The sequence below is a fragment of the Streptomyces sp. SID5643 genome (assembly GCF_009872555.1).
Classification (GTDB): domain Bacteria; phylum Actinomycetota; class Actinomycetes; order Streptomycetales; family Streptomycetaceae; genus Streptomyces; species Streptomyces iakyrus.
Genome location: NZ_WWIC01000092.1, coordinates 57,672 through 111,666, shown reverse-complemented (window position 1 = coordinate 111,666; position 53,995 = coordinate 57,672). Strand labels below are relative to the sequence as shown.

57 protein-coding genes (2 of these 57 only partly in view) are annotated in these 53,995 nt (G+C 71.3%); 22 read left to right on the top strand and 35 right to left on the bottom strand.

Going from position 1 to position 53,995, the window contains the following annotated elements; translation table 11 throughout:
• Positions 1-963, bottom strand: partial view of a Gfo/Idh/MocA family protein gene (locus GTY56_RS11725; RefSeq protein WP_161362557.1) — the 5' portion only. The gene continues 60 nt to the left of window position 1, outside the view; 963 of the gene's 1,023 nt are visible here — the first part of the coding sequence; it begins with the start codon at positions 961-963; its stop codon lies beyond the left edge, outside the window.
• 86 nt (positions 964-1,049) lie between these two features.
• Between GTY56_RS11725 and GTY56_RS11720 the strand changes: the two genes are divergently transcribed.
• From GTY56_RS11720 to GTY56_RS11710, 3 genes are all read left to right on the top strand, one after another.
• On the top strand, positions 1,050-2,357 hold the full coding sequence (locus tag GTY56_RS11720; RefSeq protein WP_161362559.1) for a multidrug effflux MFS transporter: 1,308 nt from the start codon (positions 1,050-1,052) through the stop codon (positions 2,355-2,357).
• Complete coding sequence (locus GTY56_RS11715) at positions 2,300-3,478, top strand: serine hydrolase (RefSeq protein WP_161362561.1); 1,179 nt, start codon at positions 2,300-2,302, stop codon at positions 3,476-3,478. The genes GTY56_RS11720 and GTY56_RS11715 overlap by 58 nt, the downstream gene beginning before the upstream one ends.
• 146 nt (positions 3,479-3,624) lie before the next feature.
• Entirely contained in the window at positions 3,625-4,611 is a 987-nt protein-coding gene (locus tag GTY56_RS11710; protein WP_161362563.1) for a small ribosomal subunit Rsm22 family protein, read from the top strand.
• Here the strand turns inward: GTY56_RS11710 and GTY56_RS11705 are convergent.
• Positions 4,608-5,957: a S28 family serine protease gene (locus tag GTY56_RS11705; RefSeq protein ID WP_161362565.1), complete on the bottom strand. Its 1,350-nt coding sequence runs from the start codon at positions 5,955-5,957 to the stop codon at positions 4,608-4,610. The genes GTY56_RS11710 and GTY56_RS11705 overlap by 4 nt on opposite strands.
• Before the next feature lie 152 nt (positions 5,958-6,109).
• Positions 6,110-6,319, bottom strand: a complete 210-nt coding sequence (locus GTY56_RS11700) for a DUF6243 family protein (protein WP_237524376.1) — start codon at positions 6,317-6,319, stop codon at positions 6,110-6,112.
• Positions 6,320-6,427: 108 nt separating this feature from the next.
• Between GTY56_RS11700 and GTY56_RS11695 the strand changes: the two genes are divergently transcribed.
• On the top strand, positions 6,428-7,069 hold the full coding sequence (locus GTY56_RS11695; RefSeq protein ID WP_161362567.1) for a TetR/AcrR family transcriptional regulator: 642 nt from the start codon (positions 6,428-6,430) through the stop codon (positions 7,067-7,069).
• On the opposite strand, the gene GTY56_RS11690 is transcribed toward GTY56_RS11695, so the two are convergent.
• Positions 7,048-7,905 (bottom strand): glycerophosphodiester phosphodiesterase, encoded by an 858-nt coding sequence (locus GTY56_RS11690; protein ID WP_161362569.1) that lies wholly within the window; start codon positions 7,903-7,905, stop codon positions 7,048-7,050. The two genes, GTY56_RS11695 and GTY56_RS11690, sit on opposite strands and share 22 nt — an antisense overlap.
• A gap of 209 nt (positions 7,906-8,114) precedes the next feature.
• Between GTY56_RS11690 and GTY56_RS11685 the strand changes: the two genes are divergently transcribed.
• The gene (locus tag GTY56_RS11685; RefSeq protein WP_161362572.1) at positions 8,115-8,855 is read left to right on the top strand and encodes a bifunctional DNA primase/polymerase; all 741 of its coding nucleotides are present in this window, start codon (positions 8,115-8,117) and stop codon (positions 8,853-8,855) included.
• Between the two features lie 6 nt (positions 8,856-8,861).
• Here the strand turns inward: GTY56_RS11685 and GTY56_RS11680 are convergent, their stop codons facing one another.
• The 3 genes from GTY56_RS11680 to GTY56_RS11670 form a co-directional block, all read right to left on the bottom strand.
• Positions 8,862-9,854 (bottom strand): SCO2278 family lipoprotein, encoded by a 993-nt coding sequence (locus GTY56_RS11680; RefSeq protein WP_161362573.1) that lies wholly within the window; start codon positions 9,852-9,854, stop codon positions 8,862-8,864.
• Between the two features lie 95 nt (positions 9,855-9,949).
• Positions 9,950-10,237 (bottom strand): hypothetical protein, encoded by a 288-nt coding sequence (locus GTY56_RS11675; RefSeq protein ID WP_161362575.1) that lies wholly within the window; start codon positions 10,235-10,237, stop codon positions 9,950-9,952.
• 99 nt (positions 10,238-10,336) lie between these two features.
• Positions 10,337-11,473, bottom strand: a complete 1,137-nt coding sequence (locus GTY56_RS11670) for a sigma factor-like helix-turn-helix DNA-binding protein (RefSeq protein ID WP_161362577.1) — start codon at positions 11,471-11,473, stop codon at positions 10,337-10,339.
• 152 nt (positions 11,474-11,625) lie between these two features.
• Between GTY56_RS11670 and GTY56_RS11665 the strand changes: the two genes are divergently transcribed.
• The 3 genes from GTY56_RS11665 (at position 11,626) to GTY56_RS11655 (ending at position 13,413) form a co-directional block, all read left to right on the top strand.
• A complete protein-coding gene (locus GTY56_RS11665; RefSeq protein WP_161362579.1) occupies positions 11,626-12,393 on the top strand; it encodes a site-specific integrase in 768 nt (255 codons plus the stop codon).
• A 70-nt stretch (positions 12,394-12,463) separates the two neighbouring features.
• Complete coding sequence (locus GTY56_RS11660; protein WP_161362581.1) at positions 12,464-13,108, top strand: PhzF family phenazine biosynthesis protein; 645 nt, start codon at positions 12,464-12,466, stop codon at positions 13,106-13,108.
• A gap of 98 nt (positions 13,109-13,206) precedes the next feature.
• Complete coding sequence (locus GTY56_RS11655; protein WP_161362584.1) at positions 13,207-13,413, top strand: hypothetical protein; 207 nt, start codon at positions 13,207-13,209, stop codon at positions 13,411-13,413.
• Positions 13,414-13,484: 71 nt separating this feature from the next.
• Here the strand turns inward: GTY56_RS11655 and GTY56_RS11650 are convergent, their stop codons facing one another.
• The gene (locus GTY56_RS11650) at positions 13,485-14,132 is read right to left on the bottom strand and encodes a biliverdin-producing heme oxygenase (protein WP_161362586.1); all 648 of its coding nucleotides are present in this window, start codon (positions 14,130-14,132) and stop codon (positions 13,485-13,487) included.
• Between the two features lie 105 nt (positions 14,133-14,237).
• Positions 14,238-15,095, bottom strand: coding sequence for a type I methionyl aminopeptidase (map, locus tag GTY56_RS11645; RefSeq protein WP_161362588.1), 858 nt, complete (start codon positions 15,093-15,095; stop codon positions 14,238-14,240).
• Positions 15,096-15,153: 58 nt separating this feature from the next.
• On the opposite strand from map, the gene GTY56_RS11640 reads away from it, so the two are divergent.
• Positions 15,154-15,387 carry a hypothetical protein gene (locus tag GTY56_RS11640; RefSeq protein ID WP_031105401.1) on the top strand — a complete coding sequence of 78 codons (234 nt, stop codon included), beginning with the start codon at positions 15,154-15,156 and terminating at the stop codon, positions 15,385-15,387.
• 75 nt (positions 15,388-15,462) lie between these two features.
• On the opposite strand, the gene GTY56_RS11635 is transcribed toward GTY56_RS11640, so the two are convergent.
• The gene (locus GTY56_RS11635; RefSeq protein WP_161362590.1) at positions 15,463-16,065 is read right to left on the bottom strand and encodes a hypothetical protein; all 603 of its coding nucleotides are present in this window, start codon (positions 16,063-16,065) and stop codon (positions 15,463-15,465) included.
• A 117-nt stretch (positions 16,066-16,182) separates the two neighbouring features.
• Here GTY56_RS11635 and GTY56_RS11630 point away from each other — a divergent pair, with 117 nt between their 5' ends.
• The 3 genes from GTY56_RS11630 (at position 16,183) to GTY56_RS11620 (ending at position 18,266) form a co-directional block, all read left to right on the top strand.
• Positions 16,183-17,256, top strand: coding sequence for a sialidase family protein (locus GTY56_RS11630; RefSeq protein ID WP_161362591.1), 1,074 nt, complete (start codon positions 16,183-16,185; stop codon positions 17,254-17,256).
• A gap of 38 nt (positions 17,257-17,294) precedes the next feature.
• Entirely contained in the window at positions 17,295-18,014 is a 720-nt protein-coding gene (npdG, locus tag GTY56_RS11625) for an NADPH-dependent F420 reductase (protein ID WP_161362593.1), read from the top strand.
• Positions 18,015-18,086: 72 nt separating this feature from the next.
• Positions 18,087-18,266 (top strand): hypothetical protein, encoded by a 180-nt coding sequence (locus tag GTY56_RS11620; protein WP_161362595.1) that lies wholly within the window; start codon positions 18,087-18,089, stop codon positions 18,264-18,266.
• 10 nt (positions 18,267-18,276) lie between these two features.
• On the opposite strand, the gene GTY56_RS11615 is transcribed toward GTY56_RS11620, so the two are convergent.
• Positions 18,277-19,077, bottom strand: coding sequence for a site-2 protease family protein (locus GTY56_RS11615; RefSeq protein ID WP_161362597.1), 801 nt, complete (start codon positions 19,075-19,077; stop codon positions 18,277-18,279).
• A 105-nt stretch (positions 19,078-19,182) separates the two neighbouring features.
• Between GTY56_RS11615 and GTY56_RS11610 the strand changes: the two genes are divergently transcribed.
• Complete coding sequence (locus tag GTY56_RS11610) at positions 19,183-19,812, top strand: DUF6578 domain-containing protein (RefSeq protein ID WP_237524377.1); 630 nt, start codon at positions 19,183-19,185, stop codon at positions 19,810-19,812.
• Positions 19,813-19,844: 32 nt separating this feature from the next.
• Positions 19,845-23,120 (top strand): ATP-binding protein, encoded by a 3,276-nt coding sequence (locus tag GTY56_RS11605; RefSeq protein WP_346345415.1) that lies wholly within the window; start codon positions 19,845-19,847, stop codon positions 23,118-23,120.
• Between the two features lie 18 nt (positions 23,121-23,138).
• Here GTY56_RS11605 and GTY56_RS11600 read toward each other — a convergent pair whose 3' ends face one another.
• The 3 genes from GTY56_RS11600 to panB form a co-directional block, all read right to left on the bottom strand.
• Positions 23,139-23,954 carry an ABC transporter permease gene (locus GTY56_RS11600; RefSeq protein WP_161362600.1) on the bottom strand — a complete coding sequence of 272 codons (816 nt, stop codon included), beginning with the start codon at positions 23,952-23,954 and terminating at the stop codon, positions 23,139-23,141.
• Positions 23,951-24,970 (bottom strand): efflux ABC transporter ATPase subunit, DrrA-related, encoded by a 1,020-nt coding sequence (locus tag GTY56_RS11595; RefSeq protein ID WP_161362603.1) that lies wholly within the window; start codon positions 24,968-24,970, stop codon positions 23,951-23,953. Before GTY56_RS11595 ends, GTY56_RS11600 begins: the two co-directional genes overlap by 4 nt.
• Positions 24,971-25,115: 145 nt before the next feature.
• Complete coding sequence (gene panB, locus GTY56_RS11590) at positions 25,116-25,991, bottom strand: 3-methyl-2-oxobutanoate hydroxymethyltransferase (protein WP_033312546.1); 876 nt, start codon at positions 25,989-25,991, stop codon at positions 25,116-25,118.
• Positions 25,992-26,203: 212 nt separating this feature from the next.
• On the opposite strand from panB, the gene GTY56_RS11585 reads away from it, so the two are divergent.
• From GTY56_RS11585 to GTY56_RS11570, 4 genes are all read left to right on the top strand, one after another.
• Positions 26,204-27,805 (top strand): MFS transporter, encoded by a 1,602-nt coding sequence (locus tag GTY56_RS11585; RefSeq protein WP_161362605.1) that lies wholly within the window; start codon positions 26,204-26,206, stop codon positions 27,803-27,805.
• Between the two features lie 69 nt (positions 27,806-27,874).
• Positions 27,875-28,513 (top strand): TetR/AcrR family transcriptional regulator, encoded by a 639-nt coding sequence (locus tag GTY56_RS11580; RefSeq protein ID WP_346345416.1) that lies wholly within the window; start codon positions 27,875-27,877, stop codon positions 28,511-28,513.
• Positions 28,514-28,692: 179 nt separating this feature from the next.
• The gene (locus tag GTY56_RS11575) at positions 28,693-29,745 is read left to right on the top strand and encodes an endonuclease/exonuclease/phosphatase family protein (RefSeq protein ID WP_161362609.1); all 1,053 of its coding nucleotides are present in this window, start codon (positions 28,693-28,695) and stop codon (positions 29,743-29,745) included.
• Between the two features lie 136 nt (positions 29,746-29,881).
• Positions 29,882-31,099: an MFS transporter gene (locus GTY56_RS11570; protein ID WP_161362611.1), complete on the top strand. Its 1,218-nt coding sequence runs from the start codon at positions 29,882-29,884 to the stop codon at positions 31,097-31,099.
• A 29-nt stretch (positions 31,100-31,128) separates the two neighbouring features.
• Here the strand turns inward: GTY56_RS11570 and GTY56_RS11565 are convergent, their stop codons facing one another.
• The 7 genes from GTY56_RS11565 to GTY56_RS11535 all read right to left on the bottom strand — a co-directional run bounded on the left by GTY56_RS11565 (position 31,129) and on the right by GTY56_RS11535 (position 38,068).
• The gene (locus GTY56_RS11565; protein WP_161362614.1) at positions 31,129-31,890 is read right to left on the bottom strand and encodes a haloacid dehalogenase type II; all 762 of its coding nucleotides are present in this window, start codon (positions 31,888-31,890) and stop codon (positions 31,129-31,131) included.
• A gap of 90 nt (positions 31,891-31,980) precedes the next feature.
• Positions 31,981-32,373: a VOC family protein gene (locus tag GTY56_RS11560; RefSeq protein WP_161362616.1), complete on the bottom strand. Its 393-nt coding sequence runs from the start codon at positions 32,371-32,373 to the stop codon at positions 31,981-31,983.
• Positions 32,370-32,672: a metalloregulator ArsR/SmtB family transcription factor gene (locus tag GTY56_RS11555; protein ID WP_161362618.1), complete on the bottom strand. Its 303-nt coding sequence runs from the start codon at positions 32,670-32,672 to the stop codon at positions 32,370-32,372. The genes GTY56_RS11560 and GTY56_RS11555 overlap by 4 nt, the downstream gene beginning before the upstream one ends.
• A gap of 164 nt (positions 32,673-32,836) precedes the next feature.
• Positions 32,837-34,591 carry an NAD+ synthase gene (locus GTY56_RS11550; RefSeq protein WP_161362620.1) on the bottom strand — a complete coding sequence of 585 codons (1,755 nt, stop codon included), beginning with the start codon at positions 34,589-34,591 and terminating at the stop codon, positions 32,837-32,839.
• A 79-nt stretch (positions 34,592-34,670) separates the two neighbouring features.
• Positions 34,671-36,614 carry a S53 family peptidase gene (locus GTY56_RS11545; RefSeq protein ID WP_161362622.1) on the bottom strand — a complete coding sequence of 648 codons (1,944 nt, stop codon included), beginning with the start codon at positions 36,612-36,614 and terminating at the stop codon, positions 34,671-34,673.
• Between the two features lie 168 nt (positions 36,615-36,782).
• On the bottom strand, positions 36,783-37,403 hold the full coding sequence (locus GTY56_RS11540; protein WP_161362623.1) for a DUF305 domain-containing protein: 621 nt from the start codon (positions 37,401-37,403) through the stop codon (positions 36,783-36,785).
• A complete protein-coding gene (locus GTY56_RS11535) occupies positions 37,400-38,068 on the bottom strand; it encodes a thioredoxin-like domain-containing protein (protein WP_161362626.1) in 669 nt (222 codons plus the stop codon). The genes GTY56_RS11540 and GTY56_RS11535 overlap by 4 nt, the downstream gene beginning before the upstream one ends.
• Positions 38,069-38,263: 195 nt before the next feature.
• On the opposite strand from GTY56_RS11535, the gene GTY56_RS11530 reads away from it, so the two are divergent.
• The gene (locus GTY56_RS11530; RefSeq protein ID WP_161362628.1) at positions 38,264-38,716 is read left to right on the top strand and encodes an RrF2 family transcriptional regulator; all 453 of its coding nucleotides are present in this window, start codon (positions 38,264-38,266) and stop codon (positions 38,714-38,716) included.
• Positions 38,717-38,737: 21 nt separating this feature from the next.
• Here the strand turns inward: GTY56_RS11530 and GTY56_RS11525 are convergent, their stop codons facing one another.
• Positions 38,738-39,925 (bottom strand): globin domain-containing protein, encoded by a 1,188-nt coding sequence (locus GTY56_RS11525; RefSeq protein ID WP_161362630.1) that lies wholly within the window; start codon positions 39,923-39,925, stop codon positions 38,738-38,740.
• A gap of 296 nt (positions 39,926-40,221) precedes the next feature.
• On the opposite strand from GTY56_RS11525, the gene glnA2 reads away from it, so the two are divergent.
• The 3 genes from glnA2 (at position 40,222) to GTY56_RS11510 (ending at position 43,439) form a co-directional block, all read left to right on the top strand.
• Positions 40,222-41,583, top strand: a complete 1,362-nt coding sequence (glnA2, locus tag GTY56_RS11520; RefSeq protein ID WP_033312643.1) for a gamma-glutamylpolyamine synthetase GlnA2 — start codon at positions 40,222-40,224, stop codon at positions 41,581-41,583.
• Positions 41,584-41,771: 188 nt separating this feature from the next.
• Positions 41,772-42,539, top strand: coding sequence for a hypothetical protein (locus GTY56_RS11515; RefSeq protein ID WP_161362632.1), 768 nt, complete (start codon positions 41,772-41,774; stop codon positions 42,537-42,539).
• A gap of 3 nt (positions 42,540-42,542) precedes the next feature.
• Complete coding sequence (locus tag GTY56_RS11510) at positions 42,543-43,439, top strand: MBL fold metallo-hydrolase (RefSeq protein WP_161362634.1); 897 nt, start codon at positions 42,543-42,545, stop codon at positions 43,437-43,439.
• A gap of 178 nt (positions 43,440-43,617) precedes the next feature.
• Here the strand turns inward: GTY56_RS11510 and GTY56_RS11505 are convergent, their stop codons facing one another.
• The 13 genes from GTY56_RS11505 to GTY56_RS11445 all read right to left on the bottom strand — a co-directional run.
• Positions 43,618-44,856 (bottom strand): tyrosine-type recombinase/integrase, encoded by a 1,239-nt coding sequence (locus tag GTY56_RS11505; RefSeq protein ID WP_161362635.1) that lies wholly within the window; start codon positions 44,854-44,856, stop codon positions 43,618-43,620.
• Between the two features lie 75 nt (positions 44,857-44,931).
• Positions 44,932-45,171, bottom strand: coding sequence for a helix-turn-helix transcriptional regulator (locus tag GTY56_RS11500; protein ID WP_161362637.1), 240 nt, complete (start codon positions 45,169-45,171; stop codon positions 44,932-44,934).
• Positions 45,172-45,618: 447 nt separating this feature from the next.
• Positions 45,619-47,094 (bottom strand): AICE element replication initiation protein, encoded by a 1,476-nt coding sequence (locus GTY56_RS11495; RefSeq protein ID WP_161362639.1) that lies wholly within the window; start codon positions 47,092-47,094, stop codon positions 45,619-45,621.
• Between the two features lie 2 nt (positions 47,095-47,096).
• Positions 47,097-47,984 (bottom strand): bifunctional DNA primase/polymerase, encoded by an 888-nt coding sequence (locus tag GTY56_RS11490; RefSeq protein WP_161362640.1) that lies wholly within the window; start codon positions 47,982-47,984, stop codon positions 47,097-47,099.
• An 85-nt stretch (positions 47,985-48,069) separates the two neighbouring features.
• The gene (locus GTY56_RS11485) at positions 48,070-48,327 is read right to left on the bottom strand and encodes a hypothetical protein (RefSeq protein WP_161362642.1); all 258 of its coding nucleotides are present in this window, start codon (positions 48,325-48,327) and stop codon (positions 48,070-48,072) included.
• 11 nt (positions 48,328-48,338) lie between these two features.
• A complete protein-coding gene (locus GTY56_RS11480) occupies positions 48,339-48,788 on the bottom strand; it encodes a hypothetical protein (RefSeq protein ID WP_161362644.1) in 450 nt (149 codons plus the stop codon).
• Positions 48,789-48,946: 158 nt separating this feature from the next.
• Positions 48,947-51,022, bottom strand: coding sequence for a plasmid transfer protein TraB (gene traB, locus GTY56_RS11475; protein ID WP_161362647.1), 2,076 nt, complete (start codon positions 51,020-51,022; stop codon positions 48,947-48,949).
• Positions 51,023-51,034: 12 nt separating this feature from the next.
• Positions 51,035-51,583 (bottom strand): plasmid transfer protein TraA, encoded by a 549-nt coding sequence (gene traA / locus GTY56_RS11470; RefSeq protein ID WP_161362649.1) that lies wholly within the window; start codon positions 51,581-51,583, stop codon positions 51,035-51,037.
• Between the two features lie 20 nt (positions 51,584-51,603).
• A complete protein-coding gene (locus tag GTY56_RS11465) occupies positions 51,604-52,101 on the bottom strand; it encodes a hypothetical protein (protein ID WP_161362652.1) in 498 nt (165 codons plus the stop codon).
• A gap of 30 nt (positions 52,102-52,131) precedes the next feature.
• Positions 52,132-52,473, bottom strand: a complete 342-nt coding sequence (locus GTY56_RS11460) for an RRQRL motif-containing zinc-binding protein (RefSeq protein WP_161362653.1) — start codon at positions 52,471-52,473, stop codon at positions 52,132-52,134.
• Positions 52,473-53,480, bottom strand: a complete 1,008-nt coding sequence (locus GTY56_RS11455) for a DUF2637 domain-containing protein (protein ID WP_161362655.1) — start codon at positions 53,478-53,480, stop codon at positions 52,473-52,475. Before GTY56_RS11455 ends, GTY56_RS11460 begins: the two co-directional genes overlap by 1 nt.
• Positions 53,477-53,764, bottom strand: coding sequence for a DUF6303 family protein (locus GTY56_RS11450; protein ID WP_161362657.1), 288 nt, complete (start codon positions 53,762-53,764; stop codon positions 53,477-53,479). Before GTY56_RS11450 ends, GTY56_RS11455 begins: the two co-directional genes overlap by 4 nt.
• Positions 53,764-53,995: the 3' portion of a DUF6284 family protein gene (locus tag GTY56_RS11445; protein ID WP_161362659.1), read on the bottom strand. 32 nt of this gene lie beyond the right edge of the window; only the last 232 of its 264 coding nucleotides appear in the window; its start codon lies beyond the right edge, outside the window; it ends in the stop codon at positions 53,764-53,766. Before GTY56_RS11445 ends, GTY56_RS11450 begins: the two co-directional genes overlap by 1 nt.

Below are 53,995 nucleotides of genomic sequence, written 5' to 3'. Positions count from 1 at the left end.
GCGGATCGCGTCGAGCGTCCGCATCACGGCGAGCGTGCCGTCCAGCGGCACCAGCGGGGACTCCGTCTCACCGGCGCGCACGGCCCGCATGACCTCAAGCGCCTCGTGACGCATGCTGTTGCGCGGGCCGTCCGCAGGGTCGGCGGTGAACTCCTCGGCGTCACGGCCGTCCCGGTGCAGGACGAAACGGTCCGGGAAGAAGAACCCGTGCGGGATGTCGATCCGGCCCTTGGAGCCGGTGACCGACGCGGAGGTCGCCGTGCCGCCCACGATGGAGCAGTGCACCGAGCCGAGCGCGCCGCTGTCGAAGGAGAGCACCGCCGCCGTCTGGAGGTCGACGCCCTCCTCGGAGAGCACCGCACGCGCCACGACGTCCGACGGCTCCCCGAGCAGCAGCTGCGCGAACGACACCGGATACACCCCCAGATCGAGCAGCGCGCCGCCGCCCAGCTCCGGGTCGCGCAGCCGGTGCGAGGGCGGGAACGGGCCGGCCAGCCCGAAGTCGGCCTGGACGCTGCGCACCTCGCCGATCACCCCGTCGTCGACGAGCGCCTTGAGGCGGCGTACCAGCGGGTTGCAGTACATCCACATCGCCTCCATCAGGAAGCGCCCGTGCTCCCGTGCCAGCGCGACGAGTTCCTCCGCCTCGCGCACGTTCAGCGTGAAGGGCTTCTCGCACAGCACGTGCCGCCCGGCCGCGAGACACAGCCCGGCGGCGGTCCGGTGCGCCGTGTGCGGTGTGGCGACGTAGACGACATCGATGTCCTCGTCCTGCGCGAGGGCGTTCCAGTCGCCGTAGGCCCGGGGGATGCCGAACCGCTCCGCGAACGTCTTCGCCGACGCCTGAGACCGCGACGCCACCGCCACGACCTCCGCGTCCGGCAGGTCGATCAGATCCGCGGTGAACGCGCCCGCTATCCCGCCGGTCGCCAGGATCCCCCACCGCACCGTGTCCGCCGTCATTGCCGCCCCGCCTCCACCTCGTGACCCCGAGCACTGCGTACGAGCTGAGAGCATAGGTGGCGATCGGCACGCAGAGGGAGGGACTCATGCCCGAGGGTGGGGCGTTCATATCGAAGACCGCGCAGGAGGCCGCGGCCGGAACGGAGCGGCCCGAGCGCACACCGCACCGCCGCACCGGGCTCCTGGTCACCTTCCTCCTCGGGAGCCTGACCGCCGTGCCGCCGCTGGCGATGGACATGTACCTCCCGTCCCTGCCGGAGGTCACCCGTTCCCTGCACGCGTCCGCCGCGACCGTGCAGCTCACCCTCACGGCCTGCCTGGCCGGCATGGCGCTCGGGCAGCTCGTGGTCGGGCCGATGAGCGACCGGTGGGGGCGCCGCCGTCCGCTGCTCGCCGGGCTCGCCGTCTTCGTCGTCGCGACCGTCCTGTGCGCGCTCGCCCCCACCGTCGAGCTGCTGGTGGCCTTCCGGCTGGCCCAGGGCCTCGCGGGCGCGGCCGCCATCGTGATCGCGCGGGCCGTCGTCCGCGACCTCTACGACGGCATGGCCATGGCCCGCTTCTTCTCCACCCTGATGCTGATCTCCGGGGTCGCCCCGATCGTGGCGCCGCTGATCGGCGGGCAGGTCCTGCGCGTCACGGACTGGCGGGGCGTGTTCGCCGTCCTCACGGTCATCGGCGTGCTGATCGGGGTCCTGGTGTGGGCGCGGCTGCCCGAGACGCTGGCGCCCGCCGAGCGGCACAGCGGCGGCGTCGGCGAGGCGCTGCGCTCGATGCGCGGCCTGCTCGCCGACCGCGCCTTCGCCGGCTACACCCTCGCCGGCGGCTTCGCCTTCGCCTCCCTGTTCGCCTACATCTCGGCCTCCCCGTTCGTCATCCAGGAGATCTACGGCGCCTCCCCACAGACGTTCAGCCTGCTGTTCGGCGTCAACTCCGTCGGGCTGGTCGTCGTCGGCCAGATCAACGGCAAGGTCCTGGTCGGCCGGGTCAGCCTCGACCGGGTGCTGGGCACCGGCCTGGCGATCGTCATCACCGCCGCGACCGCGCTGCTGCTGATGTCCCTGGGCGTCTTCGGCGAGGTCGGCCTCGTGCCCGTCGCCGCCGCGCTGTTCGTGCTGATGTCCGCGATGGGCATCACCCTGCCCAACACCCAGGCCCTCGCCCTGATGCGCACCAAGCACGCCGCGGGCTCCGCATCGGCCCTGCTCGGCACCACCTCCTTCCTCATCGGCGCGATCGCCTCCCCGCTCGTCGGCGTCGCCGGGGAGGACACCGCCCTTCCGATGGCGGTCGTCCAACTGGCCGCCGCACTGGTGGCACTTGCCTGCTTCATGGGAATGTGCCGACCCTGGAAGAAGGAGAGCAGCCGCCCGAGCGTGGAGGGAGCAGTCAGCTGAGCGCACCCAGACTGCGCGACGGCACGCCGGAACGGGCCGGACTCGACCCCGCGGAGCTGCGTCACCTCGTCCGGGAGGTCCACGTCCTGACCACCGGGCAGCGCCCCTGGGCGCCTGGAGCCGTCCTGGTCGTCGGGCGCGGCCCGGTGATCGCGGTGGAGGAGGCCGCGGGGTGGGCCGTGCGCTACGCGGCCTACGACCCCGTAGCCGACGCCGGGGTGGAACTGCCCCCCGAGGACCGCGTCCCGATGACCGTCGGCACGCCCTTCGACCTGGCGTCCCTGACCAAACTGTTCACGTCCGTGGCCGCCGTGCAGCAGATCGAGCGCGGCACGCTCGGCATCGACGCGAAGGTCGGGGCGTACCTGCCCGACTTCACCGCGGCCGCCCGGCACGGCATCACCGTGCGGCAGCTGCTCACCCACACGTCGGGGCTACGGCCCGAACTGCCCCTCTACGACTACGCCGACGACGCGCAGCGGCTCGCCGCGCTCCAGGCGGAGCCGCCGGTGGGGGCCCCGGGCACGTACTGCTACTCCGACCTCAACATGCTCCTCCTCCAGTACGTCCTGGAGCGCGTCACCGGCCGCACCCTCGACGTCCTCGTCCACGACGGCATCACCCGGCCGCTGGGCATGACGGCGACGGACTTCGGGCCCTGCCCGGGCGCCGCGGCGACGGAGGACCAGCGGCGGCCGTGGGCCAAGGCGGACCGGGGGATGCTGCGGGGCGAGGTCCACGACGAGAACGCCTGGGCCCTCGGGGGCGTGGCCGGCCACGCGGGCCTGTTCTCCACCGGCCGGGACCTAGCGGTGTTCTGCCGCACCCTCCTCGCCGGCGGCTCCCACGGCCCCGCCCGCATCCTCGGCCCCGACTTCGTCGAGCTCCTCTTCACCCCGCCCGGCCTCGGCTTCTCCCTCGACCAGCCCTGGTTCATGGGCGACCTGGCGGGCCGCGGCGCGGCCGGCCACACGGGCTTCACCGGCACGTCCCTCGTCCTCGACCCGGCCACCGACACGTTCCTGATCCTCCTCACCAATGCGGTCCACCCCCGCCGCCGCCACCCGGACAGCGCCCCGAGAGCGGCAGCGGGGTCCCGGGTGGCTCGGGCGGTGCGGTGACCCTCCGGTGAGGGGTGAGCCGGGGTGCCCGGCCGGGGTGGTGTTGTCACCTCGGCGGCGTCACGGTGGAGGCCGGCCGGAAGCCCGGGCGGGACTGCCCCGGGTGAGCGCCGCGCCCGCCCCGGCCCGCCTCGTAGAATCGCCGGGTGAACGCCCCCGCACCCCCGGCCGAAAACCTCCGTGCCGCTCTTGCCGGTCTGCTCGACGGGCTGCCGCCACGGCAGGCCTCGCAGGCGGTCGAGCGGCTGATCGCCAGCTACCGGGGGGCCACCCCGACCGACGCTCCCATCCTCCGGGACCGGGCCGACGTCGCCGCCTACGCCGCCTACCGGATGCCCGCGACCTTCGAGGCCGTGCGCGCCGCGCTGGAGGCGTTCGCGGACGCCGTGCCCGCGTGGGTGCCGGGCGGGCACACCGACCTCGGTGGGGGCACGGGCGCCGCCGCCTGGGCCGTGAACGCGGTCTGGGGCGGGGAGCGGCCCGTCACCGTGCTCGACTGGGCCGAACCGGCGCTCGCCCTGGGGCGGGAGATCGCCGCGGCCAACCCGGAGCTGCGGGACGTACGCTGGCAGCGCTCCCGGATCGGAGCGGCGCTCACCCTCGACAGCACGGACCTCGTCACCGTCTCCTACGTCCTCAACGAGCTGACCGCCGCCGACCGCGCCGCCCTCGTCGACGCCGCCGCGGCCGCCGCACAGGCCGTCGTGATCGTCGAGCCCGGCACCCCCGACGGCTACGCCCGCCTCATCGAGGCCCGCGACCGGCTGATCACGGCCGGTTTCCGCATCGCCGCCCCCTGCCCGCACAGCGCCGCCTGCCCCATCGCACCGGGCACGGACTGGTGCCACTTCTCCGCCCGGGTCAGCCGCTCCTCCCTGCACCGCCAGGTCAAGGGCGGCTCCCTCGCCTACGAGGACGAGAAGTTCGCCTACGTCGCCGCCGCCCGCTTCCCCGTCGAACCGGCCGCCAACCGGGTCGTCCGGCGCCCCCAGATCCGCAAGGGCCAGGTCCTCCTGGACCTGTGCCGGAGCGAACCGTCCCTGCGCCGCGCCACCGTCACCAAGCGCCACGGCGACCTGTACAAGGCCGCCCGGGACGCCGACTGGGGAGACGCCTGGCCGCCCTCGTCCTAGCCCTGACCCGCCCAGCGGACCAGGGCGTCCTCCGCCCACTTCCGGTCGGCCCGGGACAGGTCGGCGAGGTCGGCCCCGTGGTTCCCGCCCGGCACCCACAGCACCCGTGAGTCCGGACCCCCGGGGCGGAAGTGCTCGGCCACCGACGGGTCCTGGGTGCCGTAGAGGAACAGCAGCCGGCTGCCGCGCCGCCGGACCCAGCGGTCGATGTCGGGCATGGCGGCCCGGTCGAAGCGCAGGGGGACGTCCCGGGGGACGAAACTGCGCGGCTCGGCGGCGCCCGGGTGGCGGAGCAGATCCGCGAGGTGCGCGGCGGGGAAGCTGCCGTACCCGAGCTGGGTGCCGATCTGGAACCAGTACGGGATGTAGTTCCGGGCGGTCGTGTCGGCGTACAGCTCAAGGCCCGCCGTGTCGTCCAGCCAGGTGTACAGCTCCTCGGACGTCGCACCGGGGCCGGGGATCGCGGCGACGTCGGCCGGGGTGCCGCGCTGCCAGAACATGAACGGCGCGCGCAGGGCGGCGATTTCGAGCGCCTTGTCGGCGCCGCCCACGAGCCGGAAGGTGTCGCCGGAGGCGGCCGCCCATGCCTCATAGCGGGCGGCCAGCTCGGTCCGGCGCAGCAGGATCGCCCGCTGGGCCGCCTTCAGGGCCTCGCGGGCCGCGGGGGTGCCGACCGTCTCCAGGAAGCGGAGGTACGCGGAGTCGTCGCGGTCGTCGGTGTTGTTCGGGGCCGAGTAGACCACTGTGCCGTTCACGTCGTGGGGATGGAAACGGCGGTGGTACACGCTCGCCATGCCGCCCTTGCTGCCGCCGGTGGAGATCCACGTGCCGGGGTAGAGCCGGCGGAAGAGCCGGACGACGCGGTGGTGGTCGTCGGCGGCCTGGCGGATCGTGAGGTGGGCGTAGCCGGGGTCCGTGGGGCGTGAGGAGCCGAAGTAGCGGTGCTCCACCTGGAGTTGGTTGGCGCCGAGCAGAACGGCCGGTTCGGTCCGCCGCGGGGTGAGGACCGCGTGGTAACCCGTGCTGAACAGCACGGTGGGCTGGCCGGCGGCGGTGTGGAGCAGGGTGAGGCGCTGCTCGAAGGTGCCCGCGGCGGGGTTCGTGTGGTCGACCGGCTGGCGCAGGCCCAGGACGAAGTGCCGGTAGCCGGGTTCGGCGTCCTGCCGCTCCTCGATCAGGCGCAGTCCGGGAAGGGCCCGTAAGGCGTCGGCCACGTCGGCGTCCCCGGTGCGGGCCGTCGCTGCCGCCGCCCGCGCGGGCGGGGCCGCCGCGGTGACGAGGCCCGCCGCCGGGAGAGCCGTGGCCGCCGCTGACGTGAGCAGCCGTCGTCTTGTCCATGCGGTCATGAGGCGAGTCCTGCGGTCATGAGGTGAATCCTCCCGGGAGTCCGTGCGGCGGATGTGCGCCGGTCGCGGGCCGCGACCGCCTCAGTACATCCGCCGCACGTCCCGGGAGGATCCCGCGCGCGGGGGTCCGCTCTCCCTCGCGCGGGGGAGGCTCACGACTGCTCGCCGGCCGCGCTCTCCTCCCGTCCTTCCCTCTGCTGTCGTTGCTGCTGGAGTGTGCGCAGCAGTTCGCGCTTCTGCGCCTGCGGGTCGAGACCGCTGCCGATCCGGCCGGCCCGGCCGCCGCCGCGCAGCGCCTTGCGACCGAGGTTCCGGCGCGATCCGCCGACACCCAGCATGTTTCCGGCTCCGCCTCGGGTCATCCCGGGCTCCTTCCCTGATTCCGACGTCGCGACGAGACGGTTCGTCTCGCACATGTCGCTCCACTGTCCGCGAGACGCTCCGTCTTGTCAACCTGATAAATTCGATGCATGGCCGCCCAGAAATCCGCCCAGCCCGCCCCCGGCAAGCCCGCCCCCGACTCCACCCGGCGCAGCGAGAAGTCCCGCCGCGCCATCTACGACGCCGCCCTCGCCCTCGTCGTCGAGATGGGCTACCCCAAGACCACCATCGAGGGCATCGCCGCCCGCGCCGGTGTCGGCAAGCAGACGATCTACCGGTGGTGGTCGTCCAAGGCGGACGTCCTGATGGAGGCGTTCCTCGACCTGGCCGAACAGGCCGTGCCGGAGGCCGGGCCGGAGCCGTACGTCTTCCCGGACACCGGCGACCTCGCCGCCGACGTCAAAAGCGTCCTGCGGGCCACCGTCGACCAGATGCGCGACCCCAAATTCGATGTGCCCTCCCGCGCGCTCGCCGCCGAGGGCGTCGTCAACGAGCAGCTCGGGCGCGAGCTCGTCGCCAAGCTGATGCGGCCCTCACTGGACCTCTACATCGGCCGGCTGCGCGCCGCGCAGGAGGCCGGCCAGGTGCGGCCCGAGATCGACCCGCGCATCGCCCTGGAGTTCTTCATCTCCCCGCTCGCCCAGCGCTGGCTCCAGCACACCGGCCCGATCTCCCACGAGTACACCGACACCCTCGTCGACTACGCCCTTCACGGCCTGGCCCCGCGCTGAGCGGCCCGGGCCAGGCGCCCCGGCGCGTCCGTGATCACGCCGCCACAGCCCAGCGCCAGCACCCGGTCCCGCTGCGCGTCCGTCAGCACGGTGTGCGCCCACACCCGCGCGATCCCCGAGTTCACCGCCCGCACCAGGTCCGCGTCGCGCGCCCGGTGGTCCACGTCCAGCAGGTCCACGAACGACCGCCAGCGCTCCGGCCGGTCCGTGCGCAGCTGCTGCGCCGAGCGCCACAACTGCGCGAGCAGCCCGAGGCGGTGGACGCGCCGGGCCACCTCCGGGTCGTTGGAGTTCACGAACACCGAGCGGGTCAGACCGCGGGCCCGGATCAGCGCGGCCAGCCGGTCCAGGCTCCGCGGGTCCTTCGCCTCCAGCATCAGCACGATCCGTCCGCCGAAACGATCCAGCACCTCGGCGACCGTCGGCGGCCGCTCCGACCGCCAGCTCCCCGGGAGCCTGTCCTTCGGGCGCAGCCGTACGCCCTGCCACTCCCGGGCGTCCAGACCCCCCACCGCGCCGCCCAGGTAGGTGGTGCGGTTCAGGGTCTCGTCGTGGAACACCACCGGCGTGCCGTCGCGCAGCAGCCGCGTGTCGAAGTCCAGCACCTGCGCCGTCCCGCGCTCGTAGGCCGTCGTCAGCCCCGCCATGCTGTTCTCGGGGACCTCATGGGCGCCACCGCGGTGCGCGACGTACGTGATCCGGGGCAGGGCCGCCACGGTCAGCGGACCCGCGCCCCACTCCAGCGGGGCCGGGGTGCGGCCGCCGGGGCCCGTGAGGGTCAGTGAGACCACGGAAGCCGCGGAGGCCAGACCCGTCAGCGCGATCCATGTGACCATGGCGACCACGGTAGGACGCCATGTCATGGCAAAGCGGGCAATGACACCCGATCACGGTGGGAAGCGGCGTTCGCGGCTTCTCCTCCCTTCGCACGCCGGCTGTACGTTGCGCCCTTCCTGTCCTGGATGGTGGGCACTGGCCCCCCGGTGCGCGGGAAGATGGGACGATGAGGCATGCTGTTCCGCACGACGGCGAGGCGAGGGGATAGATGAGCGCGGAGTTCGGCGGCCGGACCGGCCTGCAGGGCAAACTCACCCAGTGGCTGCGCGCCGGGCGCCGGCCGAAGGAGACCGCCGGGGACGGCGGCCGTGAGGCCCTGCTGCTCGCCGCCGTCGGCGCGGGACTGCCCCTCGCGCCCGCGGCCCACCCGGCGGCGGGGTACCGCTGCTCCTGCGACCGGGTCGGCTGTCCCACCCCCGCCCGGCATCCGGTGTCCTTCGCCTGGCAGACGCAGTCGACCACCGACCGCGGCCAGATCGAGCGCTGGGCCCGCCATCAGCCGCAGGCCAACTTCATCACCGCGACCGGCATGGTGCACGACGTCCTCGACGTGCCCCTCGACGCCGGTCGCGACGCGTTGGAGCGGCTGCTCGCCGCCGGTGTCGAGGTCGGGCCGGTCGCCGAGAGCGACGACGGCCGCCTCCTCTTCTTCACGCTCACCCGCGGCACGCCCGAGGACGAGGACGAGTGGTGGCCGTGCGAACTGGACTGCCACCCCGAGACGGCGGACGAGCACCCCGGGCTGCGCTGGCACTGCCGGGGTTCCTACGTCCTCGTACCGCCGGCGCGGCTGCCCGGTGAGGACCAGGCGGTGCGGTGGGTCCGCGGCCCGGAGCACGCGCTGCCGGATCCGCTGAGCCTGCTGGAGGTGCTCACGGAGGTCTGTGCGCGCCACATCGGTGAGGACGCGGACCACTCCGCCGGAGCGGGCTGGCCCCTGCGCCACTGAGGCCCTCTACGAGCCGACCGCCGACGTCAGGCCCTGGATCCTGCCCAGGATCGTCACCTTGCCCTGGCCCCTGGGGTCCAGCGCCACCTCGTTGGAGACGAACTCCATCGTGAAGGACTGCTTGATCTCGCCCTTCGTCAGGGCGAGAACGTCCTTGTTGGGGGTGGGGACGGACGTGCCCGCGTAGGCGGTCTGCTTCTCGAAGTGACGTGTGGTGAAGAACACCAGCGCCCCGCCGTCCGCCGTGCGCAGCGCCAGAGGGGCGTAGTCGCCGTTCGTCAGCGGCTCGTCGATGTACTGGGTGACCATGCCCGGCTTCTTGGCGTTCTTCTGGCGCGCGGCACGCCACTGGCTGGTGTGGGGGCCGTCCGTGAAGGTCTCTCCGCCGTCCTTCAGATACGTCGTGTACGCCCGGCTCAGGTCGCCGGGGTCCGTGGCCAGGTCGGTCGAGTTCACGGGGACGGGCTCGGCCCAGCCGTCGGCGTCCTTCTTGAACTGCGGGACCTTGCCCGGGGCGACGAGCGTCAGATACGCCACCTGGAACGGGGCGTCCAGGCTGCTGCGGGTGAACACCAGCAGCCAGCGGGCGGTGCCGCCCTTGTTGCCGGCCGCGTCGACGACGAACCAGCGGGGCCAGCCGGCCTTCTTGGGGATGGTGAACTTCGCGTCCGTCAGCGTCAGCGGGGTGTGGTTCGGGTTGCCGTCCGGGTTGTTCGCCTTCCCGGCCTTGAGGCGGGCGGAGTCGATGTCGGCGAGGGCGCCGGTGGTGTGGTCGGCGTCCAGAGTGCCGTCGTAGGCCTTGTCGGCCTCGTTGTACGCGGCCGTGAACTCCTGGAGGGCCTTGGCGGCTTCGGCCCGGGTCGTGGACGGGAGGATCTCACGCTCGCCGTGCACGACGACGCATCCACTGGCCGTCAGCGACAAAGCGGTCGCCGAGGTTGCTATGAGGGCGCTCCGGGCGGGCCTGCGGAGCGATCGAGGGTCGCGATCCCTGCTCATCGGGTACCTTCACCTTCCCCTTTCCGGAGGCGAACCCTACCGGGTGCCTCCGGAGTTCGGCCGGGGGGTGGGGTGGGCGCGCTCGCCCGACACCGCTATGCGAAACGGTCCAGTGGTTCTGCCGCATAGGTGTGGTCGGGCAACTGCACATCGGTGAGCTCGAAGCGCTCCGGACCGTGGCCGACGTCGCGCCTGATGACGATGCCCGCGCGGCGCGTCGTGACATGGAGGACCGGGTTTCCTTCCGCGTCCACACTGTTGAGCAGGGTGTACCGGCGCAGCTTGTTACGCCTGCGCTGGACGTACATCCCGAAGACGGCGACCACGAGCACGACGGCGAGCCCGCCGAGGAACTCCGGCATCGCGTCCCGGAAGATGCTCATGCCGGCCTCGCTGATGCCGAGATGCTGATCGGGGGCCGGCCTCGCACGGCCCGACCGGACGTCGCCATGGACAGCACCAAGGGGGATGCACTTCATGGCCTAGTAGTCCCTGAGGACCCGAGACCGACTGGGATGCTGAAGTTTACGCAGGGCGTTTCCGTAGACCTTCCTGACGGCGTAGAGCGTAAGGCCGCACTCCTCCGCCACCTTCTTCTGGCTCTTGCCCTCCATGACGAGTGCGGTGATCACCTGATCCTCCCTCCGGCTGAGGGTGTCGAGGACGGCTTGCACCTGCTCGGCGAGGAGAACGCGGGTGGTGGCCTCGACCGGGTCCTCGTCGTGGTTCGGGAAGTCGAGAGGCTGGTCGGACAGGAGAGCCAAGGGGATGCCCTTCAACTGGGTCTCCCAGGCCGGGCGGTGAAGCCGGTGCTGATGAGACGCGTCCAGGCGGAGCTGGGTGACGGTGTCGAGGACCACGGAGAGCTGGTTGTCGACGCGGTTGCGGACCCAGTTGTTCTCGAGCAGAGCGGCGGTCGCGCCGTCCACACGGGTGTCGGACGGGTCGAGTCCGAGCCATCGCTCGACGAACCAGCGGACGGTGGCGATGTCGCCGTCGAGCGCTGCCCCTCGGGCCAGCAGGGCGGATGCCAGCGTCACACGGGCCAGCTCACCCGTCGTGCCGCCCGCCCGGTACGCCAGGTCGCACCAGCGTCGCAGGACGGCGCGCAGTGCCGGGACGACATCGCGGTCGTCGTCCCAGTCGAGATGCAGCACGGCTGGGAGGGCCGGCCGGATGCTCAGATGCAGGCCGACCGTGGTGCCGTCGCTCTCGGCCGGAGAAGGCAACGGCGCGCGGACGGTCCGCAGCAGAGCTTCGGCCGGGTTGGAAAGAGCCGCCCAGACCTGGTGACGCTCGGGACCGACGAGGTTGAGCTTCTTGTACGCCCGGACAGCCTTCGTGGTGACAGCGATGTTGGCCTTCTTGGCAGCGGGCGCGGCCTGGCCGGCTCCGTACTGCCGGAGGTAGCCGACGCCGTCACTGGAGTCGGCGAGGAGACCCCAGACCGGTTCCAGAACCGGGCCGAGGTTACGGGCGACCTTGTGCGCACCGGTGATCACGGGGCCGCTCTCCAGCCGCTGAAGGTGCTGACGGACCAGTATGAGCTCGGCGATCAGGTCCCGTTCAGCCGACGATCCGGCCGACGTCGTCGCCGTTGTGGTACCGGCCTTGGCCATCTGTGCTCCTCGTTCCGCGGACCCTGCGGGCCCTCCTGCTTATAAGGGCGAAAAGCGAAGGGACGCGGTGAACCGCTTCGACCAGCGAAGACGCAGCCCCCAAGACGGTCACTTGGGATAACAGGCGGGAGGGTGGCCGTACCATCCGAAGCATGGAGCCCGATCCCCACGAGGTGCTCGACGACTGGCTGAAGCGTGCCCCTCTCGGACAACGCAGCCGCGACGCGTACCGTTCCGAGGTGAACGCCTGGCTCGTCCACATCGGTGCCCGCGTCTGGTCAGCCGATCGCCAGGACGTCGACGCCTGGTCAGCGGCCGGCGCCAAGCCCCGTACCAAAGCCCGCCGTGTCTCATCGCTCCGCGGCTTCTACCACCATGCCCAGACCTACGACGCCTTCATCGACAACCCCGCCGAGCGCGATCTCCGGCCTCGCGTCACGCACCTGCCCCCCGGCAGGCCGGCGCTCGACGACTCCCAGGCCGTCCTCTTCCTGAGTGCCCTCGACCGCTACCGCGGCCCTCTGCCCCAGCGCACCCGCGCCCTCGGCCATCTGATCCTCGGCATGAATCTCCGTGCGCACCAAGCCGTCGCCCTCGACCTCAGCGACTGGAGGGCGGATGGGCACCTCACCGCTCGTGTCCGGCTCAAGGGCGGCGGCAGCGAAACCCGTTCCGTGCCACTTCCCGTCGCAGCCGCGGTCGATGACTACGTCCCTCACCGCCGAACGACGGCCCCCCACAGCTTTCCGGACGCCGGCCCCCTGCTCACCAGCAGCCGCGGTCGTCGCCTCGACAGCCGTACCACCCCCACCGGTCTGATGCGAGCCGTGGCCGCCGGTCATCCCCTCCTGGCCGGCATCGCGGCCACCGTGACCTGTGACGGACTCGCCGCCACCCGCAGCCCGTTCGCCGGCGCGTGAAGCGGCGGTGTGCTGTCGCCGCACACCCCCTGGCGCACGGTGTGCGTCCTGACCGGCGAGAATGCCCCTCGTGACTGACTACGACGTGCTCCGCGTCTTCTGCGGGCCGAACGGCGGGTACGGCAACGAACTCGGGGTCGTGCGTGAGGGATCCGTGATGCCCGGGCGGGACGAACGGCAGGCGTTCGCCGCGAAGACCGGATTCAGCGAGACCGTGTTCGTCGACGATCCCGAGCGCGGAGTGATCGACATCTACACCCCGACGCTGCGGCTGCCCTTCGCCGGGCACCCCTGCGTCGGCACGGCATGGCTGCTCGACGTGCCCGAACTGATCACGCCCGCCGGCGTGGTCGGCGCCCGGCAGGACGGGGAGTTCTGCTGGATCGAGGCCCGGGCGGAGTGGGTGCCGCCGCGGACCCTGCGCCGGTACGGCAGTGCCGCCGAGGTCGACGACCTGTCCGTGCCGCCGCCGGGGGAGTGGGTGTACGCCTGGGCGTGGGAGGACGAGTCCGCAGGGCGGATCCGGGCCCGGGCCTTCCCGGGCCGCGACGACGGCATCGACGAGGACGAGGCGACCGGGGCCGCGGCCCTGCTGCTCACCGACCGGCTGGGCCGGGCCCTGAACATCACCCAGGGCGCCGGCTCCCAGATCCTGACCGCGCCCCAGCCGGGCGGATGGACCGAGGTCGGCGGGCGGGTCCACCTCGAACGCTGACCCGGACGGAGCGCGACCGTACGGGTGGAACAGCGTGTGTGGACGGTGGTGAACGGGGACCTCTGGGCGTGACCAAGCACCACCGCGAGAGGAATCTCATGCGCATTCGATCCGCTCTGGCCGTCGTCGCCCTGACCGCCGCCCTGTCCGCCACCGGTGCGGCGGCGGCCTCCGCCAACGACGACGCGGAGTACCGCGACGACCACCACGTGGCGTGCAGCCCGTACTTCGGTGAGCTCGAGGCCGAGACCGCCGAGATCGAGTGGGGCGGGGCCGTCTGCCACAACGGTCCGTTCGACATCTGAGCAGGACAGGTCCGGCTCCCTGCGAGCCGGTACCGGGGCCCCCTCGCCGCGCGCGAGGGGGCCCCGCCCGTTCACGCCGTCAGGGGGAACTCCTCGCCCAGCGCCTCGAACACCGCGTTGTTCAGTCCGTACGCCCGCTTGCACTCGGCCACGATCCGCTGCCGCTCCAGTTCGTCACCGGGCACCGCGTCCAGCAGCTGCGCGTAAGTCCGCTTGAAGGCGGCCGGGTTGGGGATCTCCTCGAAGACGTAGAAGCGGACGCCGTCGCCCTTCTTCGGGAAGCCCCAGTTCTTCTCGGCGGTGTCGCGGATGATCTGCCCGCCGGAGAGGTCGCCGAGGTAGCGGGTGTAATGGTGGGCGATGTAGCCGGCCGGCCAGTCGCGGGTGCACTCCGTGATCCGCTCGGCGTACTCCACGGTGGCCGGCAGCGCGTCGGCCGTCCTCCGCCAGCCGGGGCCGCGCAGGTACTCCAGGTCCCGCTCCAGCGCCGCCATGCGGAACAGCTCCGGCCGGACGAAGGGGCCGGCCACCGGGTCCGCGGCCAGCTGCCGGGCGCCGGTCTCCAGCGCGGAGTACACGAACCACAGCTGCTCCGTGTAGCGCGCGAACGCGTCGACCCCCAGCTTGTGGCCCAGCAGGTCGCCGATGAAGGTCGAGCCCCTGACCTCCTCGTGCTGCTCGCGAGAAGCGGTCCGAAGGAGCGCGGAGAAGGATTCCATGGGCCTACTTTTCCCGACGGGCTGTCGGTAAAAACCTGACCCCGCACGGGAACGGCCCGCCTCCCGGAGGAGAGCGGGCCGTGTGGTGGTGTGCGCGGAGGCCGGCTACGGCAGCGTGAGGATCTCCGCGCCCGAGTCCGTCACCACCAGCGTGTGCTCGAACTGGGCCGTCCGCTTCCGGTCCTTCGTGACGACCGTCCAGCCGTCGTCCCACATGTCGTACTCGTGCGTCCCGAGCGTCAGCATCGGCTCGATCGTGAACGTCATGCCGGGCTGGATGACCGTCGTGGCGTGCGGGCTGTCGTAGTGCGGGATGATCAGGCCCGAGTGGAACGACGAGTTGATGCCGTGCCCGGTGAAGTCGCGGACCACCCCGTAGCCGAAGCGCTTGGCGTACGACTCGATGACCCGGCCGATGATGTTGATCTGCCGGCCCGGCTTGACCGCCTTGATCGCCCGCTCCAGGGACTCCCGGGTCCGCTCCACCAGCAGCCGCGACTCCTCGTCGACGTCACCCACCAGGTAGGTGGCGTTGTTGTCGCCGTGCACCCCGCCGATGTACGCCGTCACGTCGAGGTTGACGATGTCGCCGTCGCGCAGCACCGTCGAGTCCGGGATGCCGTGGCAGATGACCTCGTTGACCGACGAGCACAGCGACTTCGGGAATCCCCGGTAGCCCAGCGTCGAAGGGTAGGCGCCGTGGTCGCACATGTACTCGTGCGCCACCCTGTCCAGCTCGTCCGTGGTCACCCCGGGGGCGATCAGCTTCGCGGCCTCCGCCATCGCCCGGGCCGCGATCCGGCCGGCCACGCGCATCGCCTCGATGGTCTCGGGCGTCTGCACCTCCGGTCCGGTGTACGGCGTCGGCGCGGGCTTGCCGACGTATTCGGGGCGACGGATGTTTCCGGGCACGGAACGGGTGGGGGACAGCTCCCCCGGTACGAGCAGCGACTGGCCAGACATGCCAGCGAGTCTAACCAGCGGCCATGGGGGAACATGTCGATGGCGAGAGGAGCTGGTCATGGCCCTGTTCAAGAAGCGCACGGTCGGCAAGCCGGGTGAGTGGTACTACTGCCTGGAGCACAAGAAGGTCGAGGAGGGGCCGGAGTGCCCCAACAAGGACCGGTTCGGGCCGTACGCCTCCCGCACGGAGGCCGAACACGCGATGGCGACCGCACGCGAGCGCAACCTCCAGTGGGAGAACGACCCCAAGTGGCACGACGCCCCGGCGGGCAGCCGGGACGACGAGAGCTGATCCCGCCCTCCGACGCCCGGGCCCGCGACAGCCGCGGACCCGGGCGTCCGCTCATGCCCTCAGGACGCCCGGACGTCACCAGCGGGCCGGCGGTGGTGCCGTCAGGTGCTCCGCCAGGCGCGCCACCCGGTCCCGGAAGCGGCGCCGCCCGCGCGGCGTCGGCAGGGCGTTCTCCCCGGCCGCAGCGCTGACCAGGTGCTGCACCGTGTCGAGGTCCAGTTCCGAACCGTCGGGCACGGCCAGGACCTCGTGCGCCAGGGACGGCAGCTCGCCCTGTCCGGGGCCGAGGGACAGGACCGTCGCTCCGGCCCGACGGGCGTCGGACACCCGTTCCGCCAGGGGTGCGGCGGGCGTCGCGGGGGCGACCACCAGCAGCGTCTCGCCCCGCCGGGCCGCCTCCAGCCGGCCCAGACCCACCGCCAGATGCGCCGGATCCGAGGGGCGTGCGCCGTGCCGCACCAGCGTCGGGGCCAGTTCCGGAGTGCCCGACCAGGCGGCCTCGTCCACCAGGTGCGCGGCGAGATGCCACGGCTCGTACTCCGGCGTGCCGACCAGCAGCAGCCCGCCCCCGTGCGACACCACCGAGCCGCGCAGCGCCCCGGCGAACCGCCGCGTCGCCCCCAGCCACTCCGTCCCGGCGAGCACTTCCCGCAGCAAAGCCACCCGAACCGCATCCATGGGAGCGCATCCTGCCCCGAACGGCCACTCGTGACGTGCGGTTCACCCCGTATTCGCCCGGGCCGGGTAAGCCGACCGGTCACCCGTACCGCCGTCGAACGACCGGAGGAACCGCCGATGACCGAGACCAGCGTCCCCTTCCGCGCCGGACAGGAGGGTTACGCCAGTTTCCGTATCCCCGCCGTCGTCGCCACCGGCACCGGTGACCTGCTCGCCTTCTGCGAAGGCCGGGTCGGCTCCCGGGACGACTTCGGGAACATCGACATCGTGCTGAAGCGCTCCACGGACGGCGGCCGCACCTGGGGCCCGCTCCAGGTCGCCGCCCGCAATGGCGACGCCCTCGCCGGCAACCCCGCGCCCGTCGTCCTCGGCACCGGCCGCGTCCTCCTCGTGCACGTACGCAACGCCGCCCTCGCCACCGAGGACGCCATCCGGCGCGGCAAGGTGAGCGCCGCGGACGGGCGCCGCGTGTGGGTGCAGCACAGCGACGACGAGGGCCGCACCTGGTCCGCGCAGAGGGAGATCACCCAGCAGACCAAGCGGCCCGAGTGGCGCTGGTACGCCACCACCCCCGGCCACGCGATCCAGCTCAGCACCGGCCGGGTCGTCGTCCCCGCCAACCACTCCCTGCCGCCCACCGGCACCGACAACGGCACCGAGGGCAAGTACAACGGCGGACACTGCCTGCTCAGCGACGACGAGGGCACCACCTGGCGGATCGGCTACGTCGACGACAACACCGACGGCTACATCAACGCCAACGAGACCACCGCCGCCGAACTCCCCGACGGTCGCGTCTACGTCAACACCCGCAACGACTCGCCCTCGCCCGGCACCCGCGCCGACGCGCACTCGGCCGACGGCGGACAGACCCTGGTGAAGCCCTTCCGTCCCCAGGCCGGTCTCACCGCCCCCGTCTGCCAGGCCGCCGTCCTGCACCTGCGCGACCCCGACCTGCTCCTGTACTCCGGCCCCGCCGACCCGGGCTTCCGCGCCCTGATGACGATCCGTGCCTCCACCGACGCCGGCACCACCTGGCGCCCGGCGTACACCGTGGACGGCCTGCCCGCCGCGTACTCGGATCTCGTACGCGCCGACGCCGGCACCGTGGGCCTGCTGTACGAGACCGGAGACTTCGGCGCCTACGAGACGATCACCTTCCGGCGGGTGCCCGTGACGGAGCTGACCTGAGCCTCCCGGCACGGTGACGCGGTCGTAGAGTCGGGGCCATGACTTCTACCGACAGTGCTGCCGCCGACCACACCCAGAAGGCCCCCGCCAAGGACCCCTGGGACCTGCCCGACGTCTCCGGACTCGTGGTGGGGGTGCTCGGCGGGACCGGGCCGCAGGGCAAGGGCCTGGCCTACCGGCTCGCCAAGGCCGGCCAGAAGGTGATCATCGGCTCGCGTGCCGCCGACCGCGCCCAGGCGGCCGCCGAGGAACTCGGCCATGGCGTCGAGGGCGCCGACAACGCCGAGACCGCCCGCCGCAGCGACATCGTGATCGTCGCCGTGCCCTGGGACGGCCACGGCAAGACCCTCGCATCCCTGCGCGGGGATCTGGCGGGCAAGCTCGTCGTCGACTGCGTCAACCCGCTCGGCTTCGACAAGAAGGGCGCCTACGCCCTCAAGCCCGAGGAGGGCAGCGCCGCCGAGCAGGCCGCCGCCCTGCTGCCGGACTCCCGGGTCACGGCCGCCTTCCACCACCTGTCGGCCGTGCTGCTCCAGGACCCGGAGATCGACGAGATCGACACCGACGTGATGGTGCTCGGCGAGGTCCGCGCCGACGTCGAGATCGTCCAGGCCCTCGCCGGCCGCATCCCCAACATGCGCGGCATCTTCGCCGGGCGGCTGCGCAACGCCCACCAGGTGGAGTCGCTGGTGGCGAACCTGATCTCCGTGAACCGCCGGTACAAGGCGCACGCGGGCCTGCGCGTCACCGACGTGTGAGCCGGTGACGGGCATGGGGGACACTGGACGGCACCAGCAGTGCCGCAGTGTCCCCCGACAGGAGTCGACCCCATGCCCCGCCTCGCCCTCTACGCCCTGATCGTCTGCGTGCTCTCCGTGGCCGCCGCCGTGGTCTCCTTCACGCGGGGCAGCTTCCTGGGGATCGTGTGGGTGCTGCTGGCGGGCCTGTCGTCCAATATGTGCTGGTACTACGCCAAGCGCGCCAAGCAGCGAAAGTCCGCCGCCGGCTGACCCGCGCCCGTCAGGACGCCGCCGAGCAGAACTCGTTCGAGCCCTGCCAGAAGCGGTACAGCTCCTGACCGCAGTACGTCTCGAAGTCGCTGATGCCGAGGGACTTCAGGATCGTGTCGATCACGTCGAAGAAGACCCCGTTCACCGCCGGCAGCCACAGCAGCGCGAACACGAACAGCAGGCCGAACGGCGCGAACGGCTCCACCTGGCGCCGGATGCCGTACGACAGCCAGGGCTCGATGACGCCGTAGCCGTCCAGGCCCGGCACCGGCAGGAAGTTCAGCAGCGCCGCCGTCACCTGGAGCAGTGCGAGGAAGGCGAGGGCGAACCGGAAGTCGTTCGGCACGCCGTCCAGCGCGTCCAGCCAGAACGGGGCGGTGCACACCACGGCGAACAGCACATTCGTCAGCGGGCCCGCCGCCGAGATCAGACTGTGCTTCCAGCGCCCCTGGATCCGGCCCCGCTCGATGAACACGGCGCCGCCGGGCAGGCCGATCCCGCCCATGATCACGAAGATCACCGGGAGCACGATGCTGAGCAGGGCGTGCGTGTACTTCAACGGGTTGAGGGTCAGGTAACCCTTCGCGCCGATGGAGATGTCACCGCTGTGCAGGGCGGTGCGGGCGTGCGCGTACTCGTGCAGACACAGCGAGACGATCCACGCCGCCGTCACGAACAGGAACACGGCGACGCCGGGCTGCTCGGCGAACCCGGTCCAGGTCGCCCAGCCCGTGACCGCCGTCACGGCGACGATCCCGACGAACACGGGACTGATCCGCCGCTCGCTGTGGCGGGTGGTGGCGGTGGTCATGGGGCTCCCTGCACTCGTCGACACGGGGGTGGAACGGCCCGACGGTACCGGGCCCGGGTGAAAAACGTCTCGCGCGGGGCGGTCGGTTCCGGGGAGGGTGGGTCCATGGGGCTGTGGCACGTGTTCTACGAGGACTGGCAGATGGAGTGCTGCGGCACCCCGTTCTCGGTCGGGGACGAGGTGAGCTGGCCGCTGCTGCTCCTGGACCCGGACACCGTGCTGGGCGGCGGCTGGCACGACCAGCTCACCGAGGTCGCCGGGCCCGTGACGGACGTGGGCGGCGTGCGGATGGTGGGGGAGGGGACGGCCCTCCCGGTCGCCCTGGGGGCGGACCCCGACGCCGAGGAGGACCGGCGCCCGGAGCCGGGGGGTTGGAACCGGACGGCCGGGCTGCTGTCCGTCGAGCGGCACGGCGCGCGGTGGCCCGAGGCCGGGGGGCTGGTGCGGGCCGTTCAAGTGCTGACCCAGTCCTGGGCCGAGACCGCGCCCGGATCGCGCCTCTACGAGCCGGTGACGGGGGAGCGCGGGCTGCGGCCGGTGGACCGGTGCCCGGAGTGGTTCAAGGAACGAGAAGGGGAGCGGGCGGCCGACGGGCGGGGACGGCGCTCGCGCGAGTCGGGGGTGGTGGTGATCCTGGAGGTGCCGGGCACGGACTCCCGCCTCTCCCACGCCGTCCGCGAGGCCCGGGGCCCTCGTGCCCCCCGTGACGCCCCGCCGCGCAGTCAACCGCCGTGACCCGCCCCCGTATCACCGGAGACAATGAGCCCGTGCACTACCGCATCCTCGGCACCACGCAGGCGCTCCGCAGTGACGGGTCGGTCGTTCCGGTCGGTGGGGCGCGGTTGCGTGCGTTGCTGACCGTGCTCGCGCTGCGGGCCGGGCGGACCGTGCCCGTGGGGCTGCTCGTCGACGAGGTGTGGGGCGGGCAGCCGCCCGCCGACGCGCCGGGGGCGCTACAGGCGCTGGTCGGGCGGTTGCGGCGGGCGCTCGGGGCGGGCGCGGTCGCCTCCGTCGCCGGCGGGTACCGGCTCGCGGCCGCGCCCGACGACGTCGACCTGCACCGCTTCGAGCGGCTGGCCGGTGAGGGGCTGCGGGCGCTGGCCGACGGCGACCCCGCCAAGGCCACCGTGGTCCTCGACGACGCTCTCGCCCTGTGGCGCGGCCCCGCTCTCGCCGACCTGCCCGACCGCACCGCCGAGGCCGCTCGTTGGGACACCCGCCGCCTGGACGCGCTCCGGGCCCGGCACGCCGCCGCCCTCGCCCAGGGCCAGGCCGAGCAGTCCCTGCCGGAGCTGACCGCCCTGTGCGACGGCCACCCCCTGGACGAGCCCCTCCAGGCCCTGCGGCTGCGCGCCCTGCGGGACGCCGGCCGTACGGCGGAGGCGCTGGACGCCTTCGAGGACGTCCGGCGCCTCCTCGCCGACCGCCTCGGGGCCGACCCGGGCCCGGAACTGCGTGCTCTGCACGCCGAGTTGCTCCGGCCAGGGGACACGCCCGTGCCCGCGTCGGCCCGGCCCGCCGGCAACCTCCGGGCCCGCCTCACCTCCTTCATCGGCCGGGAGAGCGACATCGAGACCATCCGCGGGGATCTCGCGCAGGCCCGGCTGGTCACCCTGCTCGGCCCCGGCGGCGCCGGGAAGACCCGGCTGTCCCAGGAGGCCGCGGAGACCGTGCGCGAGGCCATGCCCGGCGGTGTGTGGCTGGCCGAACTCGCCCCCGTCGACGACCCGGACGCCGTACCGGAGGCCGTGCTCACCGCCGTCGGCGCCCGGGAGACCGTGCTGTACGGCGCCGGCGCCGAGGGCATCCGCGCCGCCGTCGCCGACCGGCTCGACGCCCCCGTCGAGCGGCTCGCGGAGCACTGCTCCCGGCCCCGCATGCTGCTGATCCTCGACAACTGCGAGCACGTCGTCGACGCCGCCGCCCGGCTCACCGAGGAACTGCTGGCGCGCTGCCCGGACCTCACGGTCCTGGCCACCAGCCGCGAACCCCTCGGTGTCCCGGGCGAGTTGCTGCGGCCGGTGGAGCCGCTGCCCGAGCCGGTGGCGCTGCGGCTGCTGGCCGACCGGGGCGCGGCGGCCCGGCCCGGCTTCCGGACCGAGGACGATCCCGGGGCGTGCGCCGAGATCTGCCGGCGCCTCGACGGCCTGCCGTTGGCCATCGAACTGGCCGCCGCCCGGCTGCGGATGCTCACACCCCGCCAGATCGCCGACCGCCTGGACGACCGCTTCCGTCTCCTCACCTCCGGCAGCCGTACCGTCCTGCCCCGCCAGCAGACCCTCAGAGCGGTCGTCGACTGGTCCTGGGACCTGCTCGACGAGGAGGAACGCGACGTTCTGCGGCGGCTGTCGGTGTTCGCCGGCGGCTGCGACCTGCCCGCCGCCGAGGCCGTGTGCGGACCGGCCGCCCTGGAGGCCCTCGGCTCCCTCGTGGACCGCTCCCTGGTCGTGGCCGCCCCGCCGGACGGTTCCGCCGACGGGGAGATGCGCTACCGGCTCCTGGAGACCGTCGCCGAGTACGCCGCCGAACGGCTGGACGAGTCCGGGCAGCGCGCCGGGGCCGAGCGGGCCCATCTGACGTACTTCCGTGAACTGGCCCGCGTCACCGACCCGTTGCTGCGCGGCCCCGGACAACTCGCCGCCATCCACCGGCTGGAGCGCGAGTACGAGAACCTGCGCATCGCCCTGCGCCGCGCCGTGGTCCTGCGCGACGAACAGGAGGCGCTGTGCCTGGCGTTGTCCCTCGTCTGGTACTGGCAGATGCGCGACTTGCGCATCGAGGCCCGCAACTGGTGCCGTGAGGTGATGGCGCTCGGCCCGGACCCCTTCACCGAGCCCCTCCGCCCCGCCACGGCGGTGTGGCAGCGCTGCACCGACGCCCCGCCCCCGATGACCGGCGAGATCCTGTGGGAGGCCCGGCGCGGTATCCACCTCGCCCATCTCGCCTGCATGGACACCGAGCTGGACGCCTGGCAGAACCCGGACTCCCAGCGGAAGCTGCGCGCCATCGCCGCGACGTACGAGCCCGGACTGCCGCAGAACTGCCGGCTCCCCGGTCTGCTCTGGTTCTTCGCCGTGATGCTGACCGGCGACATGGACAGGCTGCGCGTCATCATCGACGCGTCCATCCGCACCTGCCGGCGGACCCCGGGCTTCGACTGGGAGCTCGCCTCGGGCCTGCAGATGCGGGCCAACTTCCTCGCCAACCGCACGGACTGGACCGGTGACGCCGCCCACGACGCCGACGAGTCGCTGGAGATCTACCGGCGCCTCGGTGACTCCTGGGGGACCGCCGAAGCCCTCTCCGCCCGCGCCGAGGCCCACGAGCGCAAGGGCCACCACACCCTGGCCGCCGCCGACTACGAGGAGGCCATCGCCCACGCCGAACACCTCGGTGCCCGCGCCCAGGCGGCGGTGCTCAGCGCCCGGCTGGGCAGCGCGCTGCTGGAGGCGGGCGACGACGAACGCGGTGAACGCCTGCTGCGCGAGGTGATCGCCCAGCGCGAGGACTCGCACAGCGAGGCCATGCCCGCCGCCCGCCTGTTCCTCGCCGGCTGGCTCGGCATGACGGGCCGCATCGCGGAGGCGCGCGAGCAACTGGGCCGGCTGCGGCAGGACTTCCGCATCGCCCACTTCATCGTCTTCGACGCGTACATCCTCGGCGTGGAGGCGTGGCTGGACGCCGCGGAGGGGCGGTACGAGGAGTGCCTGCTCCGGATCCGCCGGGGGATGGAGCGGGCCGCCGACCCGCTCGCCGAGGCCATCACGCCCCATCTGCGCTCGGGGTACCTGATCATCGGCGCCCGGGCCCTCGCCGCCATCGACGGCGGCGGGCGCGCCGAGGACGCGGCCCGGTGTCTGGGTGCCTTCGACGCCCTGCTGCCGCCCGGTCACATCGCCCAGCGGCAGGAGCGCGAGACCCGCGAACGCACGGAGCGGCAGGCCCGGGCGCTGCTCGGTGACCGGGCCTACGAGGCCGCGTACGCGGCGGGCGGCGGCCTCTCTCTCGACGAGGCCGCCGCCCTGCTCTGGAGGAACCCGTGAGGCGATCCGGCCGCCCGGTCAGTTCTTCGTGCGGAACTTGTGGATCGCGACGGGCGCCATCACGGCCGTGATCGCCACCGACCAGCCGAGCGTCACCCACAGGTCGTGCGCGACCGGCCCGCCCACCATCAGCCCGCGCGCGGCGTCCGCGAGGGTCGACAGCGGGTTGTAGTCGGTGAACGCCTGGAGCCAGCCCGGCATCGACGTGGTCGGCGCGAAGATCGACGAGCCGAACTGGAGCGGGAACAGCACCAGGAAGCCCATCGCCTGCACGGACTGCGCGTTCTTCAGGATCACGCCCAGGGTGAGGAACACCCACATGATCGACGAGGCGAACGCCGTGGACAGGGCCACGGCCGCCAGCAGCCCCGGCCAGTTCGTGATCTCGAACCCGACGGCCACGGCGACGATCATCAGCACGGCGGTGGCGAACAGCATCCGCAGCAGCTCCACCGAGATCTTCGCGAACAGCACCGAGCCGCGCCCGATCGGCAGCGACCGGAAACGGTCCATGACACCGGAGTTGAAGTCCTGGCTGAAGCCGGTGCCGACGCCCTGGGACAGCGTCATGCTCATCATCGCGATCATGCCCGGGATCACGTACTGCACGTACCGGTCCTGTCCGCCGCCCAGCGCCTGCCCGATCGAGCCGCCGAAGACGAAGACGAACAGCAGGGTGAAGATGACCGGCATCAGCAGCGCGTCGGCCATCGACTCCGGGTCCTTGCGGATCCACAGCAGGTTGCGGCGGATCAGGGCGCCGGTGTGGCGCAGATGGCCGCGCAGCGGGATACGGGCGTCCGTGGCGGCGTCGTTGACGGTGACGGCGCTCATACGGCGGCCTCCTGAAGGTCTTCGGCGGGCATGGCGTCCTGCGGGGCACTGGCACGGTGGCCGGTGAGGGACAGGAACACCTCGTCCAGGCTGGGCAGTTCGGTGGTGATGGAGGAGAGCGTGATGCCGCGCGCGGTGACCGCGCCGACCACGGCCGTCAGCTGCTCGTCGCTGAGGATCGGCACGAGGACGTCACCCCGGTCGGTGTCGACGGTCGTGGTGGCGAGCCCGGTGATCCCCAGCTCGTCCAGCGCGCCGGCGAGGGGCCGCAGGTGGGTGGGGTCGGCCGGGCGGATCCGCAGCGCACGGCCGCCGACCTTCGCCTTCAGCGCCTCGATCGCGCCCCCGGCGATGACCTGGCCGCGGTCGACGACCGTCAGCTCGGAGGCGAGCTGCTCGGCCTCCTCCATGTACTGGGTGGTGAGCAGCACGGTGACTCCGTCGCCGACCATGCGCTTGACCTCGTCCCACACCTCGTTGCGGGTGCGGGGGTCGAGGCCGGTGGTCGGCTCGTCGAGGAAGAGCACGGCCGGCCGGCCGATCATCGACGCGGCGAGGTCCAGCCGGCGCCGCATGCCCCCGGAGTACGTCGCCGCCGGCCGCTTGGCCGCCTCGGTCAGCGAGAAGCGCTCCAGCAGCCCGTCGGCCCGGGCACGGGCCTCCTTGCGGGGCAGATCGAGCAGCCGCCCGATCATGTACAGGTTCTCCCAGCCCGAGAGCTTCTCGTCCACGGACGCGTACTGGCCCGTGAGCCCTATCACCCGCCGCAGCTGCCGCGGCTGCCGTACGGCGTCGTACCCGGCCACGATGGCCTGCCCCGAGTCGGGCGCCAGCAGGGTGGACAGGATCCGCACCAGGGTGGTCTTCCCGGCCCCGTTCGGCCCGAGCACCCCCATCACGGTGCCCTCCCGCACCTCCAGGTCGACCCCGTCCAGTGCCTTGGTCTCCCCGTAGTGCTTCACCAGCCCCCGCACGGTGACAGCGGCGCCGCTGGTCTGTGTGTCGATTCGCGTCATGGCACAGACGGTTCCAGGACCCACCGACAAACCACCGACAAGCCGCCGACACCCGCTGTCGGTGGTGCCGGCGAAAGGGGACAGCCCGTCGACTGGGGGAGATCGACGGGCTGTCCGTGGTACCGCTGTGGCTCTCTGTGAGGTCCTAGTGGACGGAGTTCTCCTCCTGCGGGAACGTTCCGCCGACCACGTCCTCGGCGAACGCCTTCACCGCGTCGCCCATGACCTCACGCAGGTTCGCGTACTGCTTCACGAACTTCGGCACCCGCCCGCCGGTCAGACCCAGCATGTCGGTCCACACCAGCACCTGCGCGTCGGTCTCGGGGCCCGCCCCGATCCCGACGGTCGGGATGTGCAGCACCCGCGTCACCTCGGCGGCCAGCTCCGCGGGGACCAGCTCCAGCACCACCGCGAACGCGCCCGCGTCCTGCACGGCCTTCGCGTCCCGCAGCAGCTGCTGGGCCGCTTCCTCGCCGCGGCCCTGCACGCGGTAGCCCATCGCGTTGACCGACTGCGGGGTCAGGCCGATGTGCGCCATGACCGGGATGCCGGACTCGACGAGCAGCCGGATCTGGTCGTGCGACCGCTCGCCGCCCTCCAGCTTCACGGCCTGCACGCCCGCCTCCTTCACCAGCCGGGTCGCCGAGCGCAGCGCCTGCACCGGGCCCTCCTGGTAGGAGCCGAAAGGCAGGTCGCCGACGATCAGGGCGCGCGAGGTGCCCCGTACGACCGCCGCCGACAGCATCGTCATCTCGTCGAGGGTGACGGGCACGGTCGTCTCGTACCCGAGGTGGCAGTTGCCCGCTGAGTCGCCGACGAGCATCACCGGGATCCCGGCCTCGTCGAAGACGGAGGCGGTCATGGCGTCGTACGCGGTGAGCATCGGCCACTTCTCGCCGCGCTCCTTGGCGGCGGCGATGTCGCGCACGGTGATACGGCGGGTGCCCTTGCCCCCGTACAGCGCCCTGCCGCTGCCGGAGGGCTTCATCTGAGCAGTCTGGGCAGCCGGAAGCTGCGTCATGGCACGGCTCCTAACACGTCATCTCGAGGCGCCCTGACGGCGTCCCCGGACCACGTCCATGGTGGCACCTCGTGTCATCGAGGGCTAGGGGAGCCCCTGTGAGTTCCGTCCGCGCGTCCGCGAGGGCCCGGACGCGGTCGCCGCGTAAGATCCCGGTAAGAGAATTCCAATACGAGACGGTCTCGTATCGAAATACTTCTGGGCTCGGTGCCATGACTACTCCTGCCGAACCGGCCGCCCCCACCGGCCCGCGCGTACCGGAAGCGGTGCACCGGCGCCGCTGGGCGATCCTCGGCGTGCTGATGCTGAGCCTGCTGATCGTCGTGCTCGACAACTCGATCCTGAATGTCGCCATCAAGACGATCTCCACCCCGGCCCCCACCGGGCTCGGCGCCACGCAGAGCCAGCTGGAGTGGGCCATCAACGCCTACACCCTCGTCTTCGCCGGACTGCTGTTCACCGCCGGACTGCTCGGCGACCGGCTGGGCCGCAAGAAGGTGCTGCTCGGAGGCCTCGCCGTGTTCGGCATCGGCTCGGCGCTCGCCGCGTTCTCCGGCTCGCCCGGCCAGCTGATCACCTTCCGGGCCGTGATGGGCCTGGGCGCCGCGTTCGTGATGCCCGCCACGCTGGCCGTCCTCATGAACGTCTTCGAGCGCGAGGAGCAGCCCAAGGCCATCGGCATCTGGGCGGGCGGCGTCGGCCTCGCCGTCGCCATCGGCCCGATCACCGGCGGTGTCCTGCTCGACCACTTCTGGTGGGGCTCGGTCTTCCTCGTCAACGTGCCGATCGTGCTGCTCGGGCTCGCGCTGATGCTCTGGCTGGTGCCGGACTCGCGCGATCCGAACCCGGGCCGGGTGGACCCCGTCGGTGTCGTGCTGTCCGTCGTCGGCCTGGTCCTGCTCGTCTACGGCATCATCAAGGGCGGCCAGCTCGCCGACTTCACCGACGCGACCGTGCTGGCGACCATCGGCGCCGGCCTCGCCGTGCTCGTCGCCTTCGTCGTGTTCGAGAAGCGCAGCGACCATCCGTCGATAGACGTCACGTACTTCAGGAGCAAGGTCTTCTCGGCCGCCATCGCCGCCGTCGCGCTGGTCTTCTTCGCGCTGATGGGCGTGACCTTCTTCTCCGTCTTCTACACGCAGAGCGTGCGCGGCTACTCGCCGCTGCAGACCGGTCTGCTGATGCTGCCGCTGGCCGCCGCCCAGTTGATCTTCGCGCCGCGCGCCCGGCTGGTCGTCGACCGCTTCGGCAACCGGGTCACGACCACGGGCGGCATGGCCGTCATCGCCGCCATGCTGGCCGCCTTCGCCACGCTGGACGGGGACACGCCCATCTGGATCCTGGAAGTGATCTTCTTCCTCATGGGTGCCGGCATGGCGCACATCATGACGCCGGTCAGCGTCGTCATCATGCAGGCCCTGCCCCGCGAGAAGGCCGGGTCCGCCTCCGCGCTCAGCAACACCTTCCGGCAGGTCGGCGGCGCCCTCGGCGTCGCCGTCCTCGGTTCGGTGCTGTCCACGGCCTACCGCACGGGCATCGAGGACAGGCTCGGCGTCCTGCCCCCGGCCCTGCGGCACACCGCCGGTGAGTCCATCGAGGGCACGCTCGGCGTCGCGGACAAGCTGGGCCCGCGGGGCGCGTCCCTCGTCGCCCCGGCCCACGACGCGTTCCTGCACGCGATGCACGTCACCGCCCTGTGGGGCGCGGGCGTGGCCCTGATCGGCGCGGTCGTCGTGGCGCTGTTCCTGCCGGGCAGGCCGCCGTCGTCCCAGCGGGCGCAGGGGGACAAGGAGTTGTCGCACACGGGTTCGTAGGCCTGCGGGAGAATGCACTCCCCGCGCAGCCGGGAACGGTCTCCACCCCGCCAGGAAGGACGCAGCGACGTGAGCCTCGCCGATCGGCACACTCCGCCCGACGCTCCCGCGAGGGGCCGCCCCAGAAGCGAGGCCGTCGAGCGCGCGATCATCGAGGGCGTGATGAGGCTCCTGGAGGAGGGTGTGCCCCTCGCGGAGCTGTCCATCGAGCGCATCGCCCGCACCGCGGGCGTCGGCAAGGCCACCATCTACCGCCGCTGGAGCGGCAAGGAGGAACTCTTCGTCGACGTCGTACGCGCCGCCGAACCCCCGGACCCGCCGCTCCCCGGCACCTCCATGCGTGACGACCTCGTCGTCCTGCTGGAACAGGTGCGCCGGCGCGGCCTGGCCAACCGTTCCTCGGCGATCCTGCACAGCGTGCAGGCCCAGATGAAGAGCAGCCCGAAACTCTGGGCGGCGTACCACGCGACCGTCGTCGCCCCGCGGCGCCGGCTCGGCCTGGAGGTCCTGCGCCGCGGCCAGGAGAACGGCGAACTGCGCACGGACCTCGACCTCGAACTGCTGAACGACATATTCGTCGGCCCGATACTCCTCCGCGCCGCGCTGCACACCGACGCCGACCTCCCCGACGACCTCGCCGACCGAGTCGTCGACACGCTCCTCGAAGGCCTACGCCCCGTCAGTTCCGAGTCCCGGCCGCCCGGGTGAGTGTGCGCGTTTCGTCACAGACGGCGCTTTCGGCGGGCGGGACCGGAACTCTCCTCGGGGGCTCGGACGTCATCGCCCCCGTACGGCCGTCGCAGGACGGCGGGAACGGAACGGATCATCCCCTAGGGTCGTAAGGACACGGGGGCGATGGTGTGCACGGCAGGCAGTGAGGCGACGGTATGGCGCAGCAGGCGTACATGACGGAGACGGACAACGGCGGCTCGGGGCCCGAGCACCGGGGAACCCGGCTTCGGCGCCTGTTCGACCGGCTGGTGGGCCCCTGGCGGGGCGACCCGCGGATCTGGCGGCGCGGACTGGTCGTCGCCGCGTGCGCGGTCCTGCTGGCCCTGGTCATGGTGCTGCACTCGCGCATCCCGAACACCATCGGCAACCTGGGCAGTCTCACCGAGACGTTCCTGCCCTGGCTGGGGCTCCTGGTCCCGGTGCTGCTCGTCCTCGCCCTGGTCCGCAAGTCCGCGACCGCGCTGATCGCGGTGGTGCTGCCGTCCGTGGTCTGGCTGAACCTCTTCGGCGGCCAGCTCAGCGACAAGACCGCGACCGGCGGCGACCTCACGGTGGTCACGCACAACGTCAACGCCGACAACCCCGACCCGGCCGGCACCGCCCGGGACGTGGCCGCCTCCGGCGCGGACGTGCTGGCCCTGGAGGAGCTGACGCCGGACGCCGTCCCGACGTACGAGAAGGCGCTGGCGCCGACGTACCGCTACCACTCCGTGCAGGGCACGGTCGGCGTGTGGAGCAAGTACCCGCTGAGCGGCGTGCGGGACGTCGACCTCGACATGGGCTGGACGCGCGCGATGCGCGCCACCGTGACCGCACCGTCCGGGCAGGTCGCGGTCTACGTCGCCCATCTGCCGTCGGTGCGCGTGAAGATGGAGGCCGGCTTCACGGCCCGCCAGCGCGACCGGAGCGCCGACTACCTGGGCGAGGCCATCGCCCACGAACCGCTGGAGAACGTCGTCCTGCTCGGTGACCTGAACGGCACCATGAACGACCGCGCGCTCAACGCCGTCACCTCCCAGATGCGCTCCACGCAGGGCGCGGCCGGCAACGGGTTCGGCTTCAGCTGGCCGGCGTCGTTCCCGATGGCGCGCATCGACCAGATCATGGTGCGGGGCCTGAAGCCGGAGAGCTCGTGGACCCTCCCGCAGACGGGGAGCGACCATCTGCCGGTCGCGGCTCGTGTGAGGGTCACCACAAGCGGTTCCTGAAAACCGCTGGTCAAGGCAGTTCCGTCAGAAATCGGCGACCTCGGCGTCACCGCGCGGAATAGTGCGCCTGCGAGACTTTGTTCCGTACTTGAACATACGCGTACGGATCTCCAAGCAAGACTCGAAAGGCTCCTTCATGCCCCTGGCCCTGCTCGCCCTTGCCGTGGGCGCCTTCGGCATCGGTACGACCGAGTTCGTGATGATGGGGCTGCTGCCCGACGTCGCGGACGACCTGAACATCTCGATACCCAGCGCCGGCCACCTGGTGTCGGCGTACGCGCTGGGCGTCGTCATCGGCGCCCCGCTGCTGGCCGCGGTCACCGCCAGGATGTCCCGGCGCACGGTCCTGATCGGCCTGATGGGGCTGTTCGTCGTGGGCAACGCCCTGTCGGCCCTCGCGCCCGACAACGGCTGGCTGCTGGCCGCCCGCTTCCTGAGCGGTCTGCCGCACGGCGCCTTCTTCGGCGTGGGCGCCGTCGTCGCGACGAACATGGTCGCCCCCGAACGCAAGGCGCGTTCGGTCTCGCTGATGTTCCTCGGCCTGACGGTCGCGAACGTCGCGGGCGTGCCGGTCGCGACCCTGATGGGCCAGCACCTCGGCTGGCGGGCGACCTTCCTCGGCGTCAGCGCCATCGGCCTGGCGGCGATCGCCGCGCTCGCGTTCCTCATCCCGCACGACCACGAGCACACCACCGCGAGGGGCCTGCGCGGTGAACTCGCCGCCCTGCGCTCCCTGCCGGTCTGGCTGTCGCTCGGCACGACCGTCGCGGGCTTCGGAGCGCTCTTCGCCGCCTACAGCTACATCACGCCGATGCTCACGGACGCCGCCGGCTACGCCGACGCCAGCGTCACCCTGCTGCTGGCGCTGTTCGGCGTCGGCGCGACCGCGGGCAACCTGCTGGGCGGACGCCTGGCCGACCACTCCCTGCGGGGCACGCTGTTCGGCGGCCTCACCGCGCTGGTGGCGGTACTGGCGCTGTTCCCGCTGCTGATGCGCACGGAGCTCACGGCCGCCGTGGCCGTGACCCTGCTCGGCATGGCGGCCTTCGCCACCGGCTCCCCGCTCCAGCTGATGGTCATGGAGAAGGCCTCTTCGGCCCCGTCCCTGGCCTCCTCGGCCAACCAGGCCGCCTTCAACCTGGCCAATGCCGGCGGCGCCTGGATCGGCGGCCTCGCGCTGGCCGCGGGCTTCGGCGTCACCTCCCCGGCCCTGGCCGGTGTGGCCCTGGCCGTCCTCGGTCTGGCCGTGGCGTCGCTGGCCTACGCGGTGGACCGGCGCCGGGCCCCGGTCGCCGGGCGCGAGCGGATCGTGGCGAGCCACGTCCCGCAGGAGGCCCGAGCGGTGCACCACTGACGGCTCCCGGCACACGGCAGCACACGGGATCAGATCCCGCGTGCTGCCGTTTCCGTTGACCGGGGTACGAGACGGGCGCGCTGTCCGACCGCCTCTGCCTGACGGCTCGTCAGTGCGCTGACCAGGTCGTCCAGTCCGTCGAACCGCCCGTCGAAGTCGTCGGAGTCTGTGGGCGGGTCCCCGGCCGGCCGGTGGACGTAGGCGGTGCGCATGCCGACCGCCCGCGCGCCGCGCAGGTCCCAGGCGTGGGCGGCGACCATCAGCACCCGTTCGGGTGGGCATCCGGCGCTGTCGAGCGCGAGCCGGTAGACCTCCGGCGCCGGCTTGTAGGCCGCGACCGCCTCGGCGGACAGAGCTGGATGCCAGCGCAGCCCGGCGTGCGCGTTGAGGTGGAGCAGGGCCGTACGGCCGGCGTTGGACAGCCCCATCACGGGGTATCGCCGCGAGAGCCGCTCCAGCCCGGCGGCGGAGTCGTCCCAGGCGGGCAGCCGCCGCCCCGCCGTGGCGAGCCGCGCGACGGCCCCCGGGTCGGTCACCCCGGCGTGCCGGGCCACCAGCCGGGCGGCCTCGGCGTCGAGCACCTCCGTGCTCACGTACGGGCGTTGCCCCTGGCGGACGCGTTCCTGCTCCTGCTCGCAGTACCGCCGCCACAGGGCGACGGGCCCGTCGGCGGCCGTCGGGCCGGACAGGCCGGTCGCTTCCCGTACCGCAGATCGAAGCCCGCCGGGCTCGTCGACCATGGTGCCCAGGACGTCGAAGACGACGACCTCGATGTCGTGGATCGCCGCCATCTGTTCTCCCGCACCGGTCGGTGTGTCACCGCTTGAGCAGGTGACGATGGTGACACCAGGTGTTGTTACCGGTCAAGGTGGTGACGGCGATTACTGCGGCTGGGTCGCGATCTGGATCAGGTTGCCGCAGGTGTCGTCGAAGACGGCCGTGGTGACGGGGCCCATCTCCAACGGCTCCTGGGTGAAGCGGACGCCGAGGCCGCTCAGGCGCTCGTACTCGGCCCGGACGTCGGTGACGGCGAACTGGGCGAGCGGGATGCCGTCGGCGGCGAGCGCGTCGCGGTAGGGCTTGACGGCCGGGTGGCCGGCGGGCTCCAGGAGCAGTTCCGTGCCGCCGGGCTCCTCGGGGGAGACGACCGTCAGCCAGCGGTCCGTCCCGCCCACCGGGACGTCGTGCTTCTTCACGAAGCCGAGGACCTCGGTGTAGAAGCGCAGGGCCTTGGCCTGGTCGTCGACGAAGACGCTGGTCAGCTGGATCCTCATGACGGGCTCTCTTCCGGTCCGGAGGGGTCGGGTGCCGGCCATCGCTCGGTGATCTGCCGGAGCGGGGCCGTGTTCAGGTCGTGGAACTTGCAGCGGCCCTCCCGCCTCGTCTCGACGAGCCCGGCGGCCTCCAGCACCGCGAGGTGCTGGGAGACCGCCTGACGCGAGATGCCGAGCCGGTGCTTCATGCTCAGCCGCGAGCAGATCTCGAACAGTGTCTGCCCGGACTGCTCGGCGAGCTCGTCGAGGATGGTGCGACGGGTGGGGTCGGCCAAGGCTTTGAAAAGGTCGTCGGCCACGACTCCAAGATAGGCAAGTATTCACTTGCCTATCAAGTCCTTCCGGCCCCTCCCGTCAGCCGGCCCCTCCCGTCAGCCGGACCCGCCCGTCGGAATGGCCCCGCCCGTCGGAATGGCCCCGCCCGTCGGAACGACTCCGCCCGTCAGAGCGGCGACTCCGCCCGTCAGAGCGACTCCCGCCATCCGTTCGTGATCGGCAGCCGTCGGTCCTTCCCGAAGCCCTTCGGGGAGATCTTCGTGCCCGGCGGGTACTGGCGCCGCTTGTACTCGGCCGTGTCGACCATGCGCAGCGTCTTCGCGACCAGCGCCGCGTCGAACCCGGCCGCCACGATCTCGTCGGCTCCCCGGTCCCGGTCGACGTACAGCTCCAGGATCGCGTCGAGCACCGGGTAGTCGGGCAGCGAGTCCGTGTCCACCTGGCCCGGGCGCAGTTCCGCGCTCGGGGGCTTGCTGATGGAGTTCTCGGGGATGGGCGGGGTCTGACCGCGTTCCCGGGCGGCCCGGTTGCGCCACTCGGCGAGGCGGAAGACCGACGTCTTGTAGACGTCCTTGATCGGGCCGTACGCCCCGACCGAGTCGCCGTAGAGCGTGGAGTAGCCGACCGCGAGCTCCGACTTGTTGCCGGGGGCCAGGACGATGTGGCCCTCCTGGTTGGAGATCGCCATGAGCAGCGTGCCGCGCAGACGCGACTGGAGGTTCTCCTCCGCCAGGCCCGTGAGTCCCAGCGAGCCCATGTAGGCGTCGAACATGGGCTCGATCGCGACCGTGCGGTAGTTCAGCCCCGTACGGCGGGCCAGTTCGGCCGCGTCGTCCTTGGAGTGGTCCGAGGAGTACTTCGACGGCATCGACACGCCGTACACGTTCTGCGCGCCCACCGCGTCGCACGCGATCGCCGCGACCAGCGCCGAGTCGATACCGCCCGACAGGCCGATCAGGACCGAGGTGAAGCCGTTCTTCGCGACGTACGCCCGCAGGCCGACGACCAGCGCGGAGTAGACCTCCTCGTCGTCCTCCAGACGGTCCGCGTAACCACCCGTGAGCTCGGGCTCGTACGCGGGCAGCGGCTCCTCGGAGAGCACCACGCGGTCGATGCGCAGACCGTCGTCGACCACGCCCGCCGGCGCGTCCGCCGACGCCGCCGGCAGGTCCAGGTCCAGGACCACGCAGCCCTCGGAGAACTGCGGCGCCCGCGCCACGACCTCGCCGTCCTTGTCGACGACGATCGAGTCGCCGTCGAACACCAGCTCGTCCTGGCCGCCGATCATCGCCAGGTACGCCGTGGTGCAGCCGGCCTCCTGGGCCCGCTTGCGGACCAGCTCCAGGCGCGTGTCGTCCTTGTTGCGCTCATAGGGGGAGGCGTTGATCGACACCAGCAGGCCCGCCTGCGCCGAACGGGCGGCGGGGACGCGGCCGCCGTCCTGCCAGAGGTCCTCGCAGATGGCCAGGGCGACGTCCACGCCGTGCACCCGCAGCACCGGCATGCTGTCGCCGGGCACGAAGTAGCGGAACTCGTCGAACACGCCGTAGTTCGGCAGGTGGTGCTTGGCGAAGTTGAGGACCACCTCGCCGCGGTGCAGCACCGCACCCGCGTTCTGCGGCGCGCCGGCCGGCTGGCCGTACTTCGGCTGGGCGGTGGCACTGCGGTCGAGGTAGCCGACGATCACCGGCAGCTCTCCGAAGCCCTCCTCGGCCAGGCGCGCGGCGAGAGAACGCAGCGCCGCGCGGGAGGCCTCCACGAAGGACGACCTGAGCGCCAGGTCCTCGACGGGATACCCGGTCAGCACCATCTCGGGGAACGCCACGAGATGCGCTCCCTGTTCGGCGGAGTGCCGGGTCCAGCGGACGATCGACTCGGTGTTCCCGGCGAGGTCGCCGACGCCGGCGTCGATCTGGTTCAGGGCGAGACGTAGTTGAGGCACGCCGCCCAGTGTAATCGTCAGTGCGACACAATGGGGTGGTGTGAGTCACCCCACACCACCCCATGTCCCCTCGCGGAGGTCAGCCGCGCCGGTACGACTCGACGTAGCCCTTCGCGGGTGAGCCCACGCCGGTGACGTCGTCGTAGCCCTTCACGGCCGCGAGCGAGCTGTCCTTGCCGAGACTGCGCACGGACGTGGTCAGACCGCCGGTGGCGTCGTAGCCGTTCACGAAGTCGACGCGAGCCACGGCGAGACCGGAGCCCGTCGGGTCGTCGGTGACGTCGTGGTAGACCTTCGAGCCGGCCTTGGCGTAGATCGCCGGGTTGGCGAAGCCGATCGCCTTGCCGCCGCGGGCCTCCTGCGCCAGCGCCTGGACGGCCGCGATCGTCGGGGCCGCGAGCGAGGTGCCGCCGATGCGGTACTCGCTGTACGCCTGCGACCTGCCGTCCGGCGAGGTCTGCGTTTGCCCGACCAGGAAGCCGGTGTTCGGGTCGGCGACCGCCGCGATGTCGGGCACGACCCGGTTGCCGTCCGCGCCGTTGGCCTCGGCCAGCGCGTCCGGCACCACGCCCTGCTGGTAGGAGGGCTCGGCGACGGTCCTGCTGGTGCCGCCGCCCGCGCCGGAGGTGAAGGAGCCGGGGAAGCCGGTCCAGCTCTTGCCGTCGGCCGACAGGTTCGCCTTGTCGGTGCCCCAGCCGGTCTCCCACAGGTACGTGTCGCCCTTGCCGACGGCCAGCGAGGTGCCGCCGACGGCGGTGACCCACGCCGAGTCGGCCGGGGAGTCGACCTGCTTCGTCCCGGAACTCGCGACCTCGTCGCCGTCGTCGCCGGAGGAGAAGTAGAAGCCGATGCCCTCGACCGCGCCCAGCTGGAAGACCTGGTCGTAGGCGACGGCGAGGTCCGGGGTCTGTGCGGCCTCCACCTCGCCCCAGGAGTTGGAGACGATGTCGGCCAGGCGGCTGTCGACGACCTTGCCGAGCGCGTCGAGCAGATCGCCGTCCGTGCAGGAGGCGGCGCCGACGTAGGTGACGTCCGCGGCCGGGGCGACCGCGTGCACCGCCTCGACGTCCAGGGTCTCCTCGCCGTACCAGCCGGAGGCCGAGCAGTCCTTGGTGTTCGTGTACTTCTCCGGCAGCACCTGGTGCAGCCGGCCGGTCTTCCACGCCGCGTCGCCGTTGCGCTTGGCGTACGTGCCGGCGTCGTAGGCGATCGTCGGAGAGGCGTACGCGTCCGTGATGGCGATCCGGACACCCTTGCCGGTGCGTGTGCCCGCGCCGTAGGCGGCCCGCAGCTGCTTGCCCGTGTAGCCCTTCACGACGTACGGGATCTTCTTGCCGTACGCGTCCGGGAGCGTGCTCGCGGTGTTCGAGCCGTAGTACGAGGAGAACGGCCCGGCATTGCGGAACACGGTGTCCGGCGGCGGCAGTTGATCGTCGTGCGTGGCCATGTGCGGCGCGTTGTCCAGCCCGGTCACCGTCAGGACGGCGTCGGCCAGGCCCTCCGGTACGGAGGCGGTGCTCGCCGGGGCGCGGTACGTCTTCGAGCCCTTGGCGAAGTTGTGCAGCTGCGTGCCGAACGCCTCTTCGGCGGCGGCCACGTCACCGCTGACGGAGACGTAGTGCCGGGTGACGCCGGTGACCTTCAGGCCCGACGCCGTCAGCCAGGACTTCACGGCCGCCACCTGGGCCCTGGTCGCACCGAAGCGGGCCTGCGCCTGCTTGGCCGTCAGGTACGTGCCGTACGAGGCCGAGCCCGGGTCGGAGACGGCCTGCGCGTAGGCGGCGAGGCCGGCGGCGTTCCTGCCGGCGAGGTAGACCCGGGCCGACACCCGGGCGCCGTCGGAGGTGGCGCCCCGGTCCGCGCGGGCCGTGGCCCACTCGGGGCGGGTCCCGGACAGCAGGTCACGGAGCGGGTGGCCGGCGGCGTGCGCCGCGGGCATGCCGAGCGCCAGCGCACCGGCGAGCATCGGCAGTGTCGCTGCCATGCTCACCCCGGCGCGCACCGAGGCGCGGTTGGATCTCATGGAACTCCCTGTGCGGTTCGTCGCGAGTGGATCACTCGACGGTCGCCACTCTCGCGATGAACCGTTCATGCAAGGGAATTGCGCAGCCCACGAAGCGCCCTACGCAGCTCAAGAAGAGCCCAAGAGACCGCCAGGCGGGGCGATTTGAGGCATACGTGCGCACCGCTGCTAGGAACGCGGTGCGGCTCCTCGCTCCTTGAGCATGTCCGCCATCAGCCGGATCTCCGACTGCTGCGCGTCCACCATGCCCTGCGCGAGCCGCTTCTCGACACCGACCACGCACCGGTCCGCGCAGCCCTCGGCCATGTGCACGCCGCCTTGGTGATGGTCCGTCATCAGCTGGAGGTAGAAGACCTCCGCCTGCTTCCCGCTGAGCTCTCCGAGCTTCTTCATCTCGGAGTTGGTCGCCATGCCGGGCATCAGCGCGCCGTCCTTGGCGGAGGCCGTGTCGCCCATGTCCATCCAGGTCATCGGCGGCTTCGAGGACACCTTGGGCAGGCCCCACAGGTCGAGCCAGCCGAGCAGCATGCCGCGCTGGTTGGCCTGCGTCTGCGCGATGTCGTAGGCCAGGCGACGCACCGCCTCGTCCTTGGTGCGGTCGCGCACGATGTACGACATCTCCACGGCCTGCTGGTGGTGCACCGCCATGTCCCGCGCGAACCCGGCGTCCGCGGAGTCGGCCGAGGGCGTCCTGCCGCCGCCGTCGTCCCCCGCGACGGCGTAGGTGATCGCACCGGCCGCGACGAGCGCCGTCGCCGCGGCCCCGGCGATCAGGCCGGCCTGCCTCACTTGGACAGCCCGTTCGTGCAGGCGGCACCCGGCTCGGGGGTCTGCTCGCCCTGGACGAACTTCTCGAAGAACTTGTCCACGTTCGGGTCGCTCGCGCCCGTGACCGTGCGCTGGTGACCCCACGCCGAGAGCATGATCGGGTCCTTCTGGTCGTCCATCGGGCTCATCAGCGTGTACGGCGTCTTCTTCACCTTCGCCGCGAGCGCGTCGACGTCGGACTTCTTCGCGGCGGCGTTGTACGTCACCCACACCGCGCCGTGCTCCAGCGAGTGCACGGCGTTGGTGTTCTTCACCGGCTCGGTGTAGACGTCGCCGTTGCAGTTCATCCAGACCGGGTTGTGGTCGCCGCCGACCGGAGGCTCGGAGGCGTACTTCACGGCCTTGGTGACGTGGTTGCGGGCCAGCTTGCCCTCCCAGGTCTTCACCCCGTCCTTGCCCGTCACGAATGTGCCCTTGCCGGAGGAGTCCTTCGCCGCCGCGGTGTCACTGGCCCCGTCGTCCTGGGACTGCACGAGCACGACACCGCCGACGACGAGCCCGGTCACGATCACGAGGCTGGCCGCGATCGTGAGGATCCGGTTGCGGCGCTCACGGGCCTGCTCGGCGCGCCGCATCTCCTCTATTCGAGCCTTGCGTGACGTGCTGGCCTTCTTGGCGGAGCCCATGAGGTGTCCTTCGTGGGAAAAGTGACGGTCGGGTGGGCTGATCGTAATGGGGGAGACGGGGCGCCTCGTAGAGCGGTCGCGGGAATGGGCCGAATCGATACGGCACCGACAGCAGGACGACAGCTCCGCCGCTCCCGGCGCCCCTCTCCCGCCGGATCATTTGTACCGGAGATTCCCATTACCTAGGCTGCCCGCATGCGGCTGCTGCGCTCCACCGACCTCGCCCTGCGGGTCCTGATGCGGCTCGCCGTCGCGGGCGGGCCGAGTCCGACGACCCGGGAGGTCGCGGCCGGCATGGACGTGCCGTACACCCACCTGGCGAAGGTCGTCGCCGAGCTCCAGCACATGGGCCTGCTCCAGGCCCGCCGCGGCCGGGGCGGCGGTCTCACCCTCACCGAGCAGGGCCGGACGGCCTCGGTCGGCGCCGTGGTCCGCGCCTTCGAGGGCGGGGGCGACGTCGTCGACTGCGAGGGCCCGACCCCGTGCCCCCTCAACTCCGCCTGCCGTCTGCGCGGCGCTTTGCGCCGGGCCCAGGAGGCGTTCTTCACCTCACTGGACCCGGTCACGGTGGAGGACATAGTGGCGGAGCCGACGGGCGCGCTGCTGCTGGGGATCTCGCGGGGCCCCGGCCCTCAGAACACCCTCTAGTACTCCGGTCCTGCTGGAGTACTAGGCCTGCCCCGCCAGCCACAGGTCCGGGCCGAACACCTCGTAGTGGATGTCGGCGGGGGCCACGCCCTTGGCGATCAGCTGGGTCCGCATCGCCCGCATGAACGGGAGCGGGCCGCACAGGTACGCGCGCGTGCCCGGAGCGAGTGTCACGCCGGTGAGGTCGGCCAGGCCGGTGCGGGCGCCCGAGGGGGCGTCCTGCTCGTACCAGAGGTGGACGGCAGCGTCCGGGAGCTTGGCCGCCCAGGCCTCGTGGTCGGCGCGCAGGGCGTGGGTCGCGGGGGAGCGGTCGGCGTGCACGACGGTGACGGGGGCGCGGTGCCCGGACTCGGCCAGGTGCGCCAGCATCGCGGTCATCGGAGTCACGCCGATGCCCGCCGAGGCCAGCAGCAGGGGAGTGTCGGGGCCGGCGTCCAGGACCAGGTCGCCGTACGGCTCGGACAGCTCCAGGACGTCGCCCACCTGCACGCGCGCGTGCAGGCGGCCTGAGACCTCGCCGTCGGGAGCGCCGGGCTCGCGCACGCGTTTCACACTGATCTGCCGCAGGTCCGGGCCGGGAGCCCCGGAGAGGCTGTACTGCCGTATCTGCCGGGCCCCGTCGGCGAGGGCGACGCGGACGGAGACATACTGGCCGGCCAGGAAGTCCCGCACCGGGCCGCCGTCGGCCGGCCGCAGCCGGAACGTGGCCACGTCGTCGGTCTCGGTGACCCGTTCGACGACCTCCCAGGCCCGCCAGGTGGGCCCGCCGCGCTCCTCGCGCAGTCGCCGCTCCACGGCGATCAGCGCGTTCGCCATCAGCCAGTAGACCTCGTCCCAGGCGGCGGCGACCTCGGGTGTGACCGCGTCGCCCAGCACCTCGGCGATGGCCGCGAACAGGTGCTCGTGGACGATGCCGTACTGCTCCGGCGTGACGCCGAGCGAGGCGTGCTTGTGGGCGATGCGGTGCAGCATGGCGTCGGGCCGCTGCTCCGGGCGGTCCAGCAGGTGTGTGGCGAAGGCGGCGACGGAACCGGCCAGAGCCTGCCGCTGGGTGCCGGAGGCCTGGTTGCCCCGGTTGAACAAGTCGCGCAGCAGCTCCGGGTGGGCCGCGAACAGCCCGGCGTAGAAGCGCTCGGTGATCGTGCCGAGGGCCGCGCCGACGGCGGGGAGTGTGGCGCGGACGGTGGCGGCGGACTGTTCGGACAGCATCGGGGGCTCCTCAGGGCTCGACTGTACGCACGCTATTTAAAGTTGCATATGAGATGCAAATTAAGCGCGTGGCGCAGCGCAGGGAACCGGCCGTTACGGATGCCGGTGCGAGCAGGCACTATGGGCGGCAGAGCAGTCCACCTGCCGTACGTGAGGCGTTCTCCCCCGGGCCGGCCGGGCGATCATGGTCCGCAACGCGTACGAAATGGAGGTGTGGTGGGATGCTCAGGTGCCCGACCGCCTCCCGTGGTACGGAAGAGAAGGCGGCCTGACCAGCAAGGATGGGGAAGCGGAAGATGGACAAGCAGCAGGAGTTCGTGCTCCGGACGTTGGAGGAGCGCGACATCCGGTTCGTACGCCTGTGGTTCACGGACGTGCTGGGCTTCCTCAAGTCCGTCGCCGTGGCCCCGGCCGAACTGGAGCAGGCCTTCGACGAGGGCATCGGCTTCGACGGCTCCGCGATCGAGGGCTTCGCCCGGGTCTACGAGTCCGACATGATCGCCAAGCCGGACCCCTCGACCTTCCAGATCCTGCCCTGGCGTGCGGAGGCCCCCGGCACGGCGCGCATGTTCTGCGACATCCTCATGCCGGACGGCTCCCCGTCCTTCGCCGACCCGCGCTACGTGCTCAAGCGCGCCCTGGCCCGCACCTCCGACCTGGGTTTCACCTTCTACACCCACCCGGAGATCGAGTTCTTCCTGCTGAAGGACCGCCCGCTGGACGGCTCCCGCCCCACCCCGGCCGACAACTCCGGCTACTTCGACCACACCCCGACCAACGTCGGCATGGACTTCCGCCGCCAGGCCATCACCATGCTGGAGTCCATGGGCATCTCGGTGGAGTTCTCCCACCACGAGGGCGCGCCGGGCCAGCAGGAGATCGACCTCCGCTACGCCGACGCGCTGTCCACGGCCGACAACGTCATGACGTTCCGCCTGGTCATGAAGCAGGTGGCCTTGGAGCAGGGTGTGCACGCGACGTTCATGCCGAAGCCGTTCTCGGAGCACCCGGGCTCCGGCATGCACACCCACCTCTCCCTCTTCGAGGGCGACCGCAACGCGTTCTACGAGTCGGGCTCGGAGTACCAGCTCTCCAAGGTCGGCCGCTCCTTCATCGCGGGCCTGCTGCGGCACGCGGCGGAGATCTCCGCGGTCACCAACCAGTGGGTGAACTCCTACAAGCGCATCTGGGGAGGCGCGGAGCGCACGGCCGGTGCGGGCGGCGAGGCCCCCTCGTACATCTGCTGGGGCCACAACAACCGCTCGGCGCTGGTCCGGGTCCCCATGTACAAGCCCGGCAAGACGGGCTCGGCCCGGGTGGAGGTCCGCTCCCTCGACTCCGGCGCCAACCCGTACCTGGCGTACGCGCTGCTGCTGGCCGCCGGCCTCAAGGGCATCGAGGAGGGCTACGAACTCCCGCCGGGCGCCGAGGACGACGTCTGGGCCCTGTCCGACGCGGAGCGCCGCGCCATGGGCATCGAGCCGCTCCCGCAGAACCTCGGCGAGGCGCTGACCCTGATGGAACGCAGCGACCTCGTCGCCGAGACCCTCGGCGAGCACGTCTTCGACTTCTTCCTGCGCAACAAGCGGCAGGAGTGGGAGGAGTACCGGTCCGAGGTCACGGCGTTCGAGCTGCGGAAGAACCTTCCGGCGCTGTAGGCGCAGGTCAGGGTGGGCTTTCCGCAGATGCGGTGGATGGGGTCGACGGTCGCGCACCGTCGGCCCTGTCGCGTTTACTGGTCCTGGGCCGTCTCTGGGCCGTCGCAGTGCTAAACCTCAGCCCCAAGCCGTCTCCGACCGCAGTCCGAATTATTCGATTTCGCTGACAGCTGCGGTTTGTTGCTGGTATGAAGTCCACCGTGGCTTTGAGTGCGTATGAACGGAAGGCACGCCTTACCCCGGGCATGCTAGGGATTGCGCCTGTCACCATCACTCTCGTTGCGCTCGGCCTGAAGGCTTACCCAGCTGTGCCTGTAGCGCTTGGGGTACTCTCCGTTACGGTTGGTGGCTATGCGCTGTCGGTCCTGGTAGGCAACGCAGGGCGGCGAGCCCAGGACCGCATGTACGAGCGATGGGGCGGCCGACCTACGACGCAGCTGCTGCGCACCCGCGATGAGAGCAGTAACCCAAGACAGCGAGACATCTGGCGGCAGGCGATCGAAGAGGTCACCGGAGTGCAGTTGCTGAGTAAGCGGCGGGAAGCGGCAAATTCTGTGGCCGCTGATCACGCCATCGAAGCCGCCACCGATCAGGTGCGTTACCTCGGCCAAGACCCTCGCTTTCCGATGGTGGCCAATGAGAACGCCGCATACGGCTTTGAGCGCAACATGTGGGGATTCCGCTGGGTGGGTCGCTATGTGGCCCTAGTTTGCTTGGCAGTCATCGGGTTGACCTGTCTCTTGGCGAGGTATACCTCCTTCCATGTGTCCGCAGGAGCTGCAATTAGCGGTGCCGTAATCAATGTCATGATCTTGACCGGGTGGTGCCTCTTTCCGTCTGAGGAACGAGCGAAGGAGGCAGGGTTCCGCTACGCCCGCCAGTTGTTGCATGCGGTTACTCAGGTCAGTCGGACCGAATCGTCAAGCGCCACAGAGGAAACGCAGGAGGATTCCTAGGAGATGTCCCACGTAAAGTCTTTCGCTATCGGCAACGGTGATATGTATTACATCCGCCACGGTAGCGACAACTTCACTATTATCGACTGCTCGCTCCCACCGGAGCGGATTGGCAGCATCCTGGCGGAGATCTCCACGCAGTCAGAAGACAAGGGTATTACGCGCTTTGTCTCGACGCATCCTGACCAGGATCACATCGGTGGTCTCGTTGAACTGGATGACCATGTCGGTCTCCATAACTTCTACTGCGTGAAGAACGCTGCAACCAAGAAGGACCCGACTGCGGACTTCAAGCGCTACTGCTCGCTGCGCGACGACACCACGAAAGCTTTCTATCTCTACAAAGACTGCACGCGCCGCTGGATGAATCAGAGCAGCGAAAATCGGGGTTCGGCCGGGCTGAACGTGCTGTGGCCGATAACGTCAGATCCCGACTTCAAGAGCGCCCTTGCTGACGCGGCTGCTGGCATGACGCCCAATAACATCTCCTGCATTCTGCAGTACACGGTTGTGGATGGGCCGCGGATGCTATGGATGGGTGATCTCGAAACGGACTTCATGGAGAAGATCGAAGACAAGGTGGACATACCGAAAGTGGATGTCCTGTTCGCGCCGCATCACGGTCGCACGTCGGGCAAGGTGCCGCGGGCGTGGCTAGAACTCATGGATCCAGGGCTGGTGGTGATCGGTGAAGCCCCCTCGGAGTATCTCCATTACTACGCGGGCTATAACACCATGACCCAGAATTCTTGTGGCGACATCTTGTTCGTGACAGGCGACAAAAAGGTGCACATCTATGTCGCTGATAACGCCTACAGCGTCAACTTCCTTGATGACGAAGGTCTTGATCACGAGGATGGTCTCTACTACATCGGCACTCTCGGATGTCACGAGAGGTAAAGTTGCAACTCATGATTGAGAAGGCGCGCCGGATTGCGCCTCGGTGCATGGCAGCCGCTCCTTCATCGGCACGGTGCGTCGGTGTCAGGTAGGAGAGTCACTCCGGGATAACCGATTCTCTTGTTCAGATATCCCGGAGATCTGGCACCTTCTGTTCTTCTTCTGTCTTGCGGTGAAATCAAGGCGACGTAGGTGCTTGGTACAGGTTGTCTACGGCGTTCCGAGCGCGCGCGTCGCTGCTCGGCATGAGATGGGTGTAAACCCTCAGGGTGAACCCGGGATCGTTGTGTCCGAGGTAGTGGCTCAGGGCCTTTATGTTCTCGCCGGCGTCCAGCAGGACCGAGGCGTAGAAGTGCCTGAGGGCGTGCATGCCGTGTTCGCGGGCGGCCTGATGGCGCTCGCCTGGCTTTGGCTGAGGGATCACCCCGGCCGCGACAAGGGCGACTTTCCATGCGCGGTCGTTGAAGTCGGTTCGCCGAACCGCGCCCGCGCCGTCGAGGCGAGTGAACAGCAGGCGCTTCGTGACGGGGGGACCGTCCACCCGGAGCCAGGGCAGGGTGATCTCTACCGGGGGGAACGCCTCGATGTGCTGCTTGAGCAGGTGCGCCACGCAGTCCGGCAAGGGGACGTCGCGGATCTTGTTTCGCTTCGGCGGGGCGAAGACGAGACCGTCTTTCGTCACCTTCACCTGGTTCGCGACGTGCAGCCAGCCAGAGTCGAAGCCGATTGCGTCGACGGGCAACCCGAAGATCTCCCCTTGCCGGAGTCCGCATCCGCCTCCGAGGTCGACCATCGCGCGGTAGCGCTCCGGCAGGGCCGCCCGCACGGCGAAGACGCGCTCTGCGCTCCACGGCACTACGCGGCCACTTCCCGCAGCAGGTGGACGCACCGATTGCGCGTGGCACGGGTTCTTCGACAGGTGGCCATCGTCCACCGCCGCGTTGAGAACCGTCGACACGTTGTTGTAGATCACGCGCCGGTACGACGACGCAGGGACGGCCCGTTCCAGTTCGCTGAGCCAATCCCGGATGTGTTCCGGCTTGAACGAGCCGAGAGGCCGCGGCCCCAGGTAGGGGATGGCGTGACCGCGAATCGCAGACTCCACCGACTCTCGTGTGGTCATGTCGGTGGTCTGCGTGCTCAGCCACTTCTCGGCGTACTGCCGGAACGTCACGCGGCTCGCGGCCGGGTCCACGTACTGCCCCCGGGACATGTCCGCCTCGATGTGGGCGAGCCACTGATCGGCCAGTCGCTTCTGCCCGTCCGGGAACGACTTGCTCTTCTCGGTGCCGTCCGGGCCGATGTAGCGGGCGCGGTAGCGCATCCCCGTGCCGTAGCGGTCCGTGCGTACGCGGCGGGGCTTGCCGGCCGCATCGGGTTCGGTCTTGTACCACCGGTCTTGGATGTGGCCTGCCATCAGGCAGTGGTCCTCTCGACATGCGGCAGGGAGAGCCGCGCGGGCGGCTCTCCCTGCTGTGTGGTGGGTGTTCGGTTAGGCGGCGGTGGCGTCGGCGTGCTTGCGCTGGTCGACGTAGGCCCGTACGTCGGCGGGGTCGTAGCGGAGGTGTTTGCCGATACGGAAGCCCGGCGGGCCGGTGCGCTTCTTGCGCCACTGGTAGACGGTCTCCAGGGGTACCTCGAACATCTCGGCGATGTCGTCGGGGGTGAGGTACCGGTCAGGGAGGCCACCGCGGAGAGTGGCGCGGGGGTCGAGGTCTCTCGGCTTTGCCATAGGAGCTCCAGGGCGCGGGCGTGGCCGTGTCTGTCCGAAGTGCGGATTTCTGCGTCATTGCGTCATCAGCGTCATTCGGGCTGATGACCTGCGGCTTTGCGTGACGCAGTGAAGTGGGGGTGCGTCACCGGGGCGTCATACGCTGCGTCATCGGGTGACGCAGATGACGCAGGATGACGCAGAGATGGCCGTCTGCGTCATGCCGCTAGCTGCAGGTCAGGGGCCGTTTCTCGGCCTGTATGACGCAGATGACGCAGGGTTCCTCCCCTTGGGACAAGGGAGGGGGTGGTGTCTGTTGTGGTGCGGTGCTGCTTCAAGCGTGAGGAGCGAGCCGCTCGCGCGGCGCGTCCCTTGCAGGGCGGCTGTCGCCGCCGAACAGCAAGAAGAGCACGCCCGGCAGTGGCCGGTGGTGCTCTTCTTGCTTGTCGGGCGACCGCGGGGGGCGGGTCAGAACATCTGCTTCTCCTGGTGGGGCTGTGGTGTCTGCAGGTGGGTCATTTCGAGGTAGCGGCCCTCGCTGGTGCGGCCCGATTCGATCAAGACTCCGCGGGCGGCGAGGGTGGGCTGGAGGCGCTTGAGCCGGTCGGAGAGGACCTTGCCCGTGGTCGGCCAGCCCTTGGGCAGGGGCCGCATGTCGTCGCCGCTGTAGAGGCGGCTGAGGCAGTTCAGCCACTCCGTGGAGGTCATCCGCTGCTCGCCGCCCGGTTCGATGGTCTCGGCGTGCTTGAGGACGGTCTGCGCGAGCAGGTCGCCCTCAATGACGTCGTCGTTGAGGTCGTCGAGGCTGCGCCGGTAGGCGGCGAGTGCTCCCAGGCCGGTTGCGGCGTCGAGCTGGGCGCATAGGTGCGCGAAGTCCGCCATCCGCAGATCGGTCGGGGTCTCTGCCTCAGCCGCGCGGACCTTGACCGTGAGGTCGAGCAGGGATCCGAGGATGACGGGCAGGGCTTCGGCGTACTCCGCCCACAGCTCCGCCTCTGTGCGCCGGACGCGGGGGCGTTCCATGCGCAGTGGCAGGAGGCGTTCGGCGAGGTCGGGGCGGATGACGCCGACGTCGATGCCGGTCAGGAGCATGGGGCGGCGGTAGCGGGCGCGGACCACGTCGCCGTCGGTGTACAGGGCGCGCTTGACGTTCTCGGCGCCGGTGACGATGCAGCACATCGCGTCTGACAGGTCCGGGGTCATGTGGGAGAGGTTGTCCAGGGCGGTTACCCATCCGGCGGCCACGGCCGCGATCAGGTTCTCCTCGTCCTTCGGTGCGCGGCGCAGGTCGCCGCTCATGCCCTCGATGATCCGCACGAGCATCCGCCCGCCCGTGGACTTGCCGGCGCCCTGCGGACCGGTGAGGAACGGCGCGGGCACGGGCACGGACGGACCGAGACAGCCGACCAGCCAGGCGATGGCCAGGCACTCGGTCTCGGCACCGGCGAAGTTGCACAGCCTCAACAGGGCGTCGATGCCCTTGCCCTCAGTGTCCTTGACCGGCAGGGGCAGCTCGCCCGTGAGCTGGGTGCGGCGCCAGCAGACTTCCCGCGGGTCGGGGATGGCGATGTCCCACCCGGTGGGGTGGATACGGACGGACTGCCCGTCGGTGCGGCCCAGGTCCAGCCACGTCGCTCCGTCGAACCCGGGCGCCACGCGGATGTGGACGGGCTGCACGTCCTCGGTCAGCGCAAGGGCCTCGATCAAGTCCAACGCCTCCTTGAGCGCCGTGCCGTTGAACACGCCCAGTCCGTCACGGTAGAGACCGACCATGAGTTCCTGGCGGTGGCTTCCCGTCGTGCCCTGCGAGCGGATCGGACGGGCCACGGGGTGGCCGTTCTTCTGCGCGTACACGGTCCCGTCGGCGGTGCGGAAGTACCGGAAGTTGGCCTGTGCGTAGTCGGTGATGACCTCACGGGCCGGGGCCTTGTCGTCGTCGGACATGCTCACAGTCCCAACCTGGTGCGGGCGTTGGTCCACGCGTCGGTGCAGTGCCGCAGCGTCTCGCCCTTGGCCTGAGCAGCGGCGAACAGCCGCGCCACGTGCGCCTCGGTGAGGCAGCCGCACCGGCCGTGCGTGGAGAGCACGGCCAGGAACGTGCGGTAGACGGTGGCGTGGACCGCGCTGCGGGCCTCGGTGATGCGCTGCTCCGCTATGGCGATGCCGCGCTCGATGTAGGCGGGCGTGCGGTGAGGGCACTCCGCCTCCCCGGCCGGTGCGGGGACAGTGAGGCCGTGAGGCGCCGGCCGGGCCGGGGAGGGCTCCTTCACGGCCAGCGCGCGGACGGTGTCGGGCAGGGCGGTCATGGTGCCGGTGCCGGGGCCGAGGTAGCGGGCGTAGGACATGGTCGACTTGATGTCGACGCCGGGCCGCACCGCGTTATGCGACGACATGACGCCCTGGTAGATCCAGTGCTCACCGCGGGTCGTCGCCACGGTCCGGGTGGGAGGCAGGGCGGTGCGGGCCCATGCGACGGCCGCCGCGTTGTCGAGGTCGACCACGGTCAGTCCTGCGGCGCCGGGATGGTAGGCGACGCAGACGGCCCGCCGCCACGCGGTCATCCAGGCCGGGGAGGTGAGCACGTCCGGATCGGTGGTGGCGGCGGCCCACGCGTGACAAGGCGCCGGGCAGACGCAGGCGCCCGCGCTTTTCATGTTCGGCCGACCGCCGCACGCGTTGTTCGCGCACTGCGGGCAGTTGCCGAACGGGGCCTTCCCCGCGCGCAGGGGCAGCACCGGCACACCGGTAGCGGCCAGCGTCAGCGCGGTCCGCAGGGGTTCGGGCAGCGCGCTCATGCCGCCGCGCCCTCGCCGGATCAGGGTCGGTTGCGTCATGCTGGATGACCTCCACAGGTCTGTTGGTGGCAGGTGGGCAAGGGCGGCCCCGGTCTTTGGCGAGAGGGGGCCGCCCTTGGCACATCTAGAAGGGCGGTTCGTCGCTGTAGTGGGTCGAGGTTCGGCGAAACCAGCGGGGCAGGGGCAGCAGGACCCAACGGCGGGTGCCGTCCCAGCAGATGCAGGGCTCCCAATCGGTGCCCGCGTACTCGCCGGTCTCGGGGTCGCCGTAGTCTCGGCTGATCCCGCCGTCGCCGTCGCACAGGGGACACTTCGGGTCGGGAGTGTCGGTGAGGACGACAGCCCGGCGGGGCCAGCGGATGAGCTGGACACGCAGTCGCATCGCCGTTCTCCTCAGCCGTGGAAGTGGTTGCGCTTGAAGACGGCTTTGCGGATGTGGACCGTGGTCCCGCCGCCCTGGTGGCTGCTTCCGCTGAACACCTGCAGAGCGATCCAGCCGCCGAAGATGACGGCGGCGAGGGTGATGAGCTGGGTGATGAGTGCGGTCAGGGCGGTGATGAACGTGGTGAGCAGCAGCAAGCCGCCGCACACCGCGAGGAACCCGACACCCCCGAGGGCGACGTTCACCGCCGTTCGGGAGACAGCCGGTTTGGCGACGACCGGTTCGGGCTTGGTGGGTTCGATGGCGTAGCCGGTGACTACCCGCCCGTCCGGGAGGACGACGCTCGTGACGGCCGGAACGGCGTGCGGCTGGACGGGGAGGAACGACACGGCCGGCGGGTGCACGGCGATGGGATGCGGCTGGTGGACTTCGACGGCCACGGGCGGCTCGGGGTGGGCCACGGGGGATCCCTCCGGAATGGCGGCGGGCCCGCGCCAGGGTGGCGGCGCGGGCCCGTGCGGGTGAGTGTCAGGGGGATGTCAGACGACGGTGTCAGGAGCGCGTGACACCGCGTCTGCCTAGGGGTTTGGGTGTCAGGCAGCCGTGACGCTGTCAGGCGTCACGCGGCCGTCAGGGCGGGGACGATGCGCCACCGGCCGGTGGTGTTCGTCGGCTCCAGACGGCCCTCCAGGGCGGCCTCCTTGAGTCGCGCGGAGACCCACGGGCGGGAGAGGTTGTTCCGGTCGCACCAGTCCATGAAGTCCTTGGGGCCGACGACCATGTGCCCGGCCCGCTCGAACTCCTCCAGCGCCTGAGCGAACAGGCGCCGGGCCTCCTCCGGCGACGGCTTGCGGCCGCTCTCCTGCCCGAAGATCGGGGCGTCGTCGCCCGGTTCATCGTCGGGGAGTTCGGCTTCGGGGTCGATGTCGGCGTCCTCGGGGTCGACCCGCGGCCCGTAGCTGGTGTCGTCCATGTCGTCCTCGTCGGGGGCGGCGTGCGCGGCTGGGGTGCCGCCGGGGGTGGGGCGGCCGGTGTAGGCGTTTCCGGCGACGCTGGAGGCGGCGCCGGCGGTGATGGGGTCGGCGGTGGCGCCGTTGCGCTGCGCCCAGTCGGCGAGGACTTCCATGAGGGAGACGGCGTTGGGGCCGAAGCCCCAGGTGCGTCCGGGTGAGGCGTAACGGGTCTCGTCGATGCCGGGGGTGACGAGGTAGCAGTAGCCGGGGCGGCGGTTGCCCCAGGCGCCAGGGTGGGCGCCGGCGTCCAGCACCGTGTCCGGCAGGGAGAACGACTCGTCGCGCGGGTCACAGCCGAGCGCGATCACGGACGGCAGCGAGGCGCGGGTGCTGGTGGACATCTGGTCGTAGGACGGCCGCTGGAGGGACACGACCAGCGAGACGCCTGCCGACCGGGCTTCCTGCGCGATGCCGGTGAACGCGTCGTCCCCGAGGTTGCGCAGCGTGCTGGCGGCCTCTTCCATCCAGGCCACCAGGTACGGCATGCCCGGGCAGCCGCACGCCCGGCCGTCCGCGCGGCAGGTGTGCGGGGGGTCGTGCTGCACCTGGGCCGCCGCGGGGACCCACTGGCGGTAGTTGTGCTGGCCCAGCCAGCGGGTCCGGGCGGGGATGACGGCCTGGATCGCTTCCACCATGACCTCGGTGGGGGTGCCGCCCTCGGCGGCCCAGTCGATGCCGGGCAGCAGGGGGCGGAAGTCCTGGAACATCTTCGGATCCGACAGCCACAGCAACACATCCCGCCGGGACAGGATCTCCGTCTGCAGGTTCAGGGCAGTCTCACCCTTGCCCGACCCGGTTCCGCCCGCGATGAGCACGTGGGTGCCGTTGCGGCCGGCGTCGGGGTCGCCGGGCAGCCACAGGAACATCGGGGAGCCGTCGTCGTAGCGGCCGATCACCAGCGGATCGGCAATCGAGCCGCCCAGGTTCGACGGACCCTCCCAGTACGCGGCCTCAGCGAGCATGTCCTCAGGCACGATGACCAGCTCGCCGCGACGGGAGGAGTCGGGGTCGGGCTGGTAGCGCACGGCGGAGGTGGGCAGGTCCAGCGCGGAGGCGATCCGGCCCAGGGCCTTGGACACGTCGTCGTTGGTCTGCTCACCGGCCTCCACCGCGAGCGGGGCGGTGACCCGGTTCGGCTCCACCTTGGCGTTGCCGATCTGCGCCCGCGCCAGGCCGACCTTCTCCAGCAGCCCCTTGTCCCCGCCCTCGGCGGTGGGAGCGTCGTTGCGGCGGAGGATCATGCGGATGTTCCACGACAGCGCCACCGCCGGGGCGCCCATCAGGTACAGGTCGGGCAGCGGGCCCGCGGTAGGCCCGGCCAGGCACGCGGCCGTGGTCCACGCCGACGCCGCGGCCACGGTGATGGCGGAGTGCAGGCGCCGCTGGGGAGTGGTGGCCTTTCCCATCCACCAGGTGGCGCCGGTGAGCCCGACGGAGGCGAGGGTCAGGCCGACCCCGGCCGCCGCGCTCTCGGCCCACTGGAGGCTGCCCAACCCGCCGGCGATCCCGATACCGGCGGCGGCCACCCACGGCGGCAGGTGCGGCATCGCGCGCTGCAGCAGGTAGCCGCCCACCCCGCCAGTGGCCTGGCCGGTAAAGAGACCGGGGCCGGTGTAGTCGGTGGTTCGGCCGTTGTCGGGGAAGTCCGTGTGCCGCACGCGGCTGTTGCTGTTCCTTGCCATGGGTTGACCTCCTTACTGCTGGGCCCAGTTCATGACGGGCTGTTGCGGCTTGCGGGCGCGGTGGCGCACGCGGTTGATCTCTTCCTCGAACTCCTGCTGGAACGTGGCGTAGCAGGCGGCGGCGTTCTTCGCGGCGCTGCGCAGGTCCTCGGCGGCGCGGTTCATCTTCCGGGCGACCTTCGCCGCGCGAATCCGGGAGCCGAATGCCCGGCCCTCGGGGTCCGGCACGGCCGCGAGCACACCCTTGAGGATCTCGGTTCCCATGGCGACCTCGATGGACAGGGTGACGGCCGCCGCTCGCAGGGTGTTGCAGTAGTTGCGCACCTGAGCCGGGGAGGTGAAGTCCGGGGCGGGAAGCAGGGCTTCGGCGTGCGGGCGGCGCCCGCTGGAGCCGCCTGCCTGCTTGGTGTTGTTCACGGTGACGTTGATCGGCGGGACGATCGAGCCGCCCAGGGCTCCGACGAACCCGCCGGCGGCGGCGCCGGCGTTGGCGAACTTGCCGGTCTTGGGGTCGTTCACGGGCCCGCGCGCACGACGCTGGCCGTTGGTGTTCTGCGCCATCAGACGATCTCTCCCTCAGGTCAGCGGGACGGGCGGATGATGAGCCAGGCGGTCTGCGTGGTGATCCAGATGAGCAGCCACAGCAGCGCGAGCGGTCCGGCGAGGGGGCCGAACCCGGCGGCCAGTGCGAGCCACACCGCGGCGAGCGTGGCGAGGGTGGCCAGGCCGATGCGCCAGGCGAGCGCGGTGCTGCGGGCATGGCGGCGGCGCTGCATGACCAGCAGCCACCCCAGCGGCACCGCCGCTACGGGGGCGATGACGAGGGAGGACCACCAGGCGATCACGTGCAGCAGCCCGGCCACCAGGAACGCGAGCACAGACAGGCCGGTCGGGGCGAGGGCCCGGCGGAACGTCCACAGGCCGCGGCCCACAAAGCCGAGGGCTTCACGGGTCAGGGAGGGGCGTTCGGGAACGACGATCACGAACGGGTCGGAGCGGCGGCCACGCTGGCGGGGGATGCGGACGGTGTGGATGCCCGCGGCCGTCTTCACGGAGCGGGTACGGGTACGGCTGGACACAGCGAAACTCCCGGTGAAGTCGAAAGGGGTTCAGGCGGCGCGCTGTTCGTCTTCGGGGTAGGCGCAGGGCACGCACATCCCGAGTGCGGCGGGGATGACGTATCCGGCGTCGTGGTGGCACTGCGGGCAGGTGCGGCGGGCGGCGTTGGCTTTGGCCAGGGCCGCCCAGCAGGCCGGGGTCATGGGCCGCACGGGTTGGGCCTGCTCGATGCGGTAGAGGTAGGCGACCAGCGGCCCCCGCCGGCGGCGGGGGCGTTCGAGCTGGGCGGCCACGTCCTGACCACCAGGCCGAAGCCCGCGGGCGCGCAGCTGCCGACGGGTGGCCAACCCGTCCGGCGCCAGGCGCCAGGGGTAGACCGGGACGGCGGCCATCAGCGACTCGCGATGGCCAGCTCAGCCCCGCCGTTGCCAGGGGTGCGGTGCTCGGCGTAGCGGGCGGAGACCCACCCCACCGACCAGCCGCACAGTTCGGCGGCGGCCCGCACCGGCAACCCGGCCTCGAACGCGGCCCGCACCATCTGGCGGGCGCGGTCCTCGGGGAGCTTGTCCGCGGCCGGTCCGGCGGCCAGCAGCGCGGCGCGTTCACGCTCGGCCCGCTCCTCGCGTTCGGCCCGTTCACGGCGCTCACGCTCGGCCCGCTCTCGCCGCTCCTTCTCGCGGCGCTCGGCCTCAGCGCGCTCACGGCGCTCACGCTCCAGCCGGAGCCGTTCACGCTCGCGTTCCGCGCGTTCACGCTCCTCGCGCTCGGCACGCTCGCGAGCTTGCGCCCGCTCCTGTTCCTCGCGCCGGGCCCGCTCTTCCTGTTCGGCCTGCAAGCGGGCCAACCGGGCCTCGTGTTCACGCTGTTCACGCGCCAGCATCGCGGCGTGCTCGCGCTCCTCACGGACCCGCTGCGCGGCAGCCTCACGCCGCTCTGCAGCCGCCTTCTCGCGCGCCTCACGCTCGGCTCGCTGCTTGTCCTCCAGCGCGCTGACGGCGGCGGCGATCGCGCGCCGGTAGGCAAGCCCGGTCTCGGCGGTGACGATCAGCAGCAGTGGTGCGACCGCGTGCACAGCCACGCCCACCAGGTCTTTGGCCAGCGCGGAATCTGCGACGTTCAGGGCCAGGGTCATGCAGCCGGTCATCCAGCGCAGCGCCACCGGCCACCATCCGCCATGCCCGCCGAGACGGGCCAGGGTGGCGTCCAGGCGGACCACGATGACCACGGCCGCGTCGACCACGAGCGGCAGGATCGGCGCCGTCCAGTCCCACTCATCCGGCGTGTGTTCCGCCGCGAGCGGGGTGACGGTGAGGACCGAGTACAGCATCGCGCCCGCCACGATCAGCCACGTACCGGCCGACAGCGCGCGCTCGGCTGAACGGATCTGAACGCCGTTCACGCGCCCACCTCCGCTCGTGAACGCACTCGGATCGCGGCGATCAGCAGCACCGGCGAGGACGGGTCGAAGGGAGTTTCGCTGTCCTCGGTCCACTGCCACTCAGCGTCCGGCACCGGCTCGAAGCCGAGCATGCTGAGCGCGTTCACGCGGTCCGTGAGCGTCGGTACCGGCCCGCCACGGCCGAAGGTGTACTCCGGCCACCGCGCGGTGGTGTTCATCAGCACCACGTACAGGTGCCATCGGCCCCGACGCGTCGACATCTGCGCCGTGAACTCGCCGGCCATTACGCCACCTCTCCCGGCACCGTGGTGCCGCGGTTGGTCAGCTCACGCCGCGCGGTCAGCACCTTGCGGCGGGCCCGCCGCAGCCGGCGCGTGTCCCACTCCGTCGCGGGCCGGTCGAGCAGGCTGATCTGCACGTCCAGCAACTCGACCTCCGCCACGATCAGCGGCGTCTCGCTGGCGATGGCGTCCAGCTCGGCAGTGGTCGGCTCGCGGTCGAAATCGTCGGCGGTA

Excerpts from the sequence above, each read along its gene's own strand:
- GTY56_RS11610 (WP_237524377.1), top strand. The coding sequence starts at position 19,183 with ATGGGGCTGTGGCACGTGTTCTACGAGGACTGGCAGATGGAGTGCTGC.
- GTY56_RS11595 (WP_161362603.1), bottom strand. The coding sequence starts at position 24,970 with ATGACGCGAATCGACACACAGACCAGCGGCGCCGCTGTCACCGTGCGG.
- panB (WP_033312546.1), bottom strand. The coding sequence starts at position 25,991 with ATGACGCAGCTTCCGGCTGCCCAGACTGCTCAGATGAAGCCCTCCGGC.
- traA (WP_161362649.1), bottom strand. The coding sequence starts at position 51,583 with ATGGCGCAGAACACCAACGGCCAGCGTCGTGCGCGCGGGCCCGTGAAC.
- GTY56_RS11635 (WP_161362590.1), bottom strand. The coding sequence starts at position 16,065 with ATGGATGCGGTTCGGGTGGCTTTGCTGCGGGAAGTGCTCGCCGGGACG.
- GTY56_RS11640 (WP_031105401.1), top strand. The coding sequence starts at position 15,154 with ATGGCCCTGTTCAAGAAGCGCACGGTCGGCAAGCCGGGTGAGTGGTAC.
- GTY56_RS11700 (WP_237524376.1), bottom strand. The coding sequence starts at position 6,319 with ATGACCCGAGGCGGAGCCGGAAACATGCTGGGTGTCGGCGGATCGCGC.
- GTY56_RS11505 (WP_161362635.1), bottom strand. The coding sequence starts at position 44,856 with ATGGCAGGCCACATCCAAGACCGGTGGTACAAGACCGAACCCGATGCG.
- GTY56_RS11460 (WP_161362653.1), bottom strand. The coding sequence starts at position 52,473 with ATGGCCGCCGTCCCGGTCTACCCCTGGCGCCTGGCGCCGGACGGGTTG.
- traB (WP_161362647.1), bottom strand. The coding sequence starts at position 51,022 with ATGGCAAGGAACAGCAACAGCCGCGTGCGGCACACGGACTTCCCCGAC.
- GTY56_RS11690 (WP_161362569.1), bottom strand. The coding sequence starts at position 7,905 with ATGGTCACATGGATCGCGCTGACGGGTCTGGCCTCCGCGGCTTCCGTG.
- GTY56_RS11600 (WP_161362600.1), bottom strand. The coding sequence starts at position 23,954 with ATGAGCGCCGTCACCGTCAACGACGCCGCCACGGACGCCCGTATCCCG.
- GTY56_RS11535 (WP_161362626.1), bottom strand. The coding sequence starts at position 38,068 with ATGGGCTCCGCCAAGAAGGCCAGCACGTCACGCAAGGCTCGAATAGAG.
- GTY56_RS11615 (WP_161362597.1), bottom strand. The coding sequence starts at position 19,077 with ATGACCACCGCCACCACCCGCCACAGCGAGCGGCGGATCAGTCCCGTG.
- GTY56_RS11620 (WP_161362595.1), top strand. The coding sequence starts at position 18,087 with ATGCCCCGCCTCGCCCTCTACGCCCTGATCGTCTGCGTGCTCTCCGTG.
- npdG (WP_161362593.1), top strand. The coding sequence starts at position 17,295 with ATGACTTCTACCGACAGTGCTGCCGCCGACCACACCCAGAAGGCCCCC.
- GTY56_RS11650 (WP_161362586.1), bottom strand. The coding sequence starts at position 14,132 with ATGGAATCCTTCTCCGCGCTCCTTCGGACCGCTTCTCGCGAGCAGCAC.
- GTY56_RS11530 (WP_161362628.1), top strand. The coding sequence starts at position 38,264 with ATGCGGCTGCTGCGCTCCACCGACCTCGCCCTGCGGGTCCTGATGCGG.
- GTY56_RS11560 (WP_161362616.1), bottom strand. The coding sequence starts at position 32,373 with ATGAGGATCCAGCTGACCAGCGTCTTCGTCGACGACCAGGCCAAGGCC.
- GTY56_RS11545 (WP_161362622.1), bottom strand. The coding sequence starts at position 36,614 with ATGAGATCCAACCGCGCCTCGGTGCGCGCCGGGGTGAGCATGGCAGCG.
- map (WP_161362588.1), bottom strand. The coding sequence starts at position 15,095 with ATGTCTGGCCAGTCGCTGCTCGTACCGGGGGAGCTGTCCCCCACCCGT.
- GTY56_RS11490 (WP_161362640.1), bottom strand. The coding sequence starts at position 47,984 with ATGACGCAACCGACCCTGATCCGGCGAGGGCGCGGCGGCATGAGCGCG.
- GTY56_RS11575 (WP_161362609.1), top strand. The coding sequence starts at position 28,693 with ATGGCGCAGCAGGCGTACATGACGGAGACGGACAACGGCGGCTCGGGG.
- GTY56_RS11570 (WP_161362611.1), top strand. The coding sequence starts at position 29,882 with ATGCCCCTGGCCCTGCTCGCCCTTGCCGTGGGCGCCTTCGGCATCGGT.
- GTY56_RS11515 (WP_161362632.1), top strand. The coding sequence starts at position 41,772 with ATGAAGTCCACCGTGGCTTTGAGTGCGTATGAACGGAAGGCACGCCTT.
- GTY56_RS11680 (WP_161362573.1), bottom strand. The coding sequence starts at position 9,854 with ATGAGCAGGGATCGCGACCCTCGATCGCTCCGCAGGCCCGCCCGGAGC.
- GTY56_RS11685 (WP_161362572.1), top strand. The coding sequence starts at position 8,115 with ATGAGCGCGGAGTTCGGCGGCCGGACCGGCCTGCAGGGCAAACTCACC.
- GTY56_RS11665 (WP_161362579.1), top strand. The coding sequence starts at position 11,626 with ATGGAGCCCGATCCCCACGAGGTGCTCGACGACTGGCTGAAGCGTGCC.
- GTY56_RS11705 (WP_161362565.1), bottom strand. The coding sequence starts at position 5,957 with ATGACCGCATGGACAAGACGACGGCTGCTCACGTCAGCGGCGGCCACG.
- GTY56_RS11675 (WP_161362575.1), bottom strand. The coding sequence starts at position 10,237 with ATGAGCATCTTCCGGGACGCGATGCCGGAGTTCCTCGGCGGGCTCGCC.
- GTY56_RS11670 (WP_161362577.1), bottom strand. The coding sequence starts at position 11,473 with ATGGCCAAGGCCGGTACCACAACGGCGACGACGTCGGCCGGATCGTCG.
- GTY56_RS11655 (WP_161362584.1), top strand. The coding sequence starts at position 13,207 with ATGCGCATTCGATCCGCTCTGGCCGTCGTCGCCCTGACCGCCGCCCTG.
- GTY56_RS11525 (WP_161362630.1), bottom strand. The coding sequence starts at position 39,925 with ATGCTGTCCGAACAGTCCGCCGCCACCGTCCGCGCCACACTCCCCGCC.
- GTY56_RS11565 (WP_161362614.1), bottom strand. The coding sequence starts at position 31,890 with ATGGCGGCGATCCACGACATCGAGGTCGTCGTCTTCGACGTCCTGGGC.
- GTY56_RS11695 (WP_161362567.1), top strand. The coding sequence starts at position 6,428 with ATGGCCGCCCAGAAATCCGCCCAGCCCGCCCCCGGCAAGCCCGCCCCC.
- GTY56_RS11720 (WP_161362559.1), top strand. The coding sequence starts at position 1,050 with ATGCCCGAGGGTGGGGCGTTCATATCGAAGACCGCGCAGGAGGCCGCG.
- glnA2 (WP_033312643.1), top strand. The coding sequence starts at position 40,222 with ATGGACAAGCAGCAGGAGTTCGTGCTCCGGACGTTGGAGGAGCGCGAC.
- GTY56_RS11495 (WP_161362639.1), bottom strand. The coding sequence starts at position 47,094 with ATGTCCGACGACGACAAGGCCCCGGCCCGTGAGGTCATCACCGACTAC.
- GTY56_RS11585 (WP_161362605.1), top strand. The coding sequence starts at position 26,204 with ATGACTACTCCTGCCGAACCGGCCGCCCCCACCGGCCCGCGCGTACCG.
- GTY56_RS11630 (WP_161362591.1), top strand. The coding sequence starts at position 16,183 with ATGACCGAGACCAGCGTCCCCTTCCGCGCCGGACAGGAGGGTTACGCC.
- GTY56_RS11510 (WP_161362634.1), top strand. The coding sequence starts at position 42,543 with ATGTCCCACGTAAAGTCTTTCGCTATCGGCAACGGTGATATGTATTAC.
- GTY56_RS11450 (WP_161362657.1), bottom strand. The coding sequence starts at position 53,764 with ATGGCCGGCGAGTTCACGGCGCAGATGTCGACGCGTCGGGGCCGATGG.
- GTY56_RS11485 (WP_161362642.1), bottom strand. The coding sequence starts at position 48,327 with ATGCGACTGCGTGTCCAGCTCATCCGCTGGCCCCGCCGGGCTGTCGTC.
- GTY56_RS11500 (WP_161362637.1), bottom strand. The coding sequence starts at position 45,171 with ATGGCAAAGCCGAGAGACCTCGACCCCCGCGCCACTCTCCGCGGTGGC.